52 protein-coding genes (2 of these 52 running past the window's edge) are annotated in these 56,008 nt (G+C 71.2%); 31 read left to right on the forward strand and 21 right to left on the reverse strand.

Annotation, left to right across the window (positions count from 1 at the left end; all coding sequences use genetic code 11):
- The 3 genes from ctaD to KCQ71_RS05600 form a co-directional block, all read left to right on the forward strand.
- Window positions 1-1,451 carry the 3' portion of an aa3-type cytochrome oxidase subunit I gene (gene ctaD / locus KCQ71_RS05590; protein ID WP_223403712.1) on the forward strand. 337 nt of this gene lie to the left of the window's left edge, so the window shows 1,451 of its 1,788 coding nt (coding positions 338-1,788); the start codon falls outside the window, past its left edge; it ends in the stop codon at window positions 1,449-1,451.
- The gene (locus KCQ71_RS05595) at window positions 1,448-1,888 is read left to right on the forward strand and encodes a cytochrome c oxidase subunit 4 (protein WP_223403714.1); all 441 of its coding nucleotides are present in this window, start codon (window positions 1,448-1,450) and stop codon (window positions 1,886-1,888) included. The genes ctaD and KCQ71_RS05595 overlap by 4 nt, the downstream gene beginning before the upstream one ends.
- Before the next feature lie 114 nt (window positions 1,889-2,002).
- Window positions 2,003-2,584: a dihydrofolate reductase family protein gene (locus tag KCQ71_RS05600; RefSeq protein WP_223403716.1), complete on the forward strand. Its 582-nt coding sequence runs from the start codon at window positions 2,003-2,005 to the stop codon at window positions 2,582-2,584.
- Window positions 2,585-2,663: 79 nt separating this feature from the next.
- On the opposite strand, the gene KCQ71_RS05605 is transcribed toward KCQ71_RS05600, so the two are convergent.
- The 5 genes from KCQ71_RS05605 to ctaE all read right to left on the reverse strand — a co-directional run bounded on the left by KCQ71_RS05605 (window position 2,664) and on the right by ctaE (window position 7,610).
- Window positions 2,664-3,287, reverse strand: coding sequence for a superoxide dismutase (locus KCQ71_RS05605; protein ID WP_223403718.1), 624 nt, complete (start codon window positions 3,285-3,287; stop codon window positions 2,664-2,666).
- Between the two features lie 135 nt (window positions 3,288-3,422).
- Window positions 3,423-5,108: a cytochrome bc1 complex cytochrome b subunit gene (gene qcrB, locus KCQ71_RS05610; RefSeq protein ID WP_223403720.1), complete on the reverse strand. Its 1,686-nt coding sequence runs from the start codon at window positions 5,106-5,108 to the stop codon at window positions 3,423-3,425.
- Window positions 5,105-6,145 (reverse strand): cytochrome bc1 complex Rieske iron-sulfur subunit, encoded by a 1,041-nt coding sequence (gene qcrA, locus KCQ71_RS05615; protein ID WP_223403722.1) that lies wholly within the window; start codon window positions 6,143-6,145, stop codon window positions 5,105-5,107. Before qcrA ends, qcrB begins: the two co-directional genes overlap by 4 nt.
- A complete protein-coding gene (qcrC, locus tag KCQ71_RS05620) occupies window positions 6,142-6,921 on the reverse strand; it encodes a cytochrome bc1 complex diheme cytochrome c subunit (RefSeq protein ID WP_223403724.1) in 780 nt (259 codons plus the stop codon). Before qcrC ends, qcrA begins: the two co-directional genes overlap by 4 nt.
- A gap of 50 nt (window positions 6,922-6,971) precedes the next feature.
- Window positions 6,972-7,610: an aa3-type cytochrome oxidase subunit III gene (gene ctaE / locus KCQ71_RS05625; RefSeq protein ID WP_223403726.1), complete on the reverse strand. Its 639-nt coding sequence runs from the start codon at window positions 7,608-7,610 to the stop codon at window positions 6,972-6,974.
- A 299-nt stretch (window positions 7,611-7,909) separates the two neighbouring features.
- Here ctaE and KCQ71_RS05630 point away from each other — a divergent pair, with 299 nt between their 5' ends.
- Together KCQ71_RS05630 and trpD are read left to right on the forward strand one after the other, a co-directional pair.
- The gene (locus tag KCQ71_RS05630; RefSeq protein ID WP_223403728.1) at window positions 7,910-8,344 is read left to right on the forward strand and encodes a response regulator transcription factor; all 435 of its coding nucleotides are present in this window, start codon (window positions 7,910-7,912) and stop codon (window positions 8,342-8,344) included.
- Window positions 8,345-8,348: 4 nt separating this feature from the next.
- Window positions 8,349-9,422 (forward strand): anthranilate phosphoribosyltransferase, encoded by a 1,074-nt coding sequence (gene trpD, locus KCQ71_RS05635; RefSeq protein ID WP_223403730.1) that lies wholly within the window; start codon window positions 8,349-8,351, stop codon window positions 9,420-9,422.
- Window positions 9,423-9,440: 18 nt separating this feature from the next.
- Here the strand turns inward: trpD and KCQ71_RS05640 are convergent, their stop codons facing one another.
- From KCQ71_RS05640 to KCQ71_RS05655, 4 genes are all read right to left on the reverse strand, one after another.
- Window positions 9,441-9,722, reverse strand: coding sequence for an Lrp/AsnC family transcriptional regulator (locus KCQ71_RS05640; protein ID WP_223403732.1), 282 nt, complete (start codon window positions 9,720-9,722; stop codon window positions 9,441-9,443).
- 268 nt (window positions 9,723-9,990) lie between these two features.
- Window positions 9,991-11,958, reverse strand: a complete 1,968-nt coding sequence (locus KCQ71_RS05645) for a DEDD exonuclease domain-containing protein (RefSeq protein WP_223403734.1) — start codon at window positions 11,956-11,958, stop codon at window positions 9,991-9,993.
- Between the two features lie 98 nt (window positions 11,959-12,056).
- Window positions 12,057-13,892, reverse strand: coding sequence for an AMP-dependent synthetase/ligase (locus tag KCQ71_RS05650; protein ID WP_223403736.1), 1,836 nt, complete (start codon window positions 13,890-13,892; stop codon window positions 12,057-12,059).
- A 114-nt stretch (window positions 13,893-14,006) separates the two neighbouring features.
- The gene (locus KCQ71_RS05655; RefSeq protein WP_223403738.1) at window positions 14,007-14,558 is read right to left on the reverse strand and encodes a hypothetical protein; all 552 of its coding nucleotides are present in this window, start codon (window positions 14,556-14,558) and stop codon (window positions 14,007-14,009) included.
- Between the two features lie 86 nt (window positions 14,559-14,644).
- On the opposite strand from KCQ71_RS05655, the gene KCQ71_RS05660 reads away from it, so the two are divergent.
- From KCQ71_RS05660 to KCQ71_RS05675, 4 genes are all read left to right on the forward strand, one after another.
- Window positions 14,645-15,397: a lysophospholipid acyltransferase family protein gene (locus KCQ71_RS05660; RefSeq protein WP_223403740.1), complete on the forward strand. Its 753-nt coding sequence runs from the start codon at window positions 14,645-14,647 to the stop codon at window positions 15,395-15,397.
- 101 nt (window positions 15,398-15,498) lie between these two features.
- Window positions 15,499-16,737, forward strand: coding sequence for a pyrophosphate--fructose-6-phosphate 1-phosphotransferase (locus KCQ71_RS05665; RefSeq protein WP_223403742.1), 1,239 nt, complete (start codon window positions 15,499-15,501; stop codon window positions 16,735-16,737).
- Window positions 16,738-16,821: 84 nt separating this feature from the next.
- A complete protein-coding gene (locus tag KCQ71_RS05670) occupies window positions 16,822-18,174 on the forward strand; it encodes a class II 3-deoxy-7-phosphoheptulonate synthase (RefSeq protein WP_223403744.1) in 1,353 nt (450 codons plus the stop codon).
- A gap of 3 nt (window positions 18,175-18,177) precedes the next feature.
- Window positions 18,178-18,825: a molybdopterin-dependent oxidoreductase gene (locus tag KCQ71_RS05675; RefSeq protein WP_223403746.1), complete on the forward strand. Its 648-nt coding sequence runs from the start codon at window positions 18,178-18,180 to the stop codon at window positions 18,823-18,825.
- Here KCQ71_RS05675 and pknB read toward each other — a convergent pair.
- Complete coding sequence (gene pknB / locus KCQ71_RS05680; protein ID WP_223403748.1) at window positions 18,803-20,734, reverse strand: Stk1 family PASTA domain-containing Ser/Thr kinase; 1,932 nt, start codon at window positions 20,732-20,734, stop codon at window positions 18,803-18,805. The two genes, KCQ71_RS05675 and pknB, sit on opposite strands and share 23 nt — an antisense overlap.
- Before the next feature lie 89 nt (window positions 20,735-20,823).
- Entirely contained in the window at window positions 20,824-22,173 is a 1,350-nt protein-coding gene (locus KCQ71_RS05685; RefSeq protein WP_223403749.1) for a LysM peptidoglycan-binding domain-containing protein, read from the reverse strand.
- A 139-nt stretch (window positions 22,174-22,312) separates the two neighbouring features.
- On the opposite strand from KCQ71_RS05685, the gene KCQ71_RS05690 reads away from it, so the two are divergent.
- Window positions 22,313-22,696, forward strand: coding sequence for an Rv2175c family DNA-binding protein (locus KCQ71_RS05690; protein WP_223403751.1), 384 nt, complete (start codon window positions 22,313-22,315; stop codon window positions 22,694-22,696).
- 30 nt (window positions 22,697-22,726) lie between these two features.
- Here the strand turns inward: KCQ71_RS05690 and KCQ71_RS05695 are convergent, their stop codons facing one another.
- On the reverse strand, window positions 22,727-23,839 hold the full coding sequence (locus tag KCQ71_RS05695; RefSeq protein ID WP_223403753.1) for a polyprenyl synthetase family protein: 1,113 nt from the start codon (window positions 23,837-23,839) through the stop codon (window positions 22,727-22,729).
- 159 nt (window positions 23,840-23,998) lie between these two features.
- Here KCQ71_RS05695 and KCQ71_RS05700 point away from each other — a divergent pair, with 159 nt between their 5' ends.
- Window positions 23,999-25,168, forward strand: a complete 1,170-nt coding sequence (locus tag KCQ71_RS05700) for a DUF4192 family protein (protein WP_223403754.1) — start codon at window positions 23,999-24,001, stop codon at window positions 25,166-25,168.
- A gap of 60 nt (window positions 25,169-25,228) precedes the next feature.
- Here KCQ71_RS05700 and KCQ71_RS05705 read toward each other — a convergent pair whose 3' ends face one another.
- Window positions 25,229-25,972 (reverse strand): hypothetical protein, encoded by a 744-nt coding sequence (locus KCQ71_RS05705; protein ID WP_223403755.1) that lies wholly within the window; start codon window positions 25,970-25,972, stop codon window positions 25,229-25,231.
- A gap of 146 nt (window positions 25,973-26,118) precedes the next feature.
- Here KCQ71_RS05705 and KCQ71_RS05710 point away from each other — a divergent pair, with 146 nt between their 5' ends.
- From KCQ71_RS05710 to KCQ71_RS05730, 5 genes are all read left to right on the forward strand, one after another.
- On the forward strand, window positions 26,119-26,508 hold the full coding sequence (locus tag KCQ71_RS05710; protein WP_223403756.1) for a universal stress protein: 390 nt from the start codon (window positions 26,119-26,121) through the stop codon (window positions 26,506-26,508).
- Between the two features lie 36 nt (window positions 26,509-26,544).
- Window positions 26,545-27,696 (forward strand): glycine cleavage system aminomethyltransferase GcvT, encoded by a 1,152-nt coding sequence (gcvT, locus tag KCQ71_RS05715; protein WP_223403757.1) that lies wholly within the window; start codon window positions 26,545-26,547, stop codon window positions 27,694-27,696.
- A gap of 42 nt (window positions 27,697-27,738) precedes the next feature.
- Window positions 27,739-28,110, forward strand: coding sequence for a glycine cleavage system protein GcvH (gene gcvH, locus KCQ71_RS05720; protein ID WP_223403758.1), 372 nt, complete (start codon window positions 27,739-27,741; stop codon window positions 28,108-28,110).
- 10 nt (window positions 28,111-28,120) lie between these two features.
- Entirely contained in the window at window positions 28,121-31,018 is a 2,898-nt protein-coding gene (gene gcvP, locus KCQ71_RS05725) for an aminomethyl-transferring glycine dehydrogenase (protein WP_223403759.1), read from the forward strand.
- A 328-nt stretch (window positions 31,019-31,346) separates the two neighbouring features.
- Window positions 31,347-32,690 (forward strand): RNA polymerase sigma factor, encoded by a 1,344-nt coding sequence (locus tag KCQ71_RS05730; RefSeq protein ID WP_223403760.1) that lies wholly within the window; start codon window positions 31,347-31,349, stop codon window positions 32,688-32,690.
- Between the two features lie 79 nt (window positions 32,691-32,769).
- Here KCQ71_RS05730 and KCQ71_RS05735 read toward each other — a convergent pair whose 3' ends face one another.
- The 3 genes from KCQ71_RS05735 to KCQ71_RS05745 all read right to left on the reverse strand — a co-directional run bounded on the left by KCQ71_RS05735 (window position 32,770) and on the right by KCQ71_RS05745 (window position 34,505).
- On the reverse strand, window positions 32,770-33,312 hold the full coding sequence (locus KCQ71_RS05735) for a ferritin (protein ID WP_223403761.1): 543 nt from the start codon (window positions 33,310-33,312) through the stop codon (window positions 32,770-32,772).
- A gap of 51 nt (window positions 33,313-33,363) precedes the next feature.
- Window positions 33,364-34,128, reverse strand: a complete 765-nt coding sequence (locus KCQ71_RS05740; RefSeq protein ID WP_223403762.1) for a class I SAM-dependent methyltransferase — start codon at window positions 34,126-34,128, stop codon at window positions 33,364-33,366.
- Between the two features lie 176 nt (window positions 34,129-34,304).
- Window positions 34,305-34,505, reverse strand: coding sequence for a DUF7455 domain-containing protein (locus KCQ71_RS05745; RefSeq protein ID WP_223403955.1), 201 nt, complete (start codon window positions 34,503-34,505; stop codon window positions 34,305-34,307).
- A gap of 143 nt (window positions 34,506-34,648) precedes the next feature.
- Between KCQ71_RS05745 and KCQ71_RS05750 the strand changes: the two genes are divergently transcribed.
- The 4 genes from KCQ71_RS05750 (at window position 34,649) to KCQ71_RS05765 (ending at window position 39,735) form a co-directional block, all read left to right on the forward strand.
- Window positions 34,649-36,820 (forward strand): DNA gyrase/topoisomerase IV subunit B, encoded by a 2,172-nt coding sequence (locus KCQ71_RS05750; protein WP_249422596.1) that lies wholly within the window; start codon window positions 34,649-34,651, stop codon window positions 36,818-36,820.
- On the forward strand, window positions 36,820-37,788 hold the full coding sequence (locus KCQ71_RS05755) for a GNAT family N-acetyltransferase (RefSeq protein ID WP_223403957.1): 969 nt from the start codon (window positions 36,820-36,822) through the stop codon (window positions 37,786-37,788). The genes KCQ71_RS05750 and KCQ71_RS05755 overlap by 1 nt, the downstream gene beginning before the upstream one ends.
- Before the next feature lie 82 nt (window positions 37,789-37,870).
- Window positions 37,871-38,917 carry a GNAT family N-acetyltransferase gene (locus tag KCQ71_RS05760; RefSeq protein WP_223403766.1) on the forward strand — a complete coding sequence of 349 codons (1,047 nt, stop codon included), beginning with the start codon at window positions 37,871-37,873 and terminating at the stop codon, window positions 38,915-38,917.
- A complete protein-coding gene (locus KCQ71_RS05765) occupies window positions 38,914-39,735 on the forward strand; it encodes a lysoplasmalogenase family protein (protein WP_223403768.1) in 822 nt (273 codons plus the stop codon). Before KCQ71_RS05760 ends, KCQ71_RS05765 begins: the two co-directional genes overlap by 4 nt.
- Window positions 39,736-39,788: 53 nt before the next feature.
- On the opposite strand, the gene KCQ71_RS05770 is transcribed toward KCQ71_RS05765, so the two are convergent.
- A complete protein-coding gene (locus KCQ71_RS05770; protein WP_223403770.1) occupies window positions 39,789-42,266 on the reverse strand; it encodes a DNA gyrase/topoisomerase IV subunit A in 2,478 nt (825 codons plus the stop codon).
- A gap of 82 nt (window positions 42,267-42,348) precedes the next feature.
- On the opposite strand from KCQ71_RS05770, the gene KCQ71_RS05775 reads away from it, so the two are divergent.
- The 4 genes from KCQ71_RS05775 to KCQ71_RS05790 all read left to right on the forward strand — a co-directional run bounded on the left by KCQ71_RS05775 (window position 42,349) and on the right by KCQ71_RS05790 (window position 47,515).
- Window positions 42,349-45,036, forward strand: a complete 2,688-nt coding sequence (locus KCQ71_RS05775; protein ID WP_223403772.1) for a GNAT family N-acetyltransferase — start codon at window positions 42,349-42,351, stop codon at window positions 45,034-45,036.
- A 75-nt stretch (window positions 45,037-45,111) separates the two neighbouring features.
- Entirely contained in the window at window positions 45,112-45,678 is a 567-nt protein-coding gene (locus KCQ71_RS05780) for a DUF5998 family protein (protein ID WP_223403959.1), read from the forward strand.
- The gene (locus KCQ71_RS05785; protein WP_223403774.1) at window positions 45,675-46,868 is read left to right on the forward strand and encodes an alkaline phosphatase family protein; all 1,194 of its coding nucleotides are present in this window, start codon (window positions 45,675-45,677) and stop codon (window positions 46,866-46,868) included. Before KCQ71_RS05780 ends, KCQ71_RS05785 begins: the two co-directional genes overlap by 4 nt.
- On the forward strand, window positions 46,868-47,515 hold the full coding sequence (locus KCQ71_RS05790) for a thymidine kinase (protein ID WP_223403776.1): 648 nt from the start codon (window positions 46,868-46,870) through the stop codon (window positions 47,513-47,515). The genes KCQ71_RS05785 and KCQ71_RS05790 overlap by 1 nt, the downstream gene beginning before the upstream one ends.
- Before the next feature lie 14 nt (window positions 47,516-47,529).
- Here KCQ71_RS05790 and sepH read toward each other — a convergent pair whose 3' ends face one another.
- Window positions 47,530-48,687, reverse strand: a complete 1,158-nt coding sequence (sepH, locus tag KCQ71_RS05795; RefSeq protein WP_223403778.1) for a septation protein SepH — start codon at window positions 48,685-48,687, stop codon at window positions 47,530-47,532.
- A 388-nt stretch (window positions 48,688-49,075) separates the two neighbouring features.
- On the opposite strand from sepH, the gene KCQ71_RS05800 reads away from it, so the two are divergent.
- Window positions 49,076-49,375, forward strand: a complete 300-nt coding sequence (locus KCQ71_RS05800) for a DUF4193 domain-containing protein (RefSeq protein ID WP_133109845.1) — start codon at window positions 49,076-49,078, stop codon at window positions 49,373-49,375.
- On the opposite strand, the gene KCQ71_RS05805 is transcribed toward KCQ71_RS05800, so the two are convergent.
- The gene (locus tag KCQ71_RS05805; RefSeq protein WP_223403780.1) at window positions 49,345-49,812 is read right to left on the reverse strand and encodes a DUF3093 domain-containing protein; all 468 of its coding nucleotides are present in this window, start codon (window positions 49,810-49,812) and stop codon (window positions 49,345-49,347) included. The two genes, KCQ71_RS05800 and KCQ71_RS05805, sit on opposite strands and share 31 nt — an antisense overlap.
- A gap of 110 nt (window positions 49,813-49,922) precedes the next feature.
- Between KCQ71_RS05805 and dut the strand changes: the two genes are divergently transcribed.
- The 4 genes from dut to KCQ71_RS05825 are packed head-to-tail and all read left to right on the forward strand — an operon-like array spanning window position 49,923 to window position 52,278.
- A complete protein-coding gene (gene dut, locus KCQ71_RS05810; protein WP_223403960.1) occupies window positions 49,923-50,408 on the forward strand; it encodes a dUTP diphosphatase in 486 nt (161 codons plus the stop codon).
- Window positions 50,408-51,115: a DUF3710 domain-containing protein gene (locus tag KCQ71_RS05815; RefSeq protein WP_223403781.1), complete on the forward strand. Its 708-nt coding sequence runs from the start codon at window positions 50,408-50,410 to the stop codon at window positions 51,113-51,115. Before dut ends, KCQ71_RS05815 begins: the two co-directional genes overlap by 1 nt.
- A gap of 24 nt (window positions 51,116-51,139) precedes the next feature.
- Window positions 51,140-51,526, forward strand: coding sequence for an OB-fold nucleic acid binding domain-containing protein (locus tag KCQ71_RS05820; protein WP_223403783.1), 387 nt, complete (start codon window positions 51,140-51,142; stop codon window positions 51,524-51,526).
- Window positions 51,523-52,278, forward strand: a complete 756-nt coding sequence (locus KCQ71_RS05825; RefSeq protein ID WP_223403785.1) for a DUF3159 domain-containing protein — start codon at window positions 51,523-51,525, stop codon at window positions 52,276-52,278. Before KCQ71_RS05820 ends, KCQ71_RS05825 begins: the two co-directional genes overlap by 4 nt.
- On the opposite strand, the gene KCQ71_RS05830 is transcribed toward KCQ71_RS05825, so the two are convergent.
- Both KCQ71_RS05830 and KCQ71_RS05835 read right to left on the reverse strand, forming a co-directional pair.
- Window positions 52,202-52,882 carry a potassium channel family protein gene (locus KCQ71_RS05830; protein ID WP_223403787.1) on the reverse strand — a complete coding sequence of 227 codons (681 nt, stop codon included), beginning with the start codon at window positions 52,880-52,882 and terminating at the stop codon, window positions 52,202-52,204. The genes KCQ71_RS05825 and KCQ71_RS05830 overlap by 77 nt on opposite strands.
- Window positions 52,882-53,535, reverse strand: a complete 654-nt coding sequence (locus tag KCQ71_RS05835; RefSeq protein WP_223403962.1) for a potassium channel family protein — start codon at window positions 53,533-53,535, stop codon at window positions 52,882-52,884. The genes KCQ71_RS05830 and KCQ71_RS05835 overlap by 1 nt, the downstream gene beginning before the upstream one ends.
- Window positions 53,536-53,625: 90 nt before the next feature.
- Between KCQ71_RS05835 and KCQ71_RS05840 the strand changes: the two genes are divergently transcribed.
- Together KCQ71_RS05840 and KCQ71_RS05845 are read left to right on the forward strand one after the other, a co-directional pair.
- Complete coding sequence (locus KCQ71_RS05840) at window positions 53,626-54,006, forward strand: nitroreductase family deazaflavin-dependent oxidoreductase (RefSeq protein WP_223403789.1); 381 nt, start codon at window positions 53,626-53,628, stop codon at window positions 54,004-54,006.
- Between the two features lie 28 nt (window positions 54,007-54,034).
- A protein-coding gene (locus KCQ71_RS05845) for an APC family permease (protein WP_223403791.1) crosses the window boundary here: on the forward strand, window positions 54,035-56,008 show its 5' portion. 54 nt of this gene lie beyond the right edge of the window; 1,974 of the gene's 2,028 nt are visible here — the first part of the coding sequence; its start codon is at window positions 54,035-54,037; its stop codon lies off the right edge, out of view.

Genomic DNA, 56,008 nt, shown 5'->3' on the forward strand with positions numbered 1-56,008 from the left:
TCGGTGCCCCGGACGTCGCGTTCCCGCGCCTGAACATGTTCGCCTACTGGCTGTTCCTGTTCGGCGGGATCGTCGCCTGCGCCGGCTTCCTCACCCCGAAGGGTGCGGCGAGCTTCGGCTGGTTCGCGTATGCGCCGTTGTCGAACGCGACCTATTCCGACGGACTCGGCGGTGACCTCTGGGTCATGGGCCTGGCGATGACCGGTTTCGGCACGATCTTCGGGTCCGTGAACTTCATCACCACGATCCTGTGCATGCGCGCACCGGGCATGACGATGTTCCGGATGCCCATCTTCACCTGGAACATCCTGCTCACCTCGGTGCTCGCGCTGATGGCCTTCCCGATCCTCGCCTCGGCGCTGTTCGGCCTCGGCGCCGACCGGATCCTCGGCTCCCAGATCTTCGCCGCCGAGAACGGTGGAGCGATGCTCTGGCAACACCTGTTCTGGTTCTTCGGACACCCGGAGGTGTACATCATCGCGTTGCCGTTCTTCGGCATCGTCTCGGAGATCCTGCCGGTGTTCTCCCGCAAGCCGATCTTCGGCTACAAGGGCCTCATCTTCGCCACCATCTCGATCGCCGGCCTGTCCGTGACCGTGTGGGCCCACCACATGTTCTCCACCGGCCAGGTGCTGCTGCCGTTCTTCTCCGTGATGACGATGGCGATCGCAGTGCCCACCGGTGTGAAGTTCTTCAACTGGATCGGCACCATGTGGCGCGGGAAACTGACGTTCCAGTCGCCGATGCTGTGGTCGATCGGGTTCCTCGCCACCTTCCTCTTCGGCGGCCTCACCGGCGTGATCCTGGCCAGTCCACCGCTCGACTTCCACGTGACCGACACGTACTTCGTGGTGGCGCACTTCCACTACGTCGTGTTCGGCACCGTGGTGTTCGCGATGTTCGCCGGGTTCTACTTCTGGTGGCCGAAGTTCACGGGCCGGATGCTGGACGACAAGCTCGGCAAGCTCCACTTCTGGCTGTTGTTCGTCGGCTTCCACGGCACCTTCCTGATCCAGCACTGGCTCGGCGTGCTCGGGATGCAGCGCCGGGTCCCGGACTATCTGCCAGAGCCCGACTTCGTACTGTTCAACCAGATCTCCACCGTCTCCTCGGTACTGCTGGCACTGTCCACGCTGCCGTTCCTGTGGAACGTCTACAAGACCTGGCGGCACGCGCCGCTGGTCACGGTTGATGACCCGTGGGGCTACGGTGCCTCGCTCGAGTGGGCCACCTCCAGCCCACCGCCGCGGCACAACTTCACGGCCCTGCCCCGGATCCGGTCCGAGCGTCCCGCCTTCGACCTGCACCACCCGGAGGTCGCCGCGCTCGACCACGCGGAACCTGACAAGGACATCCTCGATCAGATCTATGGCAACGCCGAGATGGCCGGCCACAAGGCCCAGGTCGACGAGCGAGCGGCCCGGCAGCGGCAGGAAGGGACTGACAAGTGAGCAGGGGTCACACGCCCAAGGGTCCGAAGAAGGGTTCCCCGCTCGGGGTGGAGAAGTGGTTCTTCCTCCTCGGCCTGCTCTTCTTCGGTCCGGTCTTCCTGCTGTACGGCTTCTGGTCCCACTGGGAGCCGATCGGTTCGATGGCCCTCGGCCTGATCATCGGCATGTGGGGCATGGTCGGCGTCTATCTGTGGCGGGTCGGGTCGCGGATCGACGAGCGCCCCGAGGACGACCCGTACGCGGACATCACCGCCGACTCCGACTACGGTGTGTTCTCCCCGTGGAGCTGGTGGCCGCTCGTGCTCGGCCTCGCCGCGACCCTGGTGTTCCTGGGCGCGGCCGCCGGCTGGTGGCTGACCGGTATCGGCGTGGTTCTTGGCATCATCGGCCTCGTCGGTCAGGTCCTGGAGTTCAGTCGCGGGCAGCACGCCCACTGAGCGGCGCCTGAGCCCGCGTTCGCGAGAGGGTCCGTAGCGAGATCGGCACGGACCCTTTCGCATGCCTACTCACGACACGCTAGTTTTGGGGCACTCGAAGCAGAGGAGAGCCCCGTGGGCAAGGTGGTCATGTACGGCTCGGTGTCGGTGGACGGCTTCGTCGCGGACGAGCACGACCATCCCGGACCCCTGTTCGAATGGCTGACGGGCGGTGACGTGCCGTTGGACGAGACCGGCGTGTTGAAGGTGTCGCAAACGTCCTACGACTACACCCGGCCGTACTGGGACGAGATCGGGGCGACAATCGTCGGACGCCACGTCTTCGACATGACGGATGGCTGGGACGGGACGCCGCCGGGCGGGGTCGACCACGTGGTCGTCGTGACACACCGGCCGAAGCCCGAGGGCTGGGATCCCGAGGCGCCGTTCCACTTCGTCGACGGCGTCGAGGCAGCCGTGGCGAAGGCGCAGGAGCTTGTGGGTGACCGCGTGGTCGAGGTCGCCGCCGGCGACGTCGGTGGCCAGGTTCTTGCCGCGGGCCTGATCGACGAGGTGCGCATGGACGTCGTACCCGTCGTGTTCGGGTCCGGCAAGCGCAACTTCGGATCGGTCCACGCGCAGCACCTGTTGGAGGACCCCGACGTGGTGATCCAGGGCAACCGCGTGCTTCACCTGCGCTGTCGGGTGCGCGGTTGACCGATCCGAACCAGTAAGAGAAGCGGGCCCACCCCGGATCTCTCCGGTGTGGGCCCGCCGTTCCTGCCTGCGCTGATCGTCAGGGGACGATCAGACCAGCCGTCTGGGTGCGGGCGCGCTCGAAGCGGGCCGCCACGTCCTGCCAGTTGGCGATGTTCCAGAACGCCTTGACGTAGTCCGCCTTGACGTTCAGGTAGTCCAGGTAGAACGCGTGCTCCCACATGTCCAGCATTAGCAGCGGGATGATCCCGACCGGGATGTTGCCCTGCTGGTCGAAGAGCTGGAAGATCGCGAGCCGCTGGCCGATGCTGTCCCAGGCGAGGACGGACCAGCCGGACCCCTGGATCGCGTTGGCGTTGGCACCGAACTGTGCCTGGAAAGCCTCGAAGGAACCGAACTGGTCCTTGATGGCCTCGGCGAGTTCGCCGTCGGGCTGCCCGCCGCCCTCGGGGGAGAGGTTGTTCCAGAACACGGTGTGGTTGGTGTGGCCACCGAGGTGGAACGCGAGGTTCTTCTCGTGCAGGTTGACCGCGGCGAAGTCATTCTTCTCGCGCGACTCTGCGAGCTTGTCCAGCGCGGCGTTCGCGCCGGTCACGTAGGCGGCGTGGTGCTTGTCGTGGTGCAGCTCCATGATCTTGCCCGAGATGTGGGGCTCGAGAGCGGCGTAGTCGTACGGCAGGTCAGGAAGCGTGTACTGAGCCATGTGGTCCTCCCGGTCGGTGCGGCGCAGTGTTTCCGTGCCGCGGTGTATCACCGCGGCCCCGGTGTGGGGCCGCGGGACGTTGTCAGCATCAGACCCGTCGGCGAGCGGCGGGTCTCCTCCACCGTATCCCGAAGGTCAGTGGCTACGCGCTTCGAGCTCGTGGACGTCCCGACCCGCGGACGCGGGCAGCGCGTCGTGCGCGCCGGTGGCGTGCGCGGCGGCCAGCTCGGCCGGGGTGACGGGTTCGACCCGTTCCTCGTAGAAGAAGCGGGAGAGGTTCTGCCGGCGCAGTTCCTTGGTGTGCCCGGGGCGGCGCACACCGTTGACGTCCTCGGCCGGCTCGATCTCGAGGGGCTTGGGCAGGTCCTGGCCGACCAGCACCCATCGTTCGAACTCGTCCAGCGGCTGGTGCACCTCCGCGTACTCGCCGGAGGCGAACCGGACCACGCGGCCGGTCTCGTGGCCGTGCAGGACCAGTTCGCGGTCCTTGCGCTGCAGACCGAAGCAGACCCGTTTCGTGACGACGAACGCGACCACGGGGAGCACGAAGAACAGGATCCGGAACGCCCATGTGATCGCATTCAGGGACAGGCTGAAGTGCGTGGCGATGAGGTCGTTCGCGCCGGCACCCAGGAGCACGAAGAACGCGCTCAGCACGGCCACGATGATGGCGGTGCGCGTCGGTGCGTTGCGCGGCCGGTCGAGCACGTGGTGCTCGCCGGTGTCCTTGGTGACGAGGTTGTGGATGAACGGGTACGCCCCGAGGATCGTGAACAGGAGGCCGGGGATGACCACGGCCGGGATCAGCACGTTCAGCGACAGCGTGAAACCGCCGATGACCACCTCCCAGCCCGGCATCAGGCGCAGCGATCCCTCGAGGAAGAGCATGTACCAGTCCGGCTGGGCACCCGCGCCCACCAGGGCGGGGTCGAACGGGCCGTAGTTCCAGACGTTGTTGATGCTCATCGTCGCGCCCATGAGGCCGAGGATGCCGAACACGATGAAGAAGAAGCCGCCGGCCTTGGCCACGTAGATCGGGAACAGCGGGAAGCCGACCACGTTCTTGTCCGTGCGACCCGGGCCGGGGTACTGGGTGTGCTTGTGCCAGAACACCAGGAAGAGGTGCACGGCAACGAGCGCGAGGATCAGCCCGGGGATGAACAGGATGTGCAGGGCGTACATCCGGGGGATGACGTCCATGCCTGGGAACTCGCCGCCGAACACCATGAAGCTCATGTACGAGCCGATGATCGGGATGGACCGGACCACGCCGTCGGTGATCCGCAGCCCGTTTCCGGAGAGCACGTCATCCGGGAGGGAGTACCCGGTGAGGCCGGCCAGCAGGCTCGTGATCAGCATCAGGAAGCCGATCAGGTAGTTCAGTTCCCGGGGCTTGCGGAACGCACCCGTGAACAGGATGCGGAGCATGTGGATCACCATGGCGCCGACGAAGATCAGCGCGGACCAGTGGTGCAGCTGACGCATGAAAAGCCCGCCCCGCACGTGGAACGAGAGGTTCAGCGTGGAAGCGAACGCCTCGGACATCGGCTGGCCCTGCATGGTCACCGGGAGGGCGTCGTGCGGGTAGTGGATCTCGTTCATGCTCGGCACGAAGAAGAACACCAAGAACGTGCCCGAGAGGATCAGCACGATGAAGCTGTACAGCGCGATCTCACCGAGCAGGAAGGACCAGTGGTCCGGGAAGAGCTTGCGGCCCAGTCCCTTGAACATCTTGGAGATGCCGAGGCGGGTGTCCAGGAAGTCCGCCGTCGCGGCGATCTTCGGGTCCACCTTGGGGCCGGGCGCCAGGTCGGTGGTCATCGTTCACGCTCCCAGAAACTCGGGCCGACGGGTTCGTCGAAGTCACGCTGCGCCACCAGGTAGCCGTTCTCGTCGACGTCGATCGGCAACTGGGGCAGGGCACGCCCCGCGGGTCCGAAGACCACCTTCGCCTCGTCGGTCACATCGAACGTGGACTGGTGGCACGGGCACAGCAGGTGGTGGGTCTCACGCTCGTACAGCGCCACGGGGCAGCCGACGTGCGTGCAGATCTTCGAGTACGCCACGATGCCGTCGTAGGACCAGCTGGCGCGCTCCTCGGTCTCCTTGAGGTCCTGCGGGTCCACGCGAACCAGGAGGACCACGGCCTTGGCCTTCTCGTCCAGGTAGTTCGGGTGCTCCGGCAGGTTCCACGGCATCACGTGGAAGAGGCTCCCGATGGTCACGTCGGAGGCCTTGATGCGGCGGTTGGTCGGGTCGGTGGCGAGGTAGATGCGGTCCCCGTTCGCAGCGGGCGCCCACGCGGTCCGCTTGAACCTCGAGATGTCCCAGTCGCCGCCGAGGTTGCCGATCAGCGGTACCAGGAACGGCAGCGGCGCGAGCGCGAGGGCACCACCCAGCGCGCCCTTGATCAGGGGCCGGCGGGCGATGTCGGTGTCCTTGGCGCCGTCGTTGAACATCTCGATCGCCGTGCTGCGGGTCTCGGCGTCTCCGGCGATCTCGTGCCGCTCCTCGACCTTGTCATGGTCGTTCATGAGCGACTTGGCCCAGTGGATGGCGGCGGTCCCGATGCCGAGCATGCCGAGCCCGAGCCCCAGTCCGATGATCAGGGTGGACAGCCGGGTGTTGCCGACGCTGCCGGTCTCGGGGTCGACCGGGATGGCGAAGTAGCCGACGATGGCGGCGATGCTGGCCAGCACGGAGACGGTGAAGAGGAGCAGGACGAGGCGCTCGGAGCGCTTCGCGGCCTTCGGGTCCTCGTCGCCGAGGCGCGGCCGGTGCGGGGGCAGACCCGGGTTCGGGAAGGTCGCCGGGTGTTCGGTGAGCTCGGTGGAGTGGTCGGACTGCTCGATACTCATGAGGAGCGCGCTCCGATCCACACTGCGGCCCCGATCAGGAGGCCGAATCCGACGAGGAATGCCCAGACGCCCTCGGACACGGAGCCGATCGAGCCGAGGTTGAAGCCACCGGGGTTGGGCTCCCGCTGGGAGATCAGGAAGGCGATGATGTTCCGCTTGTCCTCTTCGTTGAGGTTCGCGTTGTTGAACACCGGCATCGACTGCGGGCCGGTGATCATGGCCTCGTAGATCTCGATGGGCGTGCTGTCATCCAGGGCCGGCGCGTACTTGCCGTTGCTGAGGGCGCCGCCGGCACCGACGAAGTTGTGGCACATCGCGCAGTTGGTCCGGAAGAGCTGCATGCCCTCCGCCGCATTGCCCAGCTCGGGATCGACGACGTCCTCGCCGGGAATGCCCGGGCCAGGGCCGAGGGTGGCGACGTAGGCGGCGAGCTGCCGAGCCTGCTCATCGTTGAACTGCGGCGGCTTCGCGCCGGCCTGCGGGGCGTCCGCGTCCATCGGCATCCGGCCGGTGATGACCTGGAAGTGCACCGACGCGGCGCCGACGCCGATCAGCGAGGGGACCGTGTCCGAACCCTCGGCGTCCATACCGTGGCAGGTGGAGCAGTTCGTGATGAACAGCCGGCGACCCTCTTCGATGTCATCGGCGGACGCACTGTTCGCCTGCGCCGAACTCGGGGCGAGAGCGGCGTAGACCGCGCCGGTGAGGAACAACGCCAAGGTCATCAGGATGACCGGCGCCAACCGGTGCCTTCTGCTGGCCGCTAATGCCTTCACTTCGTCAGATCCTTCGTTACGTCAGGTGTGGGGTGGATTCGGGGGAGCCGCTACTGCAGGAAGTAGATGGTGAAGAACAGCGCGATCCAGACGGCGTCGACGAAGTGCCAGTAGTAGGAGACGACGATGGCCGTGGTGGCCTCGTGCTCCCCGAACCGCTTCGCGGAGAACGACCGCAGCAACACGAACAGGAACGCGATGAGCCCGCCGAGCACGTGCAGGCCGTGGAAGCCGGTCGTGAGGTAGAAGACCGAGCCGTAGGTCGAGTTCTGGAACGTGAGGCCGTGCTGGGCTAGCTCGGCGTACTCGAAGATCTGGCCGGCGACGAAGAAGGCGCCCATCAGGTAGGTGAGGATGAACCACTCGTTCATGCCCCACTTCCAGAACGCGAACAGTCCCGCGGACCGCCGCGCCTGGAGCCGCTCGGCGGCGATGACACCCATCTGGCAGGTGACCGAGCTGAGCACCAGCACCAAGGTGTTGGCGCCCGAGAACAGGAGGTTCAACTGGCCGGCACCCTCGGCCCAGACTTCGGGTCCGGCGACCGAGCGGTGCGTGAAGTACATCGCGAAGAGACCCGCGAAGAACATCAGTTCGCTGGACAGCCAGACGATCGTGCCCACCTGCGCGAGGTTGGGCCGATTCACCGATAGGTGGGGGGTGCTGAGCTCAGTGGTTGCAGACGACACGATGTCATTATGGCCCGAATGGCAACCGCGTGGAGCCTCCGGCACGCCCGGATGGGACTTTGCCGCATGATGATGCCCCAAAGTGACTTCGGAGGGCATGGAAACCTAGGCGGGTACTGACAAAAGTGCCGGTGGCGTCACGTCCCACCACGGGGTCCCGCAGCGGTTCGTCGTGGGCACCGTCGAGGGCTCGCCCCCGAGCACCGGTGGCGCCGCCGGAGGTGGGGGACGCACTAGCATGTTCGGCAGGACTTCGGCGGCGGTGTGATCCGCGCCGCTTCTCGATCTGGAGGACCACGATGACCGCTGCGCAGCACGAGGCCGCGCCCGCCCCGCAGAAGCAGGAGACCGTGTCGGTCCTGTTGTACAGCGACGACTACACGACCCGGGATGCGGTGAAGGTCGGCGTCGGCCGGCGCGCGTCGATCGACACCCCGAAGATCACCTGGACCGACACGGCCACACCGGCCGCGGTGATCGAGCACGTGGAGAACAACGCCTACGACCTCCTCATCCTCGACGGCGAGGCAGCCAAGCACGGCGGCCTGGGTCTGTGCCGGACCCTCAAGTCCGAGATCTACAAGTGCCCGCCGATCATGGTGCTCATCGCCCGGGCGCAGGATGCCTGGCTCGCGTCCTGGTCCGAGGCAGACGCGGTGGTGTCCTACCCGCTCGATCCCCTGGAGCTGCAGGAGTCGGTCGCGGACGTGCTCCGGGCGCGACTCGTACGCTGAGTCGATGACCGTCCCCAGCGCCGACGAGGGCCGCAGTTGGCCGGACCTGATCGTGCGGCTGCTCGGCGGGTCGGACCTGTCCGCCGCGGAGACGTCCTGGGCGATGGATGAGGTCATGTCCGGGAACACCGCCCCGGCGACGCTCGCCGGGTTCCTCGTGGCCCTCGCCGCGAAGGGCGAGACGGTGCCCGAGGTCCGCGGGCTCGCGGACTCGATGATCTCCCACGCCGTCCCCATCGACGTGCCGGGGGACGCCGTCGACATCGTCGGCACCGGCGGGGACCGGCACCGCAGCGTGAACATATCGACCATGGCGGCGATCGTGGTCGCCGGGGCCGGGGTCCGGGTCGTCAAGCACGGCAACCGGGCGTCATCGTCCGCGAGCGGCTCGGCGGACGTGCTCGAGGCACTCGGGGTCCGGCTCGACCTGGACCCGGCGGCAGCCTCCCGGGTCGTCGCCGAAGCCGGCATCACGTTCCTGTTCGCGAACCACTACCACCCGGCGATGCGGCACGCGGCGGTCGCGCGGCGGGACCTCGGTGTCCCGACGGCGTTCAACGTGCTCGGTCCGCTGACGAACCCGGCTCAGCCGCGCGCCGGTGCGATCGGGGTCGGCAACGCTCGAATGGCGCCGATCATGGCCGGTGTGTTCGCCGAGCGGGGCACCAGCGCCCTCGTGTTCCGCAGTGAGGACGGCCTCGACGAGCTGGCGACGACGGCGCCCGCCAAGGTCTGGGAGGTCACCGCCACCACTGGGGGCCTCGTGCGCGAGCACGAGGTCGACCCGGTCCGGGCGTTCGGGATGGCCAGGGCCACGCTCGACGACATCCGCGGTGCGGACGCGACCTTCAACGCGGGCGTGGCCCGTGACCTGCTCGCCGGCCGCACCGGCGCGGTCCGGGACGCCGTGCTGCTGAACGCGGCCGCCGCTCTCGTCGCGGACGGCCGGAGGCCCGGGACCGCTGACGGTGACCTCCTCGACCGGCTCAGCGCCGGCCTGGCCCTCGGTGCCGCGTCGATCGACGACGGCGCCGCAGCTGCGGTCCTCGAGCGTTGGATCACCGTCAGCAACGCCTGAGGCGGTTGGTCGTAGGGGTCAGTCCGCGAGGCCGAGGTCGAAGGCGGCCTCGAGGTCGTGGCCGGAGTAGGTCTGGAACGCGATGTAGGTCTGGGTGCGGATCACGCCGTCGACCTTGCTGATCTTGTCCGCGATGACTCCGGCGAGCTCCTCGTGTCGGCGGACGCGGACCATGGCCACGAGGTCGATGTCCCCGGTGACGGAGTAGGCCTCGCTGACGCCGTCGATGTCCGCGACCTCCTTGGCGACCTCGGGGATGCGGGCGGCGTCGGCGTCGATCAGGACGATCGCGGTGATCATGGGTCCTCCGTGGGTGGGGCAGCTGCGGGGTACGGATCCATCATGCCGCGCCGGCACCGCCCGGCGCGCCGGCAGACGCCGCCGGGTAGCACTCCGTGAGGCAGTACCTCGCGCCGTGACCAAGACACTGGTGCCTGACGCAGGACGTTCTTCCGTACTTGTTCGGGAGGGAGGTACTGCGTCACCGGCAGATCAGGGCGCGCGGCGAGGGGCCACGCCGCTGACGCGCGACGGGTCGCCCGGCACCGAGGGAGCACGGCCGAGGAGACTAGCCGGCGTCGGTTCGACGCGCGGTGGGTCGTCCGGCTCCGCCCGGGCGGTCGGCCACCGGGACCACGGGGACCTCGCCGGCGCGGCGGCCGAGCGCCGCCCGCTCGGTGTCCCGGGCCTGGGCCGCCTCGAGCTCACGCAGGTGCGCGGTCGCACCGCCGACCGGCATGGCCCACCCCTGCGCGTCGGCCGCGTCGAACTCGATGAGCCGGGTGCCGGCCCGCTCCAGCCAGCCCGTGACCAGCTCGGTCTCCTCGGCCGTGGCCGCACCACCGGCGACGTCCGGCTCGGCCACCTGCTCGCCGCCGGCGACGAGGGCGGCGATGGTCAGGTAGGGGCTCGTGTCCCGCGGGCTGATCGCGGTGGCCGCGAGCCGCCCGTGACGCACCACGACGATCTCCCAGCCGCCTTCGGCGTGCGCGCGGGCCGCCACGATCTGCCGGGCCCGCTGGATCGGGGCCAGGCGCTGGGTGCGCGCCGCCCCGCGCAGGAACGCCAGCAGCCGGTCCCGGTGCACAGCCGCCTCCTCGTACCGCTGCTGCAGACTCAGGTGACTGATCGAGCGCCGCAGCGCTGCCATCACCGGGCCCGCGTCGCCGCGCATGATCTCCACTGCCGCCGCCACTGTGCTCTCGTACGGCGGCAGCCCACCACGGATCTCCGGTCCGCCGACTCCCGGCAGCCCGAGCGTTGCCACCCCGTCCGTGGGCGCCACGCACGGTGCGCTGCACCGGCCGAGCTCGGCCAGCACGCAGGCCGAGGCGGCGGCCGCCGGGATCCGGGGCAGGCGTGCGGTGCACTGCCGCAGTGGCACGGTCGCCAGGATCGCCTCCATCGCCTGTTCGGCGCCGCGCCGGGACGAGAACGGGCCGATCGCCGTGTCCCGGGCGGTGACGGGAACCGACCGCACGATGGACAGCCGGGGGTGCGCCTCGTCGGTGAGCCGGATCCAGGGGCGCCGCTCGGGGGCACGGGAGCGCCGGTTGTAGGGCGGCTTGTGCTCGGCGATCAGGCGGAGCTCGCGCACGCTCGCCTCGAGCGGGGTGGCGCACGGGATCGGGCGGACCCCGGTGGCCAGGTCCACCATCTCGCCGATCCGAGCCCGCTTCTCGGCGGCGGTGAAGTAGCTGCGCACCCGCCGCTTGATGTTGACGGCGGTCCCGACGTAGAGCACCTCGTTCTTGGGGCCGAGGAACTGGTAGACGCCGGCCCCGGTGGGTAGGCCGTCCGCGAGGGTGGACTTGCGGCGCCGGGCGTGCGGGACCGGGTCGGCCGCCGTGGTCAGGTCCTCCAGGTGGGTGACGCCGAGCCCACTCATCCGGCCGAGCAGGGCGTGCAGCACGTCGACGGTGGCACGGGCGTCGGACAGCGCCCGGTGGTCCGGGGTGGTCCCGGCGTGGAACAGCGCCGCGAGCGTGCCGAGCTTGTGGTTGGGCGCCTCGTCCCGGGTGACCACCCGGCGGGCGAGCGCCACCGTGTCAACCACCTGCGGGCGCGGCCAGGCGAGGTCCATCCGGGCCGCGGCCGCCTTGAGGAACCCCACATCGAACCGGGCGTTGTGCGCCACCAGCACCGCGCCGCGGGCGAACTCCAGGAACGCGGGCAGCACCTCGGTGATCGGCGGCGCCTCGATCACCATGGCGTTCGTGATCCCGGTGAGCACGGTGATCATCGGGGGGATCCCGCTGCCGGGGTTCACGAGCGTCTGGAACTCGCCGAGCACCTCGCCGCCGCGCACCTTCACGGCGCCGATCTCGGTGATCTCGCTCCCGGTGGGGGAGCCGCCGGTGGTCTCCAGGTCCACCACCACGAACGTCGCCTCGTAGAGCGGGGTGCCGACCTCGTCGAGGGCGAGCTGCACCGGTGACTGCCCAGACTGCCCGGACGCCTGGAACGGGGACCGCCCGGCGTCGATGAGGTCGAGACGCCGGCCGGGGCGGGGCGGGTGCAGGAGGTTCTCGGCCATCCGTTCGAACGTTACGGCCCGGCACCGACAACGCCGGTGCGGCCACGCCGGGAAGTCCCGGGCGCGGCCACACCGGCGTCGGTGGCGGGGTGCGGGCGTCAGTCGGCGCTGGCGCCGGCCCCGTTCGCCGCACGGGTCTTGGCGGCGTTGTCGTACATCGCCTCGATCCGGTCCGCGAAGTCGCGCAGCACGAGGTTGCGCTTCACCTTCAGCGACGGCGTCAGGTAGTCGTTGGCGATCGTGAAGTCGTCGAGGAGGATCTCGAACGTCCGGATCGACTCCGCCCGGGAGACCTTCGAGTTGGCCCGGTCCACCGCGCTCTGGATCGCGGCCACGACCGTCGGGTCCTTGGCCGCCTCCGCCACGGACAGTTCGCCGACCTCGTGGTTGGCGAGCCACGTCGGCAGCATCTCGGTGTCCAGGGTGACCAGAGCCGCGATGAACGGCTTCTGGTCCCCGACCACCACGCACTGGCTGACCAGCGGGTGGGACCGGATCCGGTCCTCGAGCTGGGACGGCACCACGTTCTTGCCGCCGGCGGTGACGATGATCTCCTTCTTGCGGCCGGTGATCTTCAGGTAGCCGTCGCCGGTGAGCTCGCCGAGGTCGCCCGTGTGGAACCAGTCGCCGGTGAACGACTCGGCGGTGGCCTCGGCGTTGTCGTGGTAGCCGCGGAAGACCGCGATCCCGCGGGCGAGGATCTCGCCGTCGGTGTCGATCTTCAGGCCCACGCCCGGCAGCGGCGGCCCGACGGTACCGATGACCGACTTGGACGGCACGTTCACGCTCACCGGCGCCGTCGTCTCGGTCAGCCCGTATCCCTCGAGAACGGTCAGGCCGACGCCCCGGAAGAAGTGACCGAGCCGCTCGCCGAGCGGCGCGCCGCCGGAGATCGCGAACTCGGCCTGGCCGCCGAGGGCGTTGCGGATCTTGTGCAGCACGAGCTTGTCCGCGAGCTTGTGCTGCAGCCTCAGGCCGAGCCCGGGGCCACCGGTGTCGAGCGAGCGCGAGTAGTCGCCGGAGACCTTCGCCGCCCAGCGGAAGATCTTCACCTTGCCCCCCGCGGCCGCCTTCTGCTCGGAACTGTTGTAGACCTTCTCGAACACGCGCGGCACGGACAGGATGAACGTCGGCCGGAACGTGGCGATGTCCGCCATCAGCGTCTTCGTGTCCGGGGTGTGCCCCTGCGGCACGCCGGCGGTCACGCAGAGCACCTCGACGAACCGGGCGAACACGTGCGCCAGCGGCATGAACAGCAGGGTCCGCGAGGCCTCGTGCAGGATCGACGGCCCGAGCGCACCGACGGCGTTGCGGGTCAGCTCCACGAAGTTGGAGTGGGTGAGTTCGGCGCCCTTGGGTCGGCCGGTGGTGCCCGAGGTGTAGATGATCGTGGCCAGGTCGTCCAGGCGGAGCGCGTCGTAGCGAGCCCGCACCTCGTCGTCCGAGACGCCGGCGCCCTCCGATGCGAGCTTGTCGAGCGCGCCGTCGTCGATGACCCAGGCCGGCCCGAGGTTCGGGGCCTCGGCGCGGGCCTCGTCGACCACAGCCAGGTGGCCGGCGTTCTCGACGACGATCGCCTTCACATCCGAGTTGGACAGGATCCACGCGGTCTGGTCGGCCGAGGAGGTCTCGTAGACCGGCACGGTGACGGCGCCGGCGTACCAGATCCCGAAGTCGAGGAGCACCCACTCGGCGCGGGTGCGGCTCATCACCGCGACCCGGTCCCCGGGGCCGATGCCCGCGGCGATCAGACCCTTCGCGATCGAGGACGCCTTCTCGTGCATCTGCTGCGCCGTGATCGGGTGCCACGTCGAGCCGCGCAGCTCCTCGATGAGCACGCGCCCGGGCTCCTTCGCGGCCCAGTCGGCGAGGATGTCCGGCGTGCTCATCTCCGGAGGGGTCTGGACGAGGAGGGGGGCCTCGTTCTGGTCCATATGTCTGGCTCCTTCGTCAGTGGTCGAAACTTGCTCAAGAATACGTGCGCCCGACGGCTGCGGGGGGAGCGGCGCGGCGATCGGCGGTGATCGTACGCTGATCCACTCAGGGTCTCAGACTACGGCGCCGTCGTCGTCCGAGGGGTCTTTCGGCATCCGCCACAGCAGGATGCCCCAGCCGAGGAGCGAGCAGACGAGCGCGCCGATGTAGAACAGCTGCGGCGCCCCGGCCCACAGGATCAGGGCGAGTACGGTCGCGACCGGGCCTCCGATGGCGCCGATCCACGCCATGGTGACGAGCGGGTCGGAGGTGTCCAGCGGTTCCGGCTCGGGCGGGACGTAGCCGTCGTCCTCCTCGGTCTCGTCCACGCCGTAGTCGCGGGGGCCGGGCCCGACGGCGGGGGTCGCCCTGGTCCCCTCCGGATCGTTGTCGAGGGGGTCGCCCGGGTCGACGTCGCCGTCGTGGACGTCGTCGGCCGCTCCCGCGGGGCGTGGCTCGGCCGAGCGGTTCAACCGCTCCAGGTCCGCGGCCTCCTCGGTGAGTCCCTCGCCGAGCGGTCCCAGGCGTGCGGTGATCTCGGCCCAGCTCGCCTCGACGTCGGCGTCGCTGGGCTCGTGGGCGCCGTCGCCGGGTCGCGGCTCTCCGCCCGAGGTGGGACCGTTCATCCCTTCACTCTAGGGTGAGTTCGGCCCGTTCGTGTCGGCGGCGGGCGCCGAGTGGAAGGAAGGACCGGCGCGTGTTCTATCGGTTCATGAAGGCGACCCTCGGCCGGTTCCTGCGGTGGTACTACCGGCCGTGGATCCGCGGGGCCGAGCACGTGCCGCCGTCCGGGGCGGCGATCCTGGCCAGCAACCACCTCGCCGTCATCGACTCCTTCTTCCTGCCCGCGCTGCTCAAGCGTCCGGTGGTCTTCCTGGGCAAGGACGCGTACTTCACCGGGCGGGGGATCCGGGGCCGGGTCGTGGCCACCTTCATGCGCGGCGTCGGCACCATCCCGGTCGACCGCAGCGGTGGCCCGGGAGTGGAGGCGGCGTTGCGGACCGGACTCGCCAGGCTCGAGGCGGGAGAACTGTTCGGCATCTACCCCGAGGGCACCCGCAGCCCCGACGGGCGCCTGTACCGGGGCAAGACCGGGATCGCGCGGCTCGCGCTCGAGTCCGGGGCGCCGGTCATCCCGGTGGCGATGGTGGGCTCCCACATCGCCCAGCCGATCGGCAAGCGGATCCCGTCCCGGCACCGGGTCGGCGTGGTCATCGGGGCGCCCCTCGATTTCAGCCGCTACCGGGCGATGGCCTCGGACCGGTTCGTGCTGCGCGCGGTCACCGACGAGATCATGTACGCGATCATGGGACTGTCCGGCCAGGATTACGTGGACGCGTACGCTGCCTCGGAGAAGGCGCGGATGGCCTCCCGCGGCGGCGAGCCGACGCCCACGGCCCCGGGCGGGCCAGGGGGTCGCCCGGCGCCCGACGGGCCCGGCGGTGGCGCCGCAGCGGGGCGGTAGCGAGGCCGCGGACGGCCCGTGTGGCGACGTCCCTGGACGGCCGCCTCCGTCAGTAGCATGGACGCCGCAGGTCCCGCACCGCCCGAGTGAAAGGCACACCCATGTCCGAGTCCCAGCCGATCCGCCGGATCGCACTGCTCACCGCGGGCGGTTTCGCCCCCTGCCTATCGGCCTCCGTCGCCGGGCTCGTGCGCCGCTACACCGAGGTCCTCCCGGATGCCGAGATCATCGCCTACCAGTACGGCTACCACGGCCTGCTCACCGGCACCTGGGTGGTTGTCGACGAACAGGCGCGCGCCGACATCGACGTCCTGGACAACTTCGGCGGCTCCCCGATCGGGAACAGCCGGGTGAAGCTCACGAACGCGAAGAACCTCGTCGAGCGCGGCCTGGTCACCGAGGGCCAGGACCCGCTGCAGGTGGCGGCCGAGCAGCTCCGCAAGGACGGTGTGGACGTCCTGCACACCATCGGCGGCGACGACACGAACACCACCGCGGCGGACCTCGCGGCCTACCTCGAGGACAACGGCTACCACCTGACCGTGGTCGGCCTGCCGAAGACGATCGACAACGACATCATCCCGATCCGGCAGTCCCTCGGCGCGAACACCGCCGCCGAGCAGGCCTCGGTCTTCGCGCAGAACATCATCGGCGAGCACCGGTCCAACCCGCGGATGCTGATCGTGCACGAGGTCATGGGGCGGCACTGCGGCTGGCTGACCGCGGCCGCGGCGCAGCGTTACCGGTCCTGGTGGTCGGAGCAGCAGTGGAACCCGGCCCTTGGCCTGGCCAAGGAGCGTTGGGACATCCACGCCGTGTTCCTGCCCGAGCTGAAGCTCGACATGGCCGGCGAGGCGCAGCGCCTGCGGGGCATCATGGACGAGATCGGCAACGTGAACATCTTCCTGTCCGAGGGCGCCGGGGTCCCGGAGATCATCGCCGAGATGGAGGCCGCCGGCGAGGAGGTCCAGCGCGACCCGTTCGGGCACGTCAAGCTCGACACCATCAACCCGGGGGCCTGGTTCGCGAAGCAGTTCGCCGCCCTCATCGGTGCCGAGAAGACGATGGTTCAGAAGAGCGGCTACTTCTCCCGCTCGGCCCGCGCGAACGATGAGGACCTCGCGCTGATCCGACGCATGACGGACCTGGCCGTCGTCAAGGCCATCGCCGGTGAGTCCGGCGTGATCGGCCACGACGAGGAGAACGACGACGAGCTCACCGCCATCGCGTTCCCGCGGATCGCCGGCGGCAAGGCGTTCGACATCGCCACGCCGTGGTTCGGCGACCTGCTCGGCGAGATCGGCCAGAACGCCGTGGCGGCGGAGCCCGCCGCGCACTGACTCCTGGTGGCTCGACCTCCGGGCCCGCGCCGGCGGCTGGACCACGGTCCGGTCCGCCCCGGCGCGGGCCCTATCCTTGGTGCCGTGAGCGTTCTCCCTGACCCCGCGGTACTGGCCGGCCTCGACACCTTCCGCGACCTGGAGGCGAAGCAGCAGCCGAGCTGGCCCGACGCGCAGGCCCTCGCCGATGTGACGGCGAAGCTCTCCTCCGTGCCGCCGCTGGTGTTCGCCGGTGAGGCGGACAATCTGCGCGAGCGGCTCGGTGCCGCGTCCCGCGGGGAGGCGTTCCTGCTCCAGGGCGGCGACTGCGCCGAGACCTTCGACGAACTCACCGCGGACAACATCCGGGACAAGATCAAGACGATCCTCCAGATGGCCGTGATCCTCACCTACGGGGCGTCCCTGCCGATCATCAAGATGGGCCGGATGGCAGGCCAGTACGCCAAGCCGCGCAGCTCCGACTCCGAGACCCGTGACGGCGTCACCCTGCCCGCGTATCGCGGGGACATCATCAATGGCTTCGAGTTCAGCGAGTCGGCCCGGATCCCGGACCCGAACCGGCTCCTGGACGCCTATCACAACTCCGCGACCACGTTGAACCTGATCCGGGCGTTCACCCAGGGTGGGTTCGCGGACCTGCGCCGGGTGCACGAGTGGAACCGCGGCTTCATGGCCAACCGTGCCTACGCCCGGTACGACACGTTCGCGGCGGAGATCGACCGGGCGATCCGGTTCATGCACGCCGCCGGCGCCGACTTCGAGGCGTTGCGCACCGTGGACTTCTTCTCGAGTCACGAGGGTCTGCTGCTCGACTACGAGCGGCCGCTGACCCGGATCGACTCCCGCACCGGCCTGCCCTACGACTGCTCCGCGCACTTCCTCTGGATCGGCGAGCGCACCCGCCAGCTGGACGGCGCGCACGTGGACTACTTCTCCCGGGTTCGGAACCCGATCGGCGTGAAGCTCGGCCCGACCAGCACCGGGGACGACGCGCTGGCGCTCATGGACAAGCTCAACCCCGACGGCGAGGCGGGGCGCCTGACGTTCATCACCCGGATGGGCGCGGGCAAGGTCCGCGACCTGCTCCCAGGGTTGGTCGAGCGGGTGCGAGCCGATGGCCGGCCCGTGGTCTGGGTGTGCGACCCGATGCACGGCAACGGCTTCACGTCCGACAGCGGGTACAAGACCCGACGGTTCTCGGACGTGATCGACGAGGTGCGCGGCTTCTTCGAGGTGCATGCGGCCCTGGGTACGGTGCCGGGCGGCCTGCACGTGGAACTGACCGGCTCGGACGTGACCGAGGTGCTCGGCGGCAGCGAGGAGATCGACGACCTCGCCCTGGCCCGCCGGTACGAGACTCTGGTGGACCCCCGGCTGAACCACCAGCAGTCCCTCGAGATGGCGTTCCTCGTCGCGGAGATGTTGCGGGGCGACTGACCGGTGAGTACCCCCCACCATCCCGACCCGCCGCTGGAGCGCTCGCTACCGCCCGGTCAGTACTGGCGGCCCGAACCGCTCGTCATGCACTACGGCCGGGTGCCCAAGCCCCGCCCGGACCGGTGGACGTTCACGATCGGCGGCGCCACCGCGAGCGGCGCCGAGCAGACCTTCGACATGGACGCCATCCGCGGCCTCGAGTTCGTCGAGGAGCTCGCGGACATGCATTGCGCCACCCGGTGGTCTGCGCTGGACCTGCGCTGGTCCGGCTACCGCGCCGCGGAGCTGCTCGAACTCGCCCCGCCGGACCCGCGGGTTCGCGAGGTCCTGGTCTTCGCCGAGTACGGCTACGCCGCGAACCTGAGCCTCGACGACCTCGTCTCACCCCGGTCCCTGCTCGCCACCCATCTCGACGGCGAGGAGCTCACCGCCGAGCGTGGCGCCCCGCTGCGGCTGGTGGTCCCGCACCTGTACACGTGGAAGGGCCCGAAGTGGGTGCGCGGCTGGAACTACCTGCTGCCCGACGACGGTGACCTCGGCTTCTGGGAGGAGCGCGGCTACCACGCCCACGGGGACGCCTGGCGGCAGGAGCGGTACGCCTACCAGTCCGAGGACGCCAGCGACGAGGTCACACCACCGTCAGGACGATGACCGTGCCGGCGGGGTGCATCTCGCCGGCGGGTACCGACTGGCTGTGCACCGTGCCGAACAGGCCGCCGAGCACGTTCTCGCGGCGAACCTCGAACCCGAGGGCGGTCAGTTCCTCGGCGGCCGCGGCGTACTGGTCCCCGAACACGTTCGGCACCTCGAACAGCTCCGGCCCGAGCGAGACGATCACCTCGACCACGTCGCCGCGCAACGCCGGTCCCTCGAGGGACTGACTGATCACGTCCCCGGCAGTGACGGAGTCGCTGTACGCGGACGGCCCCAGCTGCGCGACCGCGCCCGCGGCCTCCAACTGGGCGACCGCCGTCGCCTCGTCGGCACCGACCACGTTCGGGACGGTGATCGGCTCGCGCCCCGCGGAGACAACCAGCGTGAGGGGCGTGTTGTGCGCGATCGTCTCCCCGATGGCCGGGTCGGTCCCGATGACAGTGCCCTCGGGAACCTCGGCATCCCACGGCCGGCGGACCTCGGCGGAGACCTCGAAGCCATCGCCGGTCAGGGTGTCGAGCGCGTCGGCCTCGGGCGAGCCGGCGACGTCGGGCACGGTGAGCATCTCGATGCCGAGGGAGATCAGCACCCCGACCTCGCCACCCTCGCGCAGCACGTCCTCACCTGGAGCGGGATCGGTCGAGATGACCAGCCCGGCGGGCACCTCGTCGTGGTACGCGGAGTCGGGAACCGGCCGCAGTCCGTGCCCCTCGAGCTCGGCGAGGGCGGCGGCCTCCTCGTCCCCGGTCACGTCCGGAACCGCCGTGTAGGCGCCGGGGCCGACGCGCAGGTACCACCAGCCGCCGGCGCCGAGGGCGAGCAGCACCACGAGGATGATCGCGATCACCCGCAGGCGACGCCGACGCTTGCGCCGACGGGTCGAGCGCTGCTCCGCGGCGGCGGCATCGGTGGCCGCGACCGCCCCGATCGGCAGCGCGATCGTGCCGGTGTGCCGGCTCACCGAGACGGTCTCGTCGCCGTCGGACTCCGCCTCGGCGTCGGCGACGATCTCGCCGACCTCGTCGGCGGGGGTGTCGGCGCGCACGGCCAGCGCCGTGGGGTCGAGCGTGGCGCGGGTACGCCGTACCAGCGCGAGCGCGGCGCCGGCGTCGACCGGGCGGTCGCCCACCTCGCGCGCGGTCAGCGTGGCGATCAGGTCGTCGATCTCGAGCGGTAGCCAGGGGACGTCGTCGGAGGCGGCCGGGATGGAGGAGTGCACGTGCTTGTACGCGACCTGGATCGGGGTCTCGCCCTCGAACGGCGGGTGCCCGGTGAGCATCTCGTAGAACAGGATCCCGACGGCGTACACGTCGGCACGAGCGTCGGCGTTGCCCGAGGTGACGATCTCGGGGGAGAGGTAGGCGACGGTGCCGAGCAGGTTCCCGGTGCTCGCCGCCGTCGCCTCGGTGACGGCGCGGGCAAGGCCGAAGTCGGCAACCTTGACGCGCCCGTCGGCGGCGATCAGCACGTTCTCCGGCTTCATGTCCCGGTGCACCAGGCCGGCGCGGTGCGCCGCGGCCAGGGCGTCCAGGATGGACTCGAGGACGTCCAGGGTCTCACCGAGGCTGAAGGCGCCCTTGGCCCGCAGCGCCCGCCGGAGGTTGCGCCCGTCGACGTACTCCAGGGTCAGGTAGTTGAGGTCGCCCTCGCTGCCCTGGTCGTAGACGCCGACGATGCCCGGGTGGGTGAGGCGTGCCGCGGCCCGTGCCTCCCGCCGGAACCGCGCGGCCACGTCCGCACCCTCGGCCAGGTGCGGATGCATGATCTTCAGCGCCACCTGGCGGTCCAGGCGCCGATCGGTGGCCAGGTACACGGTCGCCATGCCGCCCCGCGCGATCCGCGAGGACACCTCGTACCGACCGTCGACCAGGCGGCCGATCATGGGGTCGGTGAGGGTGCTGGCCATGGCCGTGAGTTTACGGTGCTACCTCGCCGATCCCGGCGCTTGTGGGGTGCGTGTCACCGCACCGTGCACACGGCCTCCACAGGTCGGGCTCAGTAGCGCGCCATCAGCGTCTGCACGTTCGCGACGTACCGGCGGGTGTCGTCGTACAGCCCGTTTCGGCTGACCGAGCCGAGGCCCTGGTAGTACCCGCCGATCGCGGACTGCATGTCCGGCGCGGTGCGGATCAGGGCCCGCAGGATGGCGACCCCCGCGGTGACGTTGTCCTGTGGGTCGAGCAGGTTCAACTGCCGCCCGACCAGGTCCGAGGCCCACACACCCGAGGACGGGATGACCTGCATGACCCCGACCGCGTTCGCGGGGGAGACGGCGCGCATGTTGAAGCCGGACTCCTGCTGGGCGACGGCCAGCGCCAGTGCCGGGTCCACGCCCATCGAGACGGCCGTGGTCCGGATCATCTCCTGCATTGCCGCGCGGCTGGGCACGGACACGCTGAGCAGGGTCGCCGCGTTCGCGTTGGCGGCCGCGTTGACGTCGTCGGAGTAGGTGTAGTGCAGGAAGGTGTTCGGCACGAGCTGGGTGGACCCCGGGATGGTCAGGGTCTGCCCGATGCGGATGAGGGCGCGGGAGTCGAGCCCGTTCGCGGACACGATCGCCGACGCCGTGGTGCCGTAGCGGGACGCGATCCCCGAGACGGTCTCGCCCGAACGCACCGTGTGCGAGGAACCGCCCGACGGCGCCGGAGCGGCCCGGGTGGGTGCGGCCGCCGGAGTGCTCGACGCCCCGCCACTCGAGGCGCCGCTGCCCGGGATGGTCAGGGTCTGCCCGATGCGGATGAGGGCCCGCGAATCGAGGCCGTTCGCGGACACGATCGCCGAGACCGTGGTGCCGTGGCGGGCCGCGATCCGGGAGACCGTGTCACCGCTGGTCACCGTGTAGGAGGAGCCGCCGGAGGTCACCGGCGCGGCCGGGGCGCGGCTGCTCGGGGCTGAACTGCTGGAGCCGGTCGAGGCGCCCGGGATGGTGAGGGTCTGGCCGATCCGGATGATCGCGCGGGAGTTGAGGCCGTTCGCGGACACGATCGCCGAGACGGGCACGTCGAACCGAAGGGCAAGGTGGCCGACGGTGTCACCGGCGCGGACGGTGTACAGGCTGTCCCCGGCCGCCCGGGGCGCCGGTGCGACCGTGCGGAGCGTGGGGGACAGGCCGGCGCCCGCGCTCTCCGTGGTGATCCGGGTGGCCCGGCCGTCGTTCTTGCCGAGCAGGTGCGCCGGGACATTGCCCGGGCTGCGCTGCGGCTGTTCCTCACTGTGCGGCTGTGCTGCTGCCGGCGCCACCGACGAGGCGAGCCCCATCGCTGCGACGGCGCTGAGCGCTCCTGCAGTGGTCAGGGCAGAGCCCCAGCGAGCTTGGGCATGTCTGGGCCGTGCGGTGCGAGCCATGGGTTCCCCCGGGTGTTTCGGACGGACGTCACGGCGTGTCGCCCGTGACTGATGTGGCAATTGAGGTATATGTGCCAAAAGTGACAGTAGCGTGGCTGATAGGTGACGACAACCCCAGTCGCGCCCGTAGGCTCTCCGGGTGACTACTGCGGACCCCCAGAACATCAAGTGGCTGAGCCTGCCGGAGGCGGCCGAACTCCTCGAGGTCGAACTGCGCGTCGTGCGCGGCATGCTGACCGAGCGCCGGATCGTCGCCGTGCGGCGCGGCGAGAACAAGGCGCTGAGCATTCCGCGCGATTTCCTCGTGCTGCCCGGCGACGATTCCGTCATCGCGGATCCGCCGCTGGTCATCCCGGCGCTGCGAGGGACGATCATCCAGCTCGCTGACGCCGGCTACGACGACGAGGACACGCTGCGCTGGCTCTATGCCGACAACGACGAGCTGGGCGAGACCCCGATCGTCGCGCTCCGGGCCGCCCGGACCCATGCGGTGCGGCGGGTCGCGCAGGCGCTCGCCTTCTGACGACCTTCCAGCAGGAGTATCCGGCGCCGGTCAGAAGGAGCGGGTGATCGCCGCGCGGGCGAGGGTGCGCAGTCGGTCCCGCGCCGGCTGCGCGTAGCCGGCCGCGTCGATCGCGGCCAGCGCGGCCGCGGTGCGCTCACCGATGAGCTCCTCGACGCTCGCGAGCGCACCGGTGCCGGTGAGGAGCTCCCGCACCCGCGCGACGGTGTCGGGGTCGAGGTCGGCGTTGCCGAGGGCGGACCGGAGCAGGTCCACGCCGGCGGCATCGGCGCGGGTCATGGCCAACGTGACCAGCACGGTGCGTTTGCCCTCCCGGAGGTCATCACCAGCCGGCTTGCCGGTGACGTCCGGGTCGCCGAACACGCCGAGCACGTCATCGCGGAGCTGGAACGCCTCGCCGATCGGGAGGCCGATCCGGCTGGCCGCCCCGAGCGCGGGCTCGTCGGCGCCGGCCATCGCGGCGCCGAGCGTGAGCGGGTGCTCGACGCTGTAGCGGGCCGACTTGGACCGGATGACCCGCCGGGCCCGGTCCAGGTCCAGCGCGGCGTCGGCGCTCCATGGGGCCGACTGGGCGTAGATGTCGAGGTACTGCCCGACGGTGACCTCGGCCATCATCCGCTGCACGATTCGCCGGCCCGCCGCCCGGGCCGACGCCGGGAGGAGCTCAAGCGCGTCCTGGAGTTCACCGACGGCGGCGACGAGGAGGAGGTCACCGAGGAGCACCGCGCCGGCCGCGCCGAAGTGGTCACCGGTGTCGAGCATGGCCCGCTGATCATGCAGGGTGGTGAACTGCCGGTGCGCAGCCGGGAGTCCACGGCGGGTCAAGGAGCCGTCGATCAGGTCGTCGTGGACGAGGGCCGCCAGCTGGAACAACTCCAGCCCGGATCCGGCGAGCACGATCTCCGGGGCCCGCTGCAGGTCGTCTGGGCCGCCGAGCGCGAGCCACCCGGCTGCGGCGAACGAGGCGCGGAGCCGCTTGCCGCCCGGCAGCATGGTGCCGGCGACGTCGAACAGGTCCGTCACCTCGGGGCCCACGTCCCGGAAGGACTCGCCGAGGCCTTCGACGGTGGTCCGAACGCGGGAGGACACCGCCTCCCGCAGAGACGTCAGTGGATCGGTGGGCGACGCGGGGGAGACGGACACCACCGCAGCCTATCCGTGTGGATCCGCGCGCCGATGCCTCACGATCCCCAGGGCACGGGCCGATCACCAAGGATCCCACGCGAGCGGCCCGGGGTCCGCGGGTCCAGAGCGCCGATGGTCGCCAACCTGCGCGGCGCCGCGCGCCGCTGCACTGGACCGATGAGATCACACGAACCCGGACCCGAACCGGATCCCGACGACATCGGGGTGCCCACGCTGCGCCTCGACGACCCGCCCGAACTACTTGCCTACCTCCCGTTCCGGCTCGGCTTCCTGCCACAGGAGTCCCTCGTGCTGCTGGCGATCAGGGCCGAGCCCGGTGGCGGGCCGGAGATCGGCGTGGTCGCCCGTGTGGACCTCGCGGACCTCTCACGCCCTGGCCTCGCCCTGGGTGAGCATCTCCTCAGGCAACTGGCCATGGACGGCGCGGTCGCTGTGTTCGCCGCCGTCTACACCGAGTCCTCCTGGCCTGCCGTCCTGTCCGGGCGGGGCGCCGCGGGTGCCGCGCTGGCGTGGTGGCTCGCCCAGTCCCCGCTCGCCCACCCGACCCGGACCTGGCTCGTGGGCAACCGGTACTACCGGTGCATCGAGTGCATGAGTTCGCATTGCTGCCCGCCGGCCGGCCAGCCCGTCGACGGCCTCACCAACGCGCGGATCCGGGCGAGCCTCGTCTACCAGGGCGAGTCCTACGTCGCCTCCCGCGCGGACCTTCTGCCGGACCTGCGCTGCGCGGCGACGGACCGTCGGACCGCCGCCGGCGCGGCCACCCGGGAGCGACGCCGTCGGGAGCGACTGACCGGAGCCGACCTCACGCACTGGCGCGCGGACATGCGGGCCCGATGGCGCCGCCTGCTCGGCGCCGCCACACCGGGAGCAGAGCGGCGCGCCACCCAGGAGGTGCTCGCCGACATCCCTGCCGCCGAGTACGGACACCTGCTCGCCGGCCTGGAGGACACCCAGGTCCGGGACGCGATCCTGCTGTCCGTCGCGGCGGTGACCCGGATCGAGGACCCGGCCGACGCCGACTCCTCACGCATCCTCGAGGCTGTGTTCACCGGGGACCTGATGCCGGACCAGGCGGCGCTCGCGATGGCCGAGGCTGCCCTGGTCGCGGTGGCCGCGCACGCCGCCACGGCCCGCGCGGCGCCGGCGCTGGCGACCCTGGCCTGGCTCGCCTGGTGGAACGGCGACGGCGCCCGTGCCGACGTGCTCGTCACCGCCGCCCTCGAACGCGACCCGCTGCACCGGTTGGCTCGGTTGCTGCGGCACGTCGTCGACCGCGCGGTCGCGCCGGGCTGGGCTCGACGCGAACACTCCGCGACGGCGTGAGCGTTCCGGCCCGGCGACGGCGAGGTTGCTCCGGCGGATCGATCGGCGCGGGCCGCTCGACTAGATCTTCACCGGGTACGTCAGCATGGTGACCACGCATCCGACCGCCACGATGACGGCCAGCCCAAGCATGGCCCGCTGCATCCAGGCCGCGTTCACGCGCTGGGACATCGCGGTCAGGAAGAGGACCAGGGCGAACAGGACGGTGAGCAGCGTGTAGTTGTCGCCGCGCTGGTTGTACTCGAGCGCCTCGTCGAACTTGGCGTCGGCCCGGTCGGCGAGCGCCACGGACTCGAGGGTGCCCGGGGGTACGTACTCGGGCACGGTGAACGGTCCGAGGGCCTCGCGACCGCCCGCCTCCCAGGCGTCGAACGCCACGGCGAACTGCGGGCTGAACCGCTCCTCGATGAATCCCTGCAGGTCCGTGTCCTGCGCTTCGACGGCGAGGACCCACTGGGTATAGATGGTGAGGTCGTACTGGCGCGCAGCGTTCGCCTGCGCCTCGGCCGCCGTGGACTGGATCCGGGCGCTCGACGCCTGACTGAACGCGATCGACATCTCGCCGCCCCACTTCGACGACTCGAAGCCGCACCAGGCGGTCAGCACCGCGATGAGGGAGAGCAGGAACACCGTGAGGATGTCGGCGGCGCTCTTGCTCTCGCCCTCATCCTTGGACCGGTTCGTGGGGCCGGGACGCTCTGCCGCAGCCTCGTCGGTCGTGACGTCGCCGGACCCGGTCTCCTCGACGTCGCCGGACCGGTCGGGCGCATCCGGGTGCTCGCCGGGTGTGGTCTGGTCACTCATGGGCGCCGCCCCTTCTCCGCACGGGTCGCGATCTCAGGCGTGAGACTAGCGCCGCCGGGTACCCGGGGCCCGGCGACTGCGCCGCGAGCCCGCGGAAGCGCTACTGTCGGAGGCGGACGCATTGTTGTGTGACGAGGGAGTACGTCGTGGCCATAGTGGTCGGTTTCATCGCCACCGCCGAAGGACGTGCGGCGCTCGATGCCGCGATCGTGGAAGCGCAGCGACGCTCCGATCGCCTCCTGGTGATCGTGCACGGCAGCCGCGGCGCCGACGAGGACGAGATCGACCGCGCCGTCGACGAGGCCCGGGACCTCCTGGACACCTCGGGCGTGGGCTTCGACGTGCGGCACCTGCAGCGCGGCAACGACGTCGCCGAAGCCCTCATGGGAGCCGCCGAGGAGGCCGGCGCCGAACTCATCGTCATCGGGCTGCGCCGCCGGTCCCCGCTCGGCAAGCTCATCCTCGGCTCGAACGCACAACGCATCCTGCTGGACGCACCCTGCCACGTCCTCGCGGTCAAGCCCGCGCAGGCGTAGCCGCGCCCCGCCGTCACCACCTGAACGGAGCCACCAGTGCAGGCAGCAGTTCCCGGGCCCTCGGCCGCGCCGGACGGGCCCGCCGGGCCGTCCAGTCCGCTCGAGGCCACGCACCGCGCTGCCGGCGCGACGATGACCGACTTCGCCGGGTGGCAGATGCCGCTGCGGTTCGCCGGTGACCTGGCCGAGCACCGTGCGGTCCGCGAGCGGGCGGGCCTGTTCGACCTTTCCCACATGGCCCAGCTCGAGGTGACCGGGCCGGAGGCGGCCGCGGCCCTCGACGGCGCCCTGGTCAGCGCTGCGTCGCGGCTGCGAGTCGGCCGCGCCCGCTACACGATGATCACCGCGATCGACGGCGGGATCCTCGACGACCTGATCGTGTACCGGCTCGACGAGCACGAGTTCCTGGTGATCGCGAATGCGGCGAACCGGCTCACCGTGCTCGACGAACTGACGAACCGGAGCGAGGGCCGTCAGGTCGCGGTGGTCGACCGCACCCCGCACCGGGCGCTGATCGCGATCCAGGGGCCGGCCGCCGCCGGGGTGCTCGCCCCGCTCATCGACGCCGACCTGAGCGCTCTGAAGTACTACGCGAGCGTGTCCGCGTCCTTCGACGCCCACGTCCCCACCCTCGTGGCCCGGACCGGGTACACCGGCGAGGACGGGTTCGAGCTGGCCGTCCCCGCGGCGGCCGCCACCGATGTGTGGGCCAGGCTGCTCGATGCCGGCGCCGAGGCCGGGGTCCAGGCCTGCGGGCTGGCGAGCCGGGACTCCCTGCGTCTCGAGGCCGGGATGCCCCTGTACGGCCAGGAACTGACCGCCGCACTGACCCCCTTCGAGGTCGGCCTGGGCCGGGTGGTGCACCTCGACCATGAGTTCCTCGGCCGAGACGCGCTCGCCGAGCGGTCCGAGCACCCCACCGGGACCCGCCTCATCGGGCTGCGCGGCGACGGCCGCCGCGCCGCTCGCGCCGGCAGTGAGGTTCTGGCCGCGGGGTCGGTGATCGGTGCCGTGACCTCCGGTGTGCTGTCCCCGACGCTCGGGCACCCCGTCGCGATGGCCCTGGTCACCGCCGCCGACCAGGACACCGTCGCCGTCGGTCAGGTGCTGGACGTGGACGTGCGCGGAAGGTTCCAGCAGATGACCGTCACGGAGCTACCGTTCTACCGTCGCCCAGCCACCACCTGACCCAGTCCCGACCCAGCCAGACGCATTGAGGAGCGAGCCGTCATGAGCGTCCCCGCCGACCGCCAGTACACCGCCGAGCACGAGTGGATCACCGTCGCCGACGGCGTCGCCACCGTGGGCATCACCGCCTACGCCGCCGACGCCCTCGGTGACGTCGTCTACGTCGACCTCCCGTCCGTCGGGGACTCGGTCACCGCCGGCGGGACGTGCGGTGAGATCGAGTCCACGAAGTCCGTCAGCGAGCTCTACGCGCCGGTCACCGGTGAGGTGCTCAGCGTGAACTCCGAGGTCGTGGACAGTCCCGAACTCGTGAACTCCGCGCCCTACGAGGGCGGCTGGCTGTTCACCGTCCGTATCGAGGCCGAGGGCGACCTCATCGACGCCGCCGCCTACACCGAGATCACGAAGGCCTGATCAGCTCCCGATGACCGCCACGCCCGAGTTCCCCGCCCGCCACATCGGAATCGACACCGCCGCCACCGAGCACATGCTGGAGGTGATCGGCCGGCCGAGCGTCGAGGCGCTGCTCGAGGCGGCCGTTCCGCCCGCGCTGCTCGGCGACGGCGTGCCCACGCTGCCGGACCTGCCCGCCGCCATCTCGGAGGCGCAGGTGCTCGCCGAACTGCGGGCCATCGCGGGCCGGAACACCGTTCGCACCTCGATGATCGGCCAGGGCTACTACGACACGTACACGCCGTCGGTGATCGCCCGCAACGTGCTGGAGAACCCGGCCTGGTACACGGCCTACACGCCGTACCAGCCGGAGATCTCCCAGGGCCGGCTCGAGGCGCTGCTGAACTTCCAGACCATGGTCATCGACCTGACCGGGATGGACGTGGCCGGTGCGTCCATGCTCGACGAGTCCACGGCCGTGGCCGAGGCGATGCTGCTCGCCCGCCGGGTGGTGCGGGGCGAGGGCGGCCGGTTCTATGTCGATGCGGACAGCTTCGCCCAGACCAAGGCCGTGCTGGCGACCCGGGCCGAGGCGGTCGGCATCGAACTCGTCGAGTTCGACGCGTCCGGCACCACCGACCTGACCGATGCGTTCGGGGTGCTCCTGGCCTACCCCGGCTCCTCCGGTGTGGTCCGGAACCGGGCCACCCTGGACCGCTGGATCACGGCCGCGCACGACGCCGGTGCGCAGGTGGTGTTCTCCGCGGACCTGCTCGCGCTCACCCTGCTCGATGCGCCGGGCACGCTCGGCGCGGACATCGTGGCCGGCACCACCCAGCGGTTCGGGGTGCCGATGGGCTTCGGTGGCCCGCACGCCGGATACCTCGCCGTGCGGGACAAGGCCCAGCGGCAGCTGCCCGGCCGGCTCGTCGGCCTGTCCAAGGACGCCGACGGCGCCCCCGCCCTGCGCCTCGCGCTGCAGACGCGGGAGCAGCACATCCGCCGGGAGAAGGCCACCTCCAACATCTGCACGGCTCAGGTGCTCCTGGCCGTGATCGCGTCCATGTACGCCGTCTACCACGGTCCCGAGGGCCTGACGGCGATCGCTCGGCGGGTGCATGAGCGCGCCCTGGCCGTGGCGTCCGGTCTCGCCGGCCTCGGCGCCCAGGTGCGCCACACCTCGTTCTTCGACACGGTCACGGTCGACGTCCCGGGCCGGGCCGACGCGTTCGTCGCCGCCGCGCTGGAGCGCAACATCACGCTCTGGCGGGTCGACGCCGACACCGTCGGCGTCGCGTGTGACGAGACCACCACCGAGGAGACCGTCGCCGACCTGCTCGACGCGGCCCGGGCGGTCCTGCCCGGCGCCACCACGGACGCGACCGCCGCCGCGGCGACCACGGCCGGCTCCGCCGTCGGGCACTCCGGCCTCGGCCTGCCGGCGGACCTGACCCGCAGCACCGAGTTTCTGACCCACCCGATCTTCTCCAGCCACCGGTCCGAGACGCAGATGATGCGGTACCTGCGCCGGCTCTCGGACCGGGACTACGCCCTCGACCGCGGCATGATCCCGCTCGGCTCCTGCACCATGAAGCTGAACGCGGCCACCGAGATGGCTGCGATCACGTGGCCCGAGTTCTCCCGGATCCACCCGTTCGCGCCGGCCGCGGACGTGGCGGGGTACCTCGAGCTGATCGACGGGCTCGAGACCGCCCTGGCCGGCCTGACCGGGTATGCCGTGGTGAGCGTGCAGCCGAACGCCGGGTCGCAGGGCGAGCTCGCCGGGCTGCTGGCCATCCGCGACTACCACGCCGACCGCGGTGACGACGACCGCAGGGTCTGCGTGGTGCCGGCAAGTGCGCACGGCACGAACGCGGCGTCGGCGGTGCTCGCCGGCCTGGAGGTGGCCGTCGTGCGGACGGCGCCGAACGGGGACGTGGACCTCGACGACCTGCGCCGGGTGCTCGCCGTCCACGAGGGCCGGGTGGCCGCGATCATGGTCACCTACCCGTCCACGCACGGCGTCTACGAGCACGGCATCACCGAACTGTGCGACCTGGTGCACGCCGCCGGCGGGCAGGTCTACATCGACGGCGCGAACCTGAACGCGCTGGTGGGGGTCGCCGGGCCCGGCGCGTTCGGCGGGGATGTCTCCCACCTGAACCTGCACAAGACGTTCTGCATCCCGCACGGCGGCGGTGGGCCCGGCGTCGGCCCGGTCGCCGTGGCCGAGCACCTGGTGCCGTTCCTGCCCGGGCACCCGCTGGCCCAGGCCGGCCGCCGGGTGCTCCGCGAGACCGGCACGATCAGCGCCGCGCCGTACGGGTCACCCTCGATCCTGCCGATCAGCTGGGCGTACCTGCGGCTGATGGGCACGACGGGTCTACGCGCCGCAACCGGCGCCGCGGTGCTCTCGGCGAACTATGTGGCCGCCCGGCTCGACGAGAAGTACCCGGTGCTCTACCGGGGCGAGCACGGCCTGGTGGCGCACGAGTGCATCCTCGACCTGCGCCCGCTCACGGCCGCCACCGGGGTCACCGTGGACGACGTCGCCAAGCGGCTCATCGATTTCGGGTTCCACGCGCCCACGATGAGCTTCCCGGTGGCCGGCACCCTGATGGTCGAACCGACCGAGTCCGAGGACCTCGGCGAGGTGGACCGGTTCATCGACGCGATGCTCGCCATCCACGCCGAGGCGAGCGCCGTCGGGGACGGCACCTGGCCGGCCGACGACAACCCGCTCGTGAACGCCCCGCACACCGCCGTCTCGGCCCTGGGGGAGTGGGACCACCCGTACTCGCGCACCCAGGCCGTGTACCCCGCGGGCGCGACCCCGGACAAGTACTGGCCGCCGGTACGCCGGGTGGACGGAGCCTACGGGGATCGCAACCTCGTCTGCGCCTGCCCGCCGATCGAGGCGTACGCGTAGGGGTGGGAACAATCCGGGGGGTCCGGTGCGCTCTAAGAACAGCGGCCGGACCCGCCTGTCATTGGACGGGCCGAGGCGGCTACTCCGGTTATAATTGTACTGCTGCGACTTACAGAACACCGGTCGCCCTCCATCCCCCGCCGAAAGGTTCTCTGTGTCGTCGCCTCTCAGTCCTGATGTCGTGCTGCCCCGCGAATACGAACACACCGCTCTGCAGAACGCCTTCAGGTCCGGCCTGACGAGGGGATACGTCACAGCCGCCGAGTTTCGCGCGGCCTGCGAGGACGCGAACGTCAAGCCCCGCCGTCTCAAGGAGGTCCTGGGCGCAATGCACGAAGCCAAGATCAGCGTGACCGAGGTTCCCGACCGAGCGGTCGCGAACGCCGCGACCCGTTCCGGTGCCACCACGGCGACCGTCGAGAAGCCGAAGACCACCACCCGCAAGACCGCCGCGAAGTCGACGGCGCCGGCCAAGACCGACGCCCCCGCCGAGGCCGAGGCCGTCGAGCAGACCCCGGCCAAGACCACCCGCGCCAAGCCGGCGACCAAGGCGGCCACCGCCAAGGCGAAGACCACCCGGGCGAGCAAGGCCAAGCTGGCCGCCGTCACCTCCGCCGACGAGGCCGAGCCGGAAGAGCCGGAGGCCGAGACGCCTGCGGACGGCGAGGCGAGCACGAAGTCCGGCGACGAGGACAAGGGCTTCGTCTACTCCGACTCCGACGACGACGACGCACCTGCCCAGCAGGTCGTCACCGCCGGCGCCACCGCCGACCCGGTCAAGGACTACCTGAAGCAGATCGGTAAGGTCGCGCTGCTGAACGCCGAGCAGGAGGTCGACCTCGCGAAGCGGATCGAGGCCGGCCTGTTCGCGGACGAGAACCTCGCCGAGTCCGGCGAGGGCATGGACCGCAAGCTCAAGCGCGAGCTCGAGTGGATCGCCATGGACGGCCGCCGGGCCAAGAACCACCTCCTCGAGGCGAACCTGCGGCTCGTGGTCTCCCTCGCGAAGCGCTACACCGGCCGCGGGATGCTGTTCCTGGACCTGATCCAGGAGGGCAACCTCGGTCTGATCCGCGCCGTCGAGAAGTTCGACTACACCAAGGGCTACAAGTTCTCCACGTACGCCACCTGGTGGATCCGACAGGCCATCACCCGCGCCATGGCGGACCAGGCCCGCACCATCCGGATCCCGGTGCACATGGTCGAGGTCATCAACAAGCTCGCCCGCGTGCAGCGCCAGATGCTCCAGGACCTGGGCCGCGAGCCCACGCCCGAGGAGCTCGCCAAGGAACTCGACATGACCCCCGAGAAGGTCGTCGAGGTGCAGAAGTACGGTCGCGAGCCGATCTCGCTGCACACCCCGCTCGGCGAGGACGGCGACTCCGAGTTCGGTGACCTGATCGAGGACTCCGAGGCCGTGGTGCCGGCGGACGCGGTGAGCTTCACGCTCCTGCAGGAGCAGCTGCACGCCGTGCTGGACACGCTGTCCGAGCGGGAGGCCGGTGTGGTCTCCATGCGGTTCGGCCTCACCGACGGCCAGCCGAAGACACTCGACGAGATCGGAAAGGTCTACGGGGTCACCCGGGAGCGGATCCGTCAGATCGAGTCCAAGACGATGTCGAAGCTGCGTCACCCGAGCCGCTCGCAGGTGCTGCGCGACTACCTCGACTGATAGCGCCAGACATACGGAGGGGCTGTTCCCGGGCGATCCGGGAACAGCCCTTTCGGCATGTGCGGGCGGGTGCCGCAGGTCAGAGCGCGCCGCCCGCGGCCGCGGGGGCGTCCGCGGACTCGCCGGCGTCCCCGATGGACTCGCGGGCCACGAAGTTCTCGAGGTCGAACAGGTTCTGGCCGGCGCGCTGGGCCACGGTCAGCAGCGTGGACGCCGACGCGACCTCCTCCACCTGCTCCTTGAGGAACCACAGCATGAACTGCTCACCGAGGGCGTCACCCTCGGCGCGGGCGGCCTGGAAGATCGCCTCGATCTGGCTGGTGACCTGCTTCTCCTGGTCGAGGGCCAGCCTGATCGGCGCGACGGCGTCGCCGAAGTCGTTCTGGACGGTCGAGCCGGCGGGGATGACGACTTTCAGGTCCCGATCGAGCATGTACTGCACGATCATCATCGCGTGGTTGCGTTCCTCGACGGACTGCCGGTAGTAGTGGGCGGCGAGCTGGGGCAGGTCGTGGCTGTCGAACCAGACCGCGATCGCGACGTACTGCGTGTGGGCGTCGAACTCGTGACCGATCTGCTCGGTGAGGAGTCGGACGTAGGGGGATCCTTCGGCGGGAGTCATGATGCCCACGCTAGTTCGCGCCGGGTCGGCCACGCCAGGTGGCGCGGGTCCTCAGGGTGTGTCGCGGCGGGCGCTCAGGATGAACCGGGGCGCGACGTCCCGGAACTGCTCGCCACGCTCGAAGGCGGCGTGCAGGAGCCGCAGCGGGGCGTCGTAGCGGGCCACGTCGAAGTCGGCGACCTGCCAGGAGATCATCCGCAGGTACCAGATCACCGCGCCGACGTCGGTGAAGATACGGCCCGGGTCGTGGGTCTGGGCCCGCTCGACGGTCAGGCCGGCCCGGGTGAGGCCGGCGGCGAACGGTTCCAGGGCGACGTCGGCCGGAACGTCCGGCCCGGGGCCACCGAGGGCCTCGTTCAGGCGGGTGCCGTCGGCCGAGCCGACCTGCTGGGTGAGGAACACCCCGCCCGGCGCCAGCACGCGGCTCACCTCTGCGGGGTCGTACGCCTCGTGTCGATCGAGGACGACGGCGAAGGTTGCGTCGGGCAGCGGTAGCCGGGTCGCGTCATCGGGCGGCAGTGCGGCGACCCGCACGCCGTGCGGGGCAAGGGCGGCGCGTGCCGTATCCACGTTCGGTGGCCAGCCCTCGGTGGCCGCGGACCCGGGCGGGAACGGACCGAGCGTGGCCAGGAGCTCACCGCCACCGGTGCCGAGGTCCAGGACCGGGCCGTCCGCCTCGGCGATGGCCGCACGGGCCAGCTCGGCGTAGTCCCAGGGCAGCGAGCCGTCGATCACCCGGCCGTGCACGGGCGTGAAGTCGAAGCCCTCGAGCGGCGTGCTCAGCGCCCGTTGCACGTGGTGGACGTAGGACGGCATCGATGCCTTCTGTGCCGGCTCATTGCCGGCGGGGAGTGTGTGGGGCGGGGGCGGGGGCGGCGGCGGCCCGCCCCCCCCCCCCCCCGGGCGCGCCGGTGGGGCCGGGGGGGGGGGCGGGGGCCGGGGGAGGGGGGGGGGGGGGGGGGGGGCGGGCCCCCCCCCCCCCCCCCACCGGGTCAGCGCTGGTCGGCCTTGGGCTCGGCGAGGAGCCGGTCGGACTCGTCGTGGATGTGGGTGGCCACCGACGAGAGAGCCTCAGCGTGCTTGCGCCCGTGGTGGGCGCAGAAGAGGAGTTCACCGGTCGGAAGGAGTACACGCACGTAGGCCTGGGCACCGCATGCATCACAGCGGTCGGCCGCGGTCAGCTCGGGGGTCACTTGGTCTGCTGTCAGTACGCTCACAGTCACATGTAACCATCGCCTTCCGACATTCCATCCGTTCAACGGGGTGAGTTCGCTCACCGCGTATCCCGGCCCGGACCGGCCCGGCGTGTTCCCATCGCCTCGTCCACCGAATCCGGATGGCGATCCCGTGGTTCGGCGCCGCCCGCGCCTACGATAAGGGGGTGTCATCCACCTCAGCAGACTCCAGTTACACCGCGCGCCATCTCTCCGTCCTGGAGGGACTGGAGGCGGTCCGCAAGCGTCCCGGCATGTACATCGGGTCCACGGACTCCCGTGGGCTCATGCATTGCCTGTGGGAGATCATCGACAACTCCGTCGACGAGGCCCTTGAGGGTGCCGGGGACGCCATCGACATCGTGCTGCACCCGGACTCCTCGGTGGAGGTCCGCGACAACGGGCGGGGCATCCCGGTGGACAACGTCGCGAACCTGGGCCTGAGCGGCGTGGAGGTCGTGTTCACGAAGCTGCACGCCGGCGGCAAGTTCGGCGGGGGCTCCTACGCCGCCTCCGGTGGGCTGCACGGCGTCGGTGCCTCCGTGGTGAACGCCCTGTCCGCTCGCCTCGACGTCGAGGTGGACCGGTCCGGCAAGACCTACAGGATGTCCTTCCACCGAGGTGAGCCCGGCACGTTCGCCGACCGTGGCGGGCCCTCGCCGGACGCGCCGTTCACCCCGTTCACCGATCACTCGGAGCTGAACGTGGGCGGGCGGGTCAAGCGCGGGGTCAGCGGCACCCGGGTGCGGTACTGGGCGGACCGGCAGATCTTCCCGGAATCCGCCACATTCTCCTACGACGAGCTGGTGACCCGGGCGCGGCAGACGTCGTTCCTGGTGCCCGGGCTGTCCCTGACCGTCCGTGACGAGCGTGGGCTGCCCGGCACGCCGGGGGCCGACGGCCCGGTCGAGGAGGTCTTCAAGCACGACGGCGGTGCCGTCGACTTCGTGGACTTCCTTGCCGCGGACGCATCCGTCACCGACACCTGGCGGCTGCAGGGGACCGAGACGTTCACCGAGAGCGTGCAGCAGCTCGACGCCAAGGGGCACCTGCGCCCGGCCGAGGTCGAGCGCAGCTGTGAGGTGGAGGTCGCGCTCCGGTGGGGCATCGGCTACGAGGCCGAGGTCCGCAGCTTCGTGAACATCATCTCCACCCCCAAGGGAGGCACCCACCTGGCCGGGTTCGAGCAGGGCCTGCTGAAGGCCGTGCGCAAGCAGATCGACGCGAACGCCCGCCGCCTGAAGATCTCCGGCAAGGACGCCAAGGAACGCGTCGAGAAGGACGACGTGCTCGCCGGCCTGACGGCCGTGGTCACGGTGCGCCTGCCCGAGCCGCAGTTCGAGGGCCAGACCAAGGAGATCCTCGGTACCGCCCCCGTGCGGGCGATCGTGTCAAAGGTGGTCGACCGGGAGCTCGAGGCGCTGCTCACCTCCGGCAAGCGGCACGAGAAGGTCCAGGCGGCGGCCGTCCTGGACAAGGTGGTGGGCGAGATGCGAGCCCGGGTGGCGGCCCGTGCCCACAAGGAGCTCTCCCGGCGCAAGAACGCCCTGGAGACCTCCACCCTGCCGGCGAAGCTCGCGGACTGCCGCTCCGACGACGTGGAGCGTTCGGAGCTGTTCATCGTCGAGGGAGACAGCGCCCTCGGCACCGCGAAGCTGGCTCGCAGCTCCGACTTCCAGGCGCTGCTGCCGATCCGCGGCAAGATCCTGAACGTCCAGAAGGCCTCCCTGGCGGACATGCTCAAGAACGCCGAGTGCGCTTCGATCATCCAGGTGATCGGCGGCGGCTCCGGGCGCACCTTCGACCTGTCCACCGTGCGCTACGGCAAGGTGGTCCTGATGACGGACGCGGACGTCGACGGTGCGCACATCCGGACCCTGCTGCTCACCCTGTTCTTCCGGTACATGCGACCGCTCGTCGAGGACGGCCGGGTGTACGCGGCGGTGCCGCCGCTGCACCGGGTGGAGACCACCGCGCAGGGCTCGCGCAAGGGTGAGACCACCTACACCTACTCCGAGGCGGAGCTGCACAAGTACTTGGCGAAGCTCGAGCGGTCCGGGCGCCGGTACAAGGAGCCGATCCAGCGGTACAAGGGCCTGGGGGAGATGGATGCCGACCAGCTCGCCGAGACCACCATGGACCCCGCGCACCGCACCCTGCGCCGGGTCACCATGGCCGACGTCGAGGCCGCGGAGACCGTGTTCGAGTTGTTGATGGGCAACGATGTGGCTCCTCGGAAGGACTTCATCATCGCTGGCGCCGACGACCTGGACCGGGACCGGATCGACGCGTGATGACGACGACGGCCCCGCCCCCGGGGGCCCATCTCGGCCTGACCTGGCGCGCCCTCACGGCCGCGGACGTGGACACGGCCGCGGACCTCGCCGACCGGGCCGAGGCCGTCGACCGGTCCCTGCACCCGTTCACACGGGGCCGGATCGAGGACCTGCTGCTCTCACCCGGCACCGAGCCGGAGCACGACTCCCTGGCCGGATTCGACGGTGCCGGTGTGCTGCGTGCCGCGGGCCTGCTCCAGGTCGAGCCCTCCCACCCGCGGGTGATGTTGTGGGCGACCCTGGATCCGGCCTGGCGAGGTCGCGGCGTCGGGCGGGCGCTGCTCGGCTGGCAGGAGGGCCGGGCCCGGGAGATCCTCTCCGCCGCGCCCGGGCGGCGGGGCCGGATCGGCGTGCTCGTGGACGAGCACCTCGCGGACCGGCGGCGCATGTGCGTCGCGGCCGGCTACGCCCCGACCCGCACCGTGCACAACCTCGAACTCCCACTCCCGGTCGACCAGGGCTCGGCGGCACCGGGCAGGGCGATCGCCGCGGAGCCGGCCGGGCTGCGGATCGTCGCGTGGTACCCGTCCGCCGGTGACGGCGCCCGGGCGGTCCACGACGTGGCGTTCGACACAGCGGCGGCGCAGGACCCGCAGACCTGGTCGGGGCTGCTCCGGCGGTTGCGCCCGGCCTGGTCCTTCGTCGCGCTGGATGGCGGCGACGTGGTCGGATTCGTGATCTCCAGCCATGACCCGGAGCTCGGTGACGGGCGCGTGGCGTACACCGATCTGCTCGCCGTGCGGCCCGATCGGGCCGGTGCCGGGATCGGGCGCGCTTTGCTCACCACGGCCCTGCACGCATACTCTGCCGATGACATGGACGTGGCCCGGCTGGACGTCGATGCCAGGAACCCGGCGCGTGACCTCTACGCGGGGCTCGGGTATCGGCTCCGCGGCTCCGGCGTGCTGTATTCGATCGAACTGTGAGACCTGACGTGTACCTGATCCACCACCTCCACCTGCGGCGTGCGCGGACCGCTCCCTCCTGCGCGCCCACCTCGGCGGCCGGATGACCCAGGAGAGCGCACCCGAACTCGCCCCCCTCGCCGAGCGTGCGCGGGCCCCACGTCTGCTCACGCTCCCGTCCGCCGAGACCGGGCTGACCTGGCGCGCCCTCGGCGTCGGCGACGTGCAGGAGCTGCACGGGTTGTTCGCCCGGGTCGAGTCCCACGACAACCCGCCCTACCGGACCACCCTGGAGGAGGCCGCCGAGACGTTCCAGGGCGACTGGAAGGATGCTCCGAACAACAGTCTCGGCGGGTTCGACCCCGCCGGGGTCCTCCGGGCGTACGGGACGGTGACCGCGCAGCCAGGTGACGTGCGCTCGGTGCGGGCGTTCCTCGAGGGTGGCGTGGATCCGGACTGGCGGCGCCGGGGCATCGGTTCCGCGGTGCTGCGGTGGCAGGTGGACCGGTCCCGCCAGGTCCTCGCCGCGTCCGGCAAGGACGTCCCGGGCCGGATCGTGGTCCACGTCGAGGACGGCATGACGGACTCGGTGCGGATGCTCACCGAGCAGGGTTTCAGCCCGCGGCGCTGGTACACCGAGATGCGCCGGGATCTGAAGCTCGAGCTGCCGGCGGTCAAGCTTCGGAGCAATCTGGACCTGGTGACCTGGTCCGCCGAGCTCGACGATCAGGTCCGGCTCGCCCACAACGAGTCCTTCCGCGACCACTGGGGCTCCGAGCCGCACACCGTGGAGACCTGGCAGGAGGGCCGCACCTACTTCGCACCCAGGTGGAGCTTCCTCGTGCTCGACCGCACGAGCGACCGCGCCCAGGTGGCCGGCTACCTGCTCTCCGGACGGTACGAGCAGGACTGGGACTCCCTCGGCTGGACCGAGGGGTACATCGACATCCTCGGCGTCCGGCGCGAGTGGCGCGGCCAGCGGATCGCGACGGCCCTGCTCGCCCGCGCCATGGCGGCCTACCGCGAGGACGGCATGGAGTACGCCGGACTCGGCATCGACACGGACCAGCCGACCGGTGCGTTCGGCCTCTACGGGAACCTCCAGTTCGAGCCCACCCGAGGGTCGACGATGTATACGATCGAGGTGTGATTGCGCCGGTGCGTCAGGTCCTGCGGGGACTGGGTCGGCGTACCAAGGTGCTCGGTGGGGCCTACCTCGCCGTCGGCGCCATCCACCTCGCCTCGCGACTGGTCGACGGCGGCGCGGCCGTGGCCGGCATCTCCCAGATCCTGCTGATGCCCGCGCTCGGTGCGGCGTTCGGTTCCGCGATCGCCGACCTGGCACCGGTCCGGCGCCGCACCGTCGCGTTGATGACGGCCGGCCTGGCCGCGTCCTGGGCGGGGGACACCATCCCGAGGTTCGTCACCGGCGATGCCGCCTTCCTGGGCATGGTGAGCGGTTTCCTGGTGGCGCAGGCCTGCTACCTGGCCGCCTTCGCGCCCTATGCGGCGAAGGCCTGGCGACGGCGGCCCGCGCCGGTGCTCGCCGCCGGCGCCGTGTTCGGGGCCGGGTTCGGTGCACTCACGGTGTGGTGCCTTCCCGAGGCCGGCTTCCTCGGCGGACCGGTGGTCGGCTACGGGCTGCTCCTGGCCGCGATGGCAGCGGCGAGCACCACCGTGAACCGGGCCACCGCCGTCGGCGGCGCCTTGTTCTTCGTCTCCGACGCGATGATCGCGCTGAACACGTTCTCGCCCGGGTACTACTTCGGCGGCCACCACCTGGCCGTGATGAGCACCTACATCGCCGCCCAGGCGCTCCTCGCGGCCGGCATCGTGACCGACCTCGCCGCCGCCGACCGGCCGGATCGCGCGCGACCCGCCGAGCCCCGCGCGACGGACCCCGCCACGGAACCGGCCGCCGACCCCAGCGCCGACCCCGCCACCGAACCGGCCGCCGTCGCCGACTGAGCCAGGTCGCCTGGGACCAACTTGAGCCAGGTCGCCCTGGACCAGCCCGGGTCTCAGCCCAGGCCGGCCACGGGGGCGGCGAGGGCGGTGCCGGAGCCGTCGCGACGGTCCACGGGCGCGGGGAGGTCGACGCTCTGTCCGCCGGAGCCGACGGCCCGCACCGGGGCCGGTGCCACGGACGCCAGGTACAGGCTGTCCTCGCCGCGCAGGAACCGGTGCGCGCGGACCCCACCGGTGGCACGGCCCTTGCCCGGGTAGAGCGCGAACGGGGTCACCTTCGCCGTCCCCGGCACCGTGCCCGGCAGCGCGCCGGAGGACCCGGCCAGGGTGACCACCTGGGCGGCCGCGGCCGCGTCGGGACCGAGCGCCCCGAAGAACACCACCGTGTCCCCGGCGACCAGCTTGATCCCGGCCATGCCCTGGCCGCTGCGACCCTGCGGGCGCACCGCGCTCGCGCCGAAGTGCAGCAGCTGGGCCTCGGCGGTGACGAACACGAGCTCGTGGTCGTCTGCGGCGTTCGCGGCACCGACCACCTCGTCACCCTCCTTGAGGGAGATGACCTCCCACGCGTCGCGGTTGCCCGGGCGGTCCGCGGTGACCCGCTTGACCACCCCGTCCCGGGTGCCGAGGGTCAACGGCGGCGCGGCGTCGTCCAGCGGTGCCAGGCCGACGATCCGCTCGCCCTTCTCGAGCAGCAGCACCTCGCTGGCCGGCACCCCGCCGGACAGGCTCGGCGGCCCGTCCGTCGGCGGCAGCGACGGCACCTCGATGACGGAGAGCTTCAGCATCCGGCCGGTGTTCGTGACCGCTCCGACCTCACCCCGGGCGGTGGCGGCCACCTCGGCGCGGAGGGCGTCGTGGGCGGCTCGATGTCCGTCCCGCCGGGTCGGGGCGTCGTCCGCGGTGCGCGCGAGCAGCCCGGTCGCGGAGAGCAGCACCCGGCACGGGGCGTCCGCGACCTCGAGGTCCGGCATGGCCGCCGCGGACCGCCTGGACCGGGGGGCGCCGTCGGCCGCGGCGGTGGCGGTGGTGCCGCTGGACTCCAGCAGAACCGTGCGCCGGGGCGTCCCGTGCTCGGCGGCCACCTGGGCCAGCTCGTCGGAGACGACCTGCCGGAGCAGGCCCTCGTCGGCGAGGATCGCGCGCAGCTCCTCGATCTCCCGGGCCAGCTCGTCGCGCTCGGCCTCCAGCTCGATCCGGGAGAACTTCGTCAGCCGGCGCAGCCGCAGCTCGAGGATGTACTCGGCCTGGGCCTCGGACAGGTCGAACACCGCGATCAGGCGGGACCGGGCGGCCTCGGCGTCGTCGCTGCTGCGGATCACGGCGATGACCTCGTCGATGTCCGCGATCGCGATCAGCAGCCCCTCCACGAGGTGCAGCCGGTCGATCCGCTTGCCGAGCCGGAACTCGGTCCGGCGGCGGACCACGTCGTAGCGGTGCTGCACGTACACGGTGAGCAGCTCACGCAGGCCGAGGGTGCGCGGCTGCCCGCCGACCAGGGCCACGTTGTTGATCCCGAAGGACTCCTCCAGCGGCGTCAGCTTGTACAGGTGCGCGAGTACCGCGTCCGGGTTGAACCCGTTCTTCACCTCGACCACGAGCCGCAGCCCGTTGACGCGGTCGGTGAGGTCGGTGACCGCCGAGATCCCCTGCAGCTTCTTGGACTGGACGGCGTCCTTGATCTTCTCGATGACCCGCTCCGGTCCCACCAGGTACGGGAGCTCGGTGAACACGATGCCCTTGCGCCTTGGGGTGAGGTTCTCGATCCGGGCGCTCGCGCGGGTGCGGAACGAGCCGCGGCCGCTCGCGTAGGCGTCCCGGATCCCCTCGAGGCCGACGATCTTCCCGCCGCCGGGCAGGTCCGGGCCGGGCACGAACCGCATCAGCGCCTCGAGGTCCGCGTCCGGGTGCGCGATCAGGTGCCGGGCCGCGGCGATGACCTCGACCAGGTTGTGCGGGGGCATGTTCGTGGCCATGCCGACGGCGATCCCGCTGGCACCGTTGACGAGGAGATTCGGCAGCGCGGAGGGGAGCACCTCCGGCTGCGTGAGCTGGTTGTCGTAGTTGGGGACGAAGTCGACGACGTTCTCGTCCAGGCCGGCGGTCATCACCAGGGCCGCCGTGGCGAGCCGGGCCTCGGTGTACCGGGGCGCCGCGGGCCCGTCGTCGAGCGAGCCGAAGTTGCCGTGCCCGTCCACCAGCGGCAGTCGTAGCGAGAACGGCTGGGCCATCCGGACCAGGGCGTCGTAGATGGCGGTGTCCCCGTGCGGGTGCAACTTGCCCATCACCTCGCCGACCACGCGGGCCGACTTCACGTGCCCGCGGTCGGGCCGCAGCCCCATGTCGGCCATCTGGTAGAGGATCCGGCGCTGCACGGGCTTGAGCCCGTCCCGGGCGTCGGGCAGTGCCCGCGCGTAGATGACGGAGTACGCGTACTCGAGGAACGATCCCTGCATCTCCGCGGAGACGTCGATGTCGATGATGTTCGTGGGATCGGAGCCGGGGGTGGTGCCGGTGGTGCGTCGTGCCATGGGTCCATTCTCACCGATCATGGCCGCCAACCCCGCCGTCCCACACCGAGGAGACCGGAGCCGCCTGACTAGGATCGAGGACATGCAGAGCCAGGAGCCCGCGTCGGCGAGCGAGCCCCGAGCAGCCGACGGCGTCGAGCCGGACCCGCCGGAGTACCCGGCGCACTGGGAGGCGGACGTCGTGCTGCGGGACGGGTCCACCGCCCGGATCCGGCCGATCCGCCCGGACGATGCCGACGCGCTGCAGCGGTTCCACACGCGGCAGTCCCCGGAGTCCACCTACCTGCGCTTCTTCGCGCCACTGGAGCGGCTCCCGGACCGGGACCTGCACCGGTTCACGCACGTCGACCACTCCGACCGGGTCGCGCTGGTGCTGCTCCTCGGTGAGGACATCGTGGCGGTCGGGCGGTTCGACCGGCTCGGCGGCGGGGACGCCGAGGTGGCGTTCAACGTCCTCGACGACGTCCAGGGCAGAGGGCTCGGCTCGGTCCTGCTGGAGCACCTGGCCGCGGCCGGACGCGAGCTCGGGGTGCGCCGGTTCGTCGCGGACGTGCTGCCCCAGAACACCCGGATGGTGCGGGTGTTCTCCGACGCGGGCTATGACGTGGACCAGGCCCTCGACGACGGTGTCCTGGCGGTCTCCTTCACGATCCGGCCGACCGACCGGTCGCTGGCCGTGCTGGCCGAGCGCGAGCAGCGCGCCGAGGCGCTCTCCATGGCCGGGCTCCTCGACCCCGGCGCGGTGCTCGTGTACGCGGCAGAGCCCGACGGCGTCAGGTTCGGTGAGCGGCTGCGCACGGCCATCGAGGGCGGCGACTACGCCGGCACGATCCGCTGCGTCGGCCTGCCGGGCGGCCCGGCGACGTTGGCCGACGTCGCCGACGCAGGTCCGTTCGACCTCGCCCTGGTCGCCGCGCCCGCCGTCGGGGTCCCGACGATCCTCGGCGACCTCGCCGGCCTCGGCGTGCACGGTGTGGTGCTCTACTCCGGCGGCTTCACCACCGCCACCCATGAGGGCCGGGTGACCCAGCGGGTGCTGGTCCGGGCCGCCCGCGAGGCCGGGCTGCGGCTGGTCGGCCCGCACTCGTTTGGGCTGGTCACCGGCGGCGCCCATGGACACCTGAACGCGACCATGTCGCCGCGCCCCCTCCGGCAGGGCACCGTCGGGCTGTTCTGCCAGTCCGGGGCGGCCGGACTGGCGATGGTCACCGGGGCCGCCGAACGGGACCTCGGGGTGTCCTCGTTCCTGTCCGCCGGGCACCGGGTGGACGTCTCCGGCAACGACACCATGCAGTTCTGGCTCGCCGACGAACGCACGCGTGTGAGCGCCCTGCGCTTCGAGTCGATCGGGAACCCGCGCAAGTTCTCCCGGGTCGCGCGCCGGCTGTCGGAGAAGGGGCCGGTGATCACGATGATCGCAGGTACCACCGGCCAGCTGAACCCGCCGGGACACGCCGTGCGGATCTCGCGGGAGCCCCGGCGCGCCCTGGACGAGCTGATGCGGCAGGCCGGGGTGATCAGCGCGGAGACGATCCCCGAACTCCTCGACCTGGCCACCCTGTTCTCCGAGCAGCCGCTGCCTGGGGGCCGGCGGGTCCTGGTGCTGACCAACTCCGGCACCCAGGCCGCCGTGATCGCCGAGCTGCTCGGCGGTGGCGGGCTGCAGGTCGCCGGCACCCCGATCGCGCTGGTGCCGACCGCGGGCCCCGAGGCCTACCGCGAGGTCATCGACGCGGCCCTGGCCCGCGACGACTGGGACGCGGCCATCGTCGCGTACGTGCCGATCCTCGACGACATGGGCTCCGCCGTCGGCCCCGAGATCGCTCGCCTCGCCGAGCGCTCCGGGCGCACCACGGTCGCCTGCGTCTTCGGGATCGCCGGATTGACCCCCGAACTGGCCACCGACCAGGTGCGGGTGCCGGGCTTCTCGACCGTGGAGGCGGCCACCTACGCGCTCGTCCAGGCAGCCCGCTACCACGACTGGCGCAGCGCGGACCGGGGCCGTCGCGTCGACCCGGACGACATCGACCGGCGCCGCGCGAAGGAACTGGTCCAGGCCGAGCTCGCCGACCTCCCGCGCGGGCTGACGAAGCGGCTGAGCGCGGAGCGCGCGGCCGAGCTGCTGGCCACCCACGGACTGCAGAAGTGGCGTGAGATCACCGTCACAGCCGCGGACGGGGCCGTCGCGGCAGCCGAGGAGCTCGGGTGGCCGGTCGCGCTGAAGACCTCGGACGAGGTGCTGCGCCACCGGGCCGACCTCGGCGGCGTGCGTTTGGACCTGTCCAACCCGGCCGAGCTGCGGGAGGCGTTCGCCCAGAGCGAGGCCCGGGTGCACGCGATGGTGGGACGCGGCACCACCTTCGACGTGCAGTCGATGGCCCCGACGGGCGCCGCGTGCGTGATCCGGGCCACCGAGGACGAGCTGTACGGGCCGATCATCAGCGCCGGTATGGGCGGGGACGCCGTCGAGCTGCTCGGGGACGTCTCCTACCGGGTCCCGCCGCTGACCGACGTGGATGCCCTCGAGATGATCCGCTCGTTGCGGGCCTCGGCGCGACTGTTCGGGCACCGCGGCCTGCCCGCCCTGGACATCGCCGCGCTCACGGATGTGATCGGCCGGGTCAGCATCCTCAAGGACGAGCTGGCCGAGGTCACCTCGATCACCCTGAACCCCGTGCTCGTGTCCGAGACCGGGGCCGCCATCCTCGGGGCCACCGTGGACGTCGGCCATCCGGCCCGCGGGGATGCCGCGCGACGGGTGCTCCCGTGACCCGCGGCCGACCGTGAGCCGAGGATCGTCGTGAGGTGGGAGACTGGGTCGGTGCAGAAGTCACGAGCCCAACAGATGCGCCACCTGCGCAGCGATATCGAGCGCGCCGGCTACTACCCGTCGCTGGTCGCCGACGTATTGGAGATCGCCCTCGCCGGCGAGGAGGTCGTCGCGCACCTGGTGCACCCCGAGACCGTCTTCGATCGCACCGAGGTGCGCCGGCACGTCACCGCGCTGACCCTCACGCCCACCCGGCTGATCGTCGCCCATGTGGACGACGTGCCGCCCGAGGAGGTCGACGGCGCCTCGACGGCCGCCGCCACCACAGAGGCCGTCCCGATCGGTGCGATCCGGTCGGTGGCGCTCACCCATGGGGTCGTCGACCCGGCCGTCTACCAGCAGGGCAGCGGCGGTACCGAACTGACGCTGGCCCTGAACTGGGGCTCCGTACAGCGGATCGATCTCGAACCCGCGACCTGCCCGGACCCCAACTGCGAGGCCGACCACGGGTACACCGGCACGTCGATGCCGGACGACCTCGTGGTCCGGGTCAGCGCCGAGGCCGAGGGGGCGGACGCGATGGCCGCGGCCGTCTCGTTCGCGGCGGCACTGTCCGCCGCCACCGCTCGCCCCGGCGCGTGAGCACATCGCTCGACTCCGGCTCCGGCTCCGCCGCCGAACCGGCGGGCACGCTGGGTGAGGTCCTGTGGGGCGCCGTCGGCGCCTGCGGGATCGACCTCGCAATGCCCGACGGCGCAGCCACCTCGACCGTGGACGTGGCGGCCGCGCTCGGCCTTCCGCAGGCCCGCAAGGCGGTCGTCGTGCTCGTCGACGGGCTCGGCTGGCACAACCTCACCGACCGCGCGGACGTGGCGCCGTTCCTGACGTCGGCGGGTCGGCTGGGCGCGCTGACCTGCGCGTTCCCGTCGACGACGGCGACGAACCTCGGCTACCTCGGCACCGGCCGGGCCGGCGGCTCGACCGGGCTGCTCGGGTACACCGTGCGGGACCCACGCGGTCGGCTGATGAACATGATCTCGTGGAACACCGGCGCGGACCCGCTGGCCTGGCAGCGCCAGCCCACGGTGTTCGAACGGCTCGAGGAGGCCGACCGCTCAGCGGTCAGCGTCGGGCCATGGCGGTTCGCCTCCTCCCCGCTGACCAGGGCGGCCCTGCGTGGCTCGGAGTTCCTGCCCGCCGAGACCCTGCCCGAGCGGGTGGACACCGCGCTGGGGGCGCTGCGCGAGGTCGACGTTGACCTCGTGTACCTGTACTGGGGTGACGTCGACTCGACCGGCCACCACGAGGGCTGGCGCTCGGGGGAGTGGGCCGACGCGCTCGCACACACCGACACCGAGCTGGCCCGGCTGGCCCGGCTCCTGCCGCACGGCACGACGATGCTGGTCACGGCCGATCACGGGATGGTGGACATCCCGCACGGGCCGAGCACGCACTTCCCGGGACCGGCCCGGGTGGACGTCGCGGACCGCCCCGACCTGGCCGCGGGAGTGGACCTGGTGGCTGGCGAGCCCCGTGCCGTGCATCTGTACTGCCGCCCGGGCGCCGCGGAGCAGGTCCGGGAGGTGTGGGCCGACGCCCTCGGCGACCGGGCCCGGGTGCTGTCCCGGGCCGAGGTGATCGACGCCGGGCTGCTCGGCCCGGTCGACCCACGGTTCACGGAGGTCATCGGGGACCTCGTGGTGGCCGCGCTCGGCGACCTCGCGGTGCATGACTCCCGAACTCAGACCGCTGCGTCGCTCACCCTGGTCGGGATGCACGGGTCCATCACCCCGGCCGAGCGCACCGTGCCACTCGTGGTGCTGGAGGGCTGATGGCGGACCTGGTGTTCTTCTCGGGAACCATGGACTGTGGAAAGTCCACCCTGGCGCTGCAGATGGACTACACCCACGCCACCCGCGGCCGCCGCGGGGTGATCTTCAGCCGCGACGACCGGGCCGGCGCCGAGATGCTCTCCTCCCGCCTCGGCCTGGCCGTCCCCGCTGTCGAGGTGACCGAGGACACCGACTTCTGGCAGGAGGTGGTGCACCGCCGCACCCGCGGCCAGGTGGTCGACTACCTCGTCTGCGACGAGGCGCAGTTCTACGCGCCCGAGCAGATCGAGCAGCTCGCCCGCGTCGTCGACGACCTGGTCGTGGACGTGTTCGCGTTCGGGATCACGACCGACTTCCGCACCAGGCTGTTCCCCGGATCGGCGCGGCTGCTCGAACTGGCCGACCGGGTCGAGGTCCTGCAGGTGCGCGCCCTGTGCTGGTGCGGGCGCCGGGCGACGCACAATGCCCGCACGGTCGGCGGCGCCATGGTCACCGAGGGCGAGCAGATGGTGGTCGGGGACACCGGAACCCGCACCGGTGAGGTGGGCTACGAGGTGCTCTGCCGGCGCCACCACCGGGCCGGCCTCACCGCGACCTCCGCGCACGCGCCGAGCCCGTCGCCGGATCCGCTGGATCTGAGCGGCTGATTCCTCGGGCTCGGTCAGTCGTTCTTGGCGCCGAAGACGATCTCGTCCCAGGACGGCACGCTGGTACGCCTGTTGCGCCGCGGACGCTTGTTCCTGGCGGCCGCCGCGGGACCGGTCGGCTCCTCCTCGTCGTCGCCGGCGGCGGGACCGCCGGCAGGGTCGGCCAGGTGTGGAGGCAGGTCGATGACGCCCGCGTCCTGAGCCTCCTCGGGGTGAGATGCCGGTGGGTGCGCCGCTGGAGGATCGTCCCAGAGCATCGGCTCGTGGACACCGTCGCCGGCCACACCGGGCCGCTCGCCGGCCGGGCCCGCACCGTCCACCCCGGGAACGCGTTCGTCCTCGTCACCGTCGTCATCCATCTCGACCGGCTGCCGCACCCCACGGCTGGCGGTCAGGTGGTCCAGGAGTGCCTCGGTGCCGGACGCCGTGTCTTGACTGTCCGGATCGGGTTCCTCGGGGGCAGCCGGTTCGTCGTGGTCGGCGGCCACCGGCCGCGAGTCCCGGATGACCGCGTCGACGGCCTGGAGCGAGGGCGCGATGTCCGCGTCGGTCTCGACGTCGTAGAGCCGGGCACCGCGCACGGCACTGAGGTGGCGCCGCGGTCCGGGTGCGCTCAGGTCCGTCTCCGACAGCCAGCGGCTCTCGTCGTCGAGGGCCGTGACCATCGACGAGGCGAGATCGACCTGCCAGACGGCCTCGCGGTCCCGGTCGCCCGCGATGAACCGGGCCACGAGCTCCCACGGTTCACTGCCACGGCGGCGGGCGTCCCAGTCGATGGAATCCGCGTCGACACCGCGTGCGGCGAGCCGGTCCACGACCAGGTCACCGAGCTGCGGCGCGCCGGACTCCCGGCCGATGGTGAGCATCCGGGCGCGGCGGGCGACGTGCTCGCGCTCGGCGATGACCGGGCCCTCGTAGCGGCGGATCTGCTCGATCGCGAGGCCGGACTCGCCGGCGATGTCCTCAGCGCTCGCGCCGGCGCGGATCAGGATCTGGATGTCCCGCGGCCGGAGCGCCGAATCGCTGCGCAGCTTCTCCAGCTGGGGGCGGTCGCGACGCACGGCCGCGCGCAGGGCATCGTCGATGGGCAGCCGGTGCCGTTCGCCGTCGGGTCCGATGAGGATCAGATGCTCACCATCCGCATGGATCCCAACCAGTTCTAGCTCCACCATGACACCTCCGTACCGTGCACACCCCGAGCCTGCCAGCCCACCGGTCGGGACTGCCGCATTACGTCCGGTGTGGCGGTGTTTCCCGCGACCGGGCCGCTACTGGGGCGACCGTGGCAGCCTAACGCGGCTCCGTGAGCGCCCGCCCGTCGGCGTGTGGTGCTCCGAACGGCCAAGACCGTTGTATGGTTCGCCCCGGTGAGGCTGCGCGGACCCCGGTCCAACACGCCGGCTGCGCGTCGTCCTCGCCTCAGTTTCAAGGGATTTCTCCATTCGGTGCGCACACGTGGCGTCCCGGGTGGACAATCCCTTCGCTACGGGAACATTTCGAAGCCCTACGCGTTGTAACTGCGACCACCATCATCAAGAGAAACCGGAGCGCTTGCCCACCATGGCGACCGACTACGACGCACCGCGCAAGAACGAAGAGGACCTCAGCGAGGACTCCCTGGAGGAGCTGAAGGCCCGGCGTGCGGAGAAGAACTCCGGGGCGGTCGACGAGGACGAGACGGAAGCCGCCGAGGGGTTCGAACTCCCCGGCGCCGATCTCAGCGGAGAAGAACTCTCCGTCCGCGTCCTGCCCCGCCAGGCAGACGAGTTCACCTGCTCGCGCTGCTTCCTGGTCCACCACCGCAGCCAGCTGGCCTACGAGGAGAACGGTCAGCCGGTCTGCTCGGAGTGCGCGGCCTGAGCCGCATCACCCACCAGGGCACGCGCCAGTTCGGCGGCGCGCCTGGTGGAGATCAACCAGTACGGCGTTGGGTCCTGCGGGTCTCGCAGGACCACCCGTACCGCCGCCGGCGCCGATGAACTGAACTGGACGTGGGCGCGGGCATCCAGGCCCGGCCCCATCGCCTCGTCGAGGCCGCTGCCCTCGACGATCTCGACCGCGTCGATGAACTCCCTGGCGATGTGCGCCCGGCCGGCCCGCAACTCGTCCGCCGTGACGATGGTCACGGGCGCGGTCCGTAACTGCACGGCCGCCAGCACGATGGTCACGGCCACGCCTACGGCGACGGCGACCGGCATGCCCAGGACAACCGTGATCATGGCGGCGCCGAAGCCACCGGCTGGGGCGAGCAGCCATTTCCAGACGGAGGGCAGCAGGGTCTCGGAGAACACGGGCACGAACGCCAGTCTGCCACCGGCCACGGGTGCACCGGGCAACGACCACCCGTCCCCGACGATCCACCCCGGCCGCCACGAGCGGTCGCGGGGAGAAGTAGGCTCGAGACGTGATGACTGATAACGACGACCCCGGCACGGACGTGGACATCCTGATCCAGCGGCTCGACCCGGAGTTGCCGGTGCCCGCCTATGCCCACCCCGGTGACGCCGGCCTCGACCTGCGCGCGGCCGAGCCCGTGACCCTGCCACCCGGTGGGCGGGCGACGGTGCCGACCGGCATCGCGATCGCCCTGCCGCGCGGGTACGCCGCGTTCGTGCACCCCCGCTCCGGCCTCGCCGCGAAGCACGGCATCACCACGCTGAACGCGCCCGGGACGGTGGACGCCGGCTACCGCGGCGAGATCAAGGTCATCCTCGTCAACACCGACACCGAGGCCGAGGCCCGCCTTGAGCGGGGCGACCGGATCGCGCAGCTCGTGATCCAGCAGGTCGCCGCCGCCGCCTTCGTCGAGGTCGAGCGCCTGCCGGGCAGCGATCGCGGCGATGGTGGGTTCGGTTCGACCGGGGGCTACGCGATCGCTGAGGGAGCACGCTGATGGCACTGTTCGGACGCAAGAAGAAGGCCGCCCAGATCGAGCCCACGGACTCGGTGGATTCCGCGGCCTCGGCACCGAGCCCCGTCGAACCCGAGGGCCGCGGCCCGTGGGACGTCGACGAGGTCCCCGAGTTGGGTGGCCGCATCGACCTGGGCGCGATCCGGCTACCGAAGCGGGCGGGTAGCCAGGTCAAGATGGAGCTGGACTCCAAGACCCGCCGCGTGGTCGCCGTGCGCCTCTTGATGGACTCCTCGAGTCTGCAGTTGCAGGCGTTCGCCGCTCCGCGCAGCGAAGGACTCTGGGAGGAGTTGCGGGAAGAGATCGCCCAGCAGGTCGTCAAGCAGGGCGGGTCATCCGACGAACGCACCGGCCCGTTCGGCCGCGAGCTGCTCGCCCGGCTCCCCGCCCGGCTGCCGGACGGGCGCACGGGCAGCCGCCCCGCCCGGTTCATCGGCGTCGACGGTCCCCGCTGGTTCCTGCGCGCCGTGATGTCCGGCAAGGCGACCGTGGACACCGAGGCGGCGGCCGCACTGGAGGACGTGCTCGCGGACGTCGTGGTGGTGCGTGGCTCCGAGGCCCGCCCGCCGCGAGACCTGCTCACCCTGCACCTGCCCGGACGTCCGGGCGAGTCGACCCCGGACCTCGCGGAAGGGCGGCCGACCCTCGACCTGCCCAAGCGCGGCCCCGAGATCACCGAAACCCGTTGAACCGGCAGTGAGGTCGAGGACACGATGAGTCTGCGCAACTCATGGGACCGGCTGACGGCCTCCCAGGCCGAGCTCGAGGCAGACGACGAGCGGCTCGAGGTACGCCGCCGGGGCACCCAGCCGGTGGGCCGGTGCCATGCACGTAGCCGCGCCACGGTCTCGGGAGTGGTCCGGGCGGTGACGTTCGCGCCGGCCGCCGCCGGCCCGGCCCTGGTGGCGGAGCTGTACGACGGTTCCGGCAGCCTCGATCTCGTCTGGCTTGGCCGGCGGGAGATCCCCGGTATCGAGCCGGGGCGCCGGCTGGTCGCGGAGGGCATGATCACCTCGGCCGACTTCGGCCGCACGCACGCCACCATGTTCAACCCGGAGTACCGACTCCTGGCCCCCGACTCCGCAGAGGCGACCCTATGACCGAGAACCGCGAGGCAGACCCGGCCCAGGACGCTTCCGACCAGATCGTGCAGGGCGACGGGGCCGGCCCGGGCCGCACGGCCGGTGCCGTGCCCGGCGGCCGTGGCATGGGCCAGCTCGCGGCGGGGGAGTTCAGCCTGGCCGCGTCCATCGGTGGCGTGCGCGGCCTCGTCGAGTCGACGGCGCCCGGACTGGTGTTCGTGGTGGTGTTCGTGGCCACCCGGGAACTCATGCCGGCGTTGATCTCCTCGGTGGCCGTCGCCGTCGTCGCCACGATCGCCCGGCTGGTCGCCCGGACGCCGGTCACGCAGGCCGTCGGCGGACTCCTCGGCGTGGCGATCGGCGCCATCTGGGCGTGGCGCACCGGCGAGGCGCAGGACTACTTCGCCTGGGGACTGTACGTGAACGCCGCGTTCGTGGTCGGTGTGACCGTGTCCATCCTGGCCAGGTGGCCGGTGGTGGGCGTGATCGTCTCGAGCCTGTTCGGGAAGGGGTTCGAGTGGCGTGCGGACCGGGCACTGCTGCGCCGTTACTCGCTCGCGTCCTGGCTCTGGGTCGGTGCGTTCGCAGCCCGGCTGGCCGTGCAGGTGCCCCTGTACCTGAACGCGGAGGCGGGCTGGCTCGGGACGGCACGCCTGGTCATGGGACTGCCGCTGTGGGCCCTGGTCCTGTGGATCACGTGGCTGCTGGTGAATCCCCGAGCAGGTGCTGCAGCTCAAGCAGATCCGCCTGCTCCGCAGACGACACGATGAGCAGCAGCTCGTCGCCGGCCTCCAGGGTGTCGTCCTGGCTGGGTGCGATCGGCTGATCGCCGCGGATGATCGCAGCCAGCACGGCCGCGCTCGGCCACCCGATCTGGGAGATCTGCTGACCCACCACCGCCGCGGCGGGGGACAGGGTGATCTCATACATGCTCGCCCCGGACTGGTGGAACGTGAAGATCCGGACCAGGTCGCCGACCGACACCGCCTCCTCCACCAGTGACGTCATGATCCGCGGTGTGGAGACGAGCACGTCCACGCCCCAGGCCTCGTCGAACATCCACTCGTTCTTCGGGTTGTTCACCCGGGCCACGACACGCGGCACCGCGAACTCGGTCTTCGCCAGCAGCGAGACCACGAGGTTCGCCTTGTCGTCGCCGGTGGCGGCGACCACCACGTCGGCGGCGGCGAGGTCGGCCTGGCTCAGCGAACTGATCTCGCAGGCATCCGCGAGCAGCCACTCGGCCTCGCTGACGGAGGAGACCTTCATGGCCATCGGGTCCTTGTCGATCAGCAGGACCTCGTGGTCGTGACCGATGAGCTCCCGGGCGATCGAGCGACCGACGCTCCCGGCGCCGGCGATGACGACCCGCATCAGTCCTCCTCGGGCTTGGGCACCGTGGCCAGGATCCGCTGGACCTCGTTGATGTGTTCGGTGTACACGATGACGTGCAGCACGTCGTTCTCCTGGAGCACGTCGAGCGGGGACGGGATGTAGGCGTCACCGAACCGGGTGATGTACGCGATCCGCGTCTTGGCGAGGTTCTGCAGCTGTCGCACCGTGTGGCCGATCCATCCCTCGTGCAGATCCATCTCGCACAGGCTCACGCCACCGGAGGCGTCGCGGTACTCACTGGCCGCGCCGGTGGGCATCATCCGGCGCAGCACCTGGTCCGCGGTCCACCGGACGGTCGCCACGGTCGTGATCCCGAGCCGCTGATAGATCTGGGCCCGGCCCGGGTCGTAGATGCGGGCCACCACGTTGTCGATCCCGAACACCTCGCGGACCACCCGGGCGGCGATGATGTTGGAGTTGTCCCCGCTGGACACGGCCGCGAACGCGTATGCGTCCTCGATGCCGGCCTGCTTCAGGGCCTCGCGGTCGAAACCCATGCCGGTCACCCGGCTGCCCGCGAAGTCGTCCGAGAGTCGCCGGAACGCCTCCGGGTTCTGATCGATGATCGCTACGGAGTGACCTTTGGACTCCAGGGTCTCGGCGAGGGTGACCCCGACGCGACCCGCGCCCATGATGACGAAGTGCACGAGTCCAGACGCTACACCGGGAGTACGGTTGCGGCGTCAGCAGTCGACGCACGGGAGCTCAGAACGGAGACACCGATGAGTCCGCTGTCCCGATCGGTCGCGGAGCGCAACAAGAAGTACCTGAACCACGTCATGCGTCACGTCGCGCCGAGGTTGCCCGGGTTCGGGCTGCTCACGCACACCGGCCGCACGTCCGGCACGAAGTACACCATCCCGGTGAACGTGTTCCAGCGGAACGGCTCGTACGTGTTCGCACTCACCTACGGGTCCCGGACCGACTGGGTACGTAACGTGCGCGCCGCCGGTTCCGCGCGGATCGTCACCCGGGGCCGCACCGTGGATCTGGTCGACCCCGTGCTGGGCAGGGACGAGACCGCCTCCTGGGCTCCGTTCGTCGTCGCCAGGATCCTGCGCGCGACGGACTCGCGCGAGACGCTCACGATGCGGGCGCGGTAGCCGGGACCTACGCGTACAGTGAGCCACCGTGCCTGATCTCTCCGACGCCGCGAAACGCATTCTCGTCGGGCGCCCGGTCCGAAGCGAGCGGCTGGGCCACACGCTGCTGCCGAAGCGCATCGCGCTGCCGGTGTTCGCCTCCGACGCGCTCTCCTCGGTCGCCTACGCCCCCGACGAGATCCTGCTCACGCTCTCCCTGGCCGGCCTCGCCTCGTACACGATCTCGCCGTGGGTCGGGCTCGCCGTCGTCATCGTCATGCTCACCGTCGTGGCCTCCTACCGGCAGACCGTCCGGGCCTACCCCTCCGGGGGCGGCGACTACGAGGTGGCCACCACGAACCTCGGTCCGCGCGCCGGGCTGACCGTCGCCAGCGCGCTGCAGGTCGACTACGTGCTCACCGTGGCCGTGTCCGTCTCCTCCGGCTCCCACTACCTCGCCACCGTGCTCCCGGCTGCCCGTGACCACGAGGCGATCATCGCGATCGGCCTGGTCGCGCTCATCGCGCTGATCAACCTGCGCGGCGTGCGGGAGTCGGGCACCGGTTTCGCGTTTCCCGTCTACCTGTTCATGGCCGGCATGGGCGTGATGGCCCTCGTCGGCGGCATCCAGTGGGCCACCGGGACGCTCGGCATCGCCGAGAGCGCCCAGTTCGACGTCCTCGCCGAGCCCGGCTACGAGGAGGGCCTGATGGGCCTCGCCGGCGGCTTCCTGGTGTTGCGTGCGTTCTCCTCCGGTGCAGCAGCCCTGACCGGCGTCGAGGCGATCAGCAACGGCGTGCCCGCGTTCCGCAAGCCGAAGTCCAAGAATGCGGCGACCACCCTGCTCCTGCTCGGCCTGATCGGCGCGACCATGCTGATGACGGTGATCGGGCTCGCCCGGGCCACCGGCGTCCGATTCGTCCAGGACCCACATCTGCAGCTCGCCATGAACGGGCAGCCGGTGCCCGAGGGGTACGAACAGGACCCGGTGATCGGGCAGATCGCCCAGACCGTGTTCGCGGGCTTCCCGCCGATGTTCTACCTCGTCACCGCCTCCACCGGTCTGATCCTCCTGCTCGCCGCGAACACCGCGTTCAACGGGTTCCCCACGCTCGCCTCGATCCTCAGCAAGGACGGCTACCTGCCGCGCCAGCTGTACACCCGCGGGGACCGGCTCGCGTTCTCCAACGGGATCATCATCCTGGCGCTGGCCGCCATCGCGCTGATCTGGGTATTCGACGCCGAGGTGACCCGGCTGATCCAGCTCTACATCGTGGGCGTGTTCGTCGCCTTCACGCTCGGCCAGCTCGGCATGATCAAGCACTGGAACGAGCGACTGCCCAGCGTCGTCGCGGCGCGGGAGCGCGGGGCCATGAAGCGCTCGCGTGCGATCAACGCATTCGGCTTCGCGCTGACCGCGCTCGTCCTCGCGGTGGTCCTGATCACGAAGTTCACCCACGGTGCGTGGATCGCCATCGGACTGATGGGGCTGCTGTTCGCCGTCATGGTGTTCATCCACAGGCACTACCAGCACGTGGCCGACGAGCTCGAGATCGAGGACGTCGCCGCGGCCCGGGCACTGCCGAGCCGCGTGCATGCCCTCGTGCTGGTCTCCAAGGTGCACAAGCCGACCATGCGCGCCCTGTCCTACGCCCGCGCGACCCGCCCCTCCACATTGCAGGCCATCACCGTCGCCGTGGACCGGGACGCCGCCGAGCAGGTCCGCCGGGACTGGGACGCCGCCGAGGTGCCGTTGCCGTTGACGGTCCTCGACTCCCCGTACCGTGACCTGACCCGCCCGGTCCTGGAGTACGTGAAGTCGATCCGGCGGGAGTCCCCGCGGGACCTGGTGGTGGTGTACGTGCCAGAGTACGTCGTGGGTCACTGGTGGGAGCGGGTGCTGCACAACCAGAGTGCGCTGCGGCTGAAGTCGCGTCTGCTCTACACTCCCGGCGTGGTGATGGCGTCGGTTCCCTGGCAGCTCGCGTCCTCCGCGCGGAGCCTGGTGAACCCCGACGACCCG

This window comes from Occultella gossypii, from assembly GCF_019947135.1.
Taxonomy (GTDB): Bacteria; Actinomycetota; Actinomycetes; order Actinomycetales; family Beutenbergiaceae; genus Occultella; species Occultella gossypii.

Excerpts from the sequence above, each read along its gene's own strand:
- KCQ71_RS05605 (WP_223403718.1), bottom strand. The coding sequence starts at position 3,287 with ATGGCTCAGTACACGCTTCCTGACCTGCCGTACGACTACGCCGCTCTC.
- qcrB (WP_223403720.1), bottom strand. The coding sequence starts at position 5,108 with ATGACCACCGACCTGGCGCCCGGCCCCAAGGTGGACCCGAAGATCGCC.
- qcrA (WP_223403722.1), bottom strand. The coding sequence starts at position 6,145 with ATGAGTATCGAGCAGTCCGACCACTCCACCGAGCTCACCGAACACCCG.
- KCQ71_RS05630 (WP_223403728.1), top strand. The coding sequence starts at position 7,910 with ATGACCGCTGCGCAGCACGAGGCCGCGCCCGCCCCGCAGAAGCAGGAG.
- trpD (WP_223403730.1), top strand. The coding sequence starts at position 8,349 with ATGACCGTCCCCAGCGCCGACGAGGGCCGCAGTTGGCCGGACCTGATC.
- KCQ71_RS05640 (WP_223403732.1), bottom strand. The coding sequence starts at position 9,722 with ATGATCACCGCGATCGTCCTGATCGACGCCGACGCCGCCCGCATCCCC.
- KCQ71_RS05645 (WP_223403734.1), bottom strand. The coding sequence starts at position 11,958 with ATGGCCGAGAACCTCCTGCACCCGCCCCGCCCCGGCCGGCGTCTCGAC.
- KCQ71_RS05650 (WP_223403736.1), bottom strand. The coding sequence starts at position 13,892 with ATGGACCAGAACGAGGCCCCCCTCCTCGTCCAGACCCCTCCGGAGATG.
- KCQ71_RS05655 (WP_223403738.1), bottom strand. The coding sequence starts at position 14,558 with ATGAACGGTCCCACCTCGGGCGGAGAGCCGCGACCCGGCGACGGCGCC.
- KCQ71_RS05660 (WP_223403740.1), top strand. The coding sequence starts at position 14,645 with ATGAAGGCGACCCTCGGCCGGTTCCTGCGGTGGTACTACCGGCCGTGG.
- KCQ71_RS05665 (WP_223403742.1), top strand. The coding sequence starts at position 15,499 with ATGTCCGAGTCCCAGCCGATCCGCCGGATCGCACTGCTCACCGCGGGC.
- pknB (WP_223403748.1), bottom strand. The coding sequence starts at position 20,734 with ATGGCCAGCACCCTCACCGACCCCATGATCGGCCGCCTGGTCGACGGT.
- KCQ71_RS05685 (WP_223403749.1), bottom strand. The coding sequence starts at position 22,173 with ATGGCTCGCACCGCACGGCCCAGACATGCCCAAGCTCGCTGGGGCTCT.
- KCQ71_RS05700 (WP_223403754.1), top strand. The coding sequence starts at position 23,999 with ATGAGATCACACGAACCCGGACCCGAACCGGATCCCGACGACATCGGG.
- KCQ71_RS05705 (WP_223403755.1), bottom strand. The coding sequence starts at position 25,972 with ATGAGTGACCAGACCACACCCGGCGAGCACCCGGATGCGCCCGACCGG.
- gcvH (WP_223403758.1), top strand. The coding sequence starts at position 27,739 with ATGAGCGTCCCCGCCGACCGCCAGTACACCGCCGAGCACGAGTGGATC.
- gcvP (WP_223403759.1), top strand. The coding sequence starts at position 28,121 with ATGACCGCCACGCCCGAGTTCCCCGCCCGCCACATCGGAATCGACACC.
- KCQ71_RS05730 (WP_223403760.1), top strand. The coding sequence starts at position 31,347 with ATGCACGAAGCCAAGATCAGCGTGACCGAGGTTCCCGACCGAGCGGTC.
- KCQ71_RS05735 (WP_223403761.1), bottom strand. The coding sequence starts at position 33,312 with ATGACTCCCGCCGAAGGATCCCCCTACGTCCGACTCCTCACCGAGCAG.
- KCQ71_RS05740 (WP_223403762.1), bottom strand. The coding sequence starts at position 34,128 with ATGCCGTCCTACGTCCACCACGTGCAACGGGCGCTGAGCACGCCGCTC.
- KCQ71_RS05750 (WP_249422596.1), top strand. The coding sequence starts at position 34,649 with ATGGCGATCCCGTGGTTCGGCGCCGCCCGCGCCTACGATAAGGGGGTG.
- KCQ71_RS05755 (WP_223403957.1), top strand. The coding sequence starts at position 36,820 with ATGACGACGACGGCCCCGCCCCCGGGGGCCCATCTCGGCCTGACCTGG.
- KCQ71_RS05760 (WP_223403766.1), top strand. The coding sequence starts at position 37,871 with ATGACCCAGGAGAGCGCACCCGAACTCGCCCCCCTCGCCGAGCGTGCG.
- KCQ71_RS05770 (WP_223403770.1), bottom strand. The coding sequence starts at position 42,266 with ATGGCACGACGCACCACCGGCACCACCCCCGGCTCCGATCCCACGAAC.
- KCQ71_RS05775 (WP_223403772.1), top strand. The coding sequence starts at position 42,349 with ATGCAGAGCCAGGAGCCCGCGTCGGCGAGCGAGCCCCGAGCAGCCGAC.
- KCQ71_RS05780 (WP_223403959.1), top strand. The coding sequence starts at position 45,112 with ATGCGCCACCTGCGCAGCGATATCGAGCGCGCCGGCTACTACCCGTCG.
- KCQ71_RS05790 (WP_223403776.1), top strand. The coding sequence starts at position 46,868 with ATGGCGGACCTGGTGTTCTTCTCGGGAACCATGGACTGTGGAAAGTCC.
- sepH (WP_223403778.1), bottom strand. The coding sequence starts at position 48,687 with ATGGTGGAGCTAGAACTGGTTGGGATCCATGCGGATGGTGAGCATCTG.
- KCQ71_RS05800 (WP_133109845.1), top strand. The coding sequence starts at position 49,076 with ATGGCGACCGACTACGACGCACCGCGCAAGAACGAAGAGGACCTCAGC.
- dut (WP_223403960.1), top strand. The coding sequence starts at position 49,923 with ATGACTGATAACGACGACCCCGGCACGGACGTGGACATCCTGATCCAG.
- KCQ71_RS05815 (WP_223403781.1), top strand. The coding sequence starts at position 50,408 with ATGGCACTGTTCGGACGCAAGAAGAAGGCCGCCCAGATCGAGCCCACG.
- KCQ71_RS05820 (WP_223403783.1), top strand. The coding sequence starts at position 51,140 with ATGAGTCTGCGCAACTCATGGGACCGGCTGACGGCCTCCCAGGCCGAG.
- KCQ71_RS05825 (WP_223403785.1), top strand. The coding sequence starts at position 51,523 with ATGACCGAGAACCGCGAGGCAGACCCGGCCCAGGACGCTTCCGACCAG.
- KCQ71_RS05830 (WP_223403787.1), bottom strand. The coding sequence starts at position 52,882 with ATGCGGGTCGTCATCGCCGGCGCCGGGAGCGTCGGTCGCTCGATCGCC.
- KCQ71_RS05835 (WP_223403962.1), bottom strand. The coding sequence starts at position 53,535 with ATGGGCGCGGGTCGCGTCGGGGTCACCCTCGCCGAGACCCTGGAGTCC.
- KCQ71_RS05840 (WP_223403789.1), top strand. The coding sequence starts at position 53,626 with ATGAGTCCGCTGTCCCGATCGGTCGCGGAGCGCAACAAGAAGTACCTG.